This window comes from Micromonospora sp. CV4, assembly GCF_003667455.1.
In the GTDB taxonomy this organism is placed as follows: domain Bacteria; phylum Actinomycetota; class Actinomycetes; order Mycobacteriales; family Micromonosporaceae; genus Micromonospora.
In genome coordinates, this window is the sequence record NZ_RCVI01000405.1 from 1 (window position 1) to 55,638 (window position 55,638).

Annotated in this window: 59 protein-coding genes and 1 tRNA gene (1 of these 60 only partly in view); 33 read left to right on the forward strand and 27 right to left on the reverse strand. The window is 69.2% G+C overall.

Going from position 1 to position 55,638, the window contains the following annotated elements:
• Positions 1-246: 246 nt before the first annotated feature.
• A complete protein-coding gene (locus tag EAD98_RS27635) occupies positions 247-645 on the reverse strand; it encodes an RDD family protein (protein ID WP_233583999.1) in 399 nt (132 codons plus the stop codon).
• 261 nt (positions 646-906) lie between these two features.
• Here EAD98_RS27635 and glnA point away from each other — a divergent pair, with 261 nt between their 5' ends.
• Positions 907-2,331 carry a type I glutamate--ammonia ligase gene (glnA, locus tag EAD98_RS27640; protein WP_121656892.1) on the forward strand — a complete coding sequence of 475 codons (1,425 nt, stop codon included), beginning with the start codon at positions 907-909 and terminating at the stop codon, positions 2,329-2,331.
• 79 nt (positions 2,332-2,410) lie between these two features.
• Complete coding sequence (locus tag EAD98_RS27645; protein ID WP_121656893.1) at positions 2,411-2,926, forward strand: hypothetical protein; 516 nt, start codon at positions 2,411-2,413, stop codon at positions 2,924-2,926.
• 104 nt (positions 2,927-3,030) lie between these two features.
• Here the strand turns inward: EAD98_RS27645 and EAD98_RS27650 are convergent, their stop codons facing one another.
• Positions 3,031-3,660 carry a TetR/AcrR family transcriptional regulator gene (locus tag EAD98_RS27650; protein WP_121656894.1) on the reverse strand — a complete coding sequence of 210 codons (630 nt, stop codon included), beginning with the start codon at positions 3,658-3,660 and terminating at the stop codon, positions 3,031-3,033.
• Positions 3,661-4,050: 390 nt separating this feature from the next.
• On the opposite strand from EAD98_RS27650, the gene EAD98_RS27655 reads away from it, so the two are divergent.
• A complete protein-coding gene (locus tag EAD98_RS27655) occupies positions 4,051-4,380 on the forward strand; it encodes a TraR/DksA C4-type zinc finger protein (RefSeq protein ID WP_121656895.1) in 330 nt (109 codons plus the stop codon).
• 50 nt (positions 4,381-4,430) lie between these two features.
• Here EAD98_RS27655 and EAD98_RS27660 read toward each other — a convergent pair whose 3' ends face one another.
• From EAD98_RS27660 to EAD98_RS27670, 4 genes are all read right to left on the reverse strand, one after another.
• The gene (locus EAD98_RS27660; RefSeq protein ID WP_121656896.1) at positions 4,431-4,673 is read right to left on the reverse strand and encodes a potassium transporter TrkA; all 243 of its coding nucleotides are present in this window, start codon (positions 4,671-4,673) and stop codon (positions 4,431-4,433) included.
• A 23-nt stretch (positions 4,674-4,696) separates the two neighbouring features.
• The gene (locus EAD98_RS30765; RefSeq protein WP_147457504.1) at positions 4,697-4,915 is read right to left on the reverse strand and encodes a hypothetical protein; all 219 of its coding nucleotides are present in this window, start codon (positions 4,913-4,915) and stop codon (positions 4,697-4,699) included.
• A 65-nt stretch (positions 4,916-4,980) separates the two neighbouring features.
• Positions 4,981-5,190, reverse strand: a complete 210-nt coding sequence (locus tag EAD98_RS27665; RefSeq protein WP_121656897.1) for a hypothetical protein — start codon at positions 5,188-5,190, stop codon at positions 4,981-4,983.
• A 218-nt stretch (positions 5,191-5,408) separates the two neighbouring features.
• The gene (locus tag EAD98_RS27670) at positions 5,409-5,987 is read right to left on the reverse strand and encodes an alpha/beta fold hydrolase (protein WP_121656898.1); all 579 of its coding nucleotides are present in this window, start codon (positions 5,985-5,987) and stop codon (positions 5,409-5,411) included.
• A 312-nt stretch (positions 5,988-6,299) separates the two neighbouring features.
• On the opposite strand from EAD98_RS27670, the gene rph reads away from it, so the two are divergent.
• Both rph and EAD98_RS27680 read left to right on the forward strand, forming a co-directional pair.
• Positions 6,300-8,897, forward strand: coding sequence for a rifamycin-inactivating phosphotransferase (rph, locus tag EAD98_RS27675; protein ID WP_121656899.1), 2,598 nt, complete (start codon positions 6,300-6,302; stop codon positions 8,895-8,897).
• A gap of 168 nt (positions 8,898-9,065) precedes the next feature.
• Positions 9,066-9,752, forward strand: a complete 687-nt coding sequence (locus EAD98_RS27680) for a DNA alkylation repair protein (protein ID WP_121656900.1) — start codon at positions 9,066-9,068, stop codon at positions 9,750-9,752.
• A 33-nt stretch (positions 9,753-9,785) separates the two neighbouring features.
• On the opposite strand, the gene EAD98_RS27685 is transcribed toward EAD98_RS27680, so the two are convergent.
• Positions 9,786-10,178: a nuclear transport factor 2 family protein gene (locus tag EAD98_RS27685; RefSeq protein WP_121656901.1), complete on the reverse strand. Its 393-nt coding sequence runs from the start codon at positions 10,176-10,178 to the stop codon at positions 9,786-9,788.
• 15 nt (positions 10,179-10,193) lie between these two features.
• Complete coding sequence (locus EAD98_RS27690; RefSeq protein WP_368666176.1) at positions 10,194-10,721, reverse strand: DUF2231 domain-containing protein; 528 nt, start codon at positions 10,719-10,721, stop codon at positions 10,194-10,196.
• A gap of 314 nt (positions 10,722-11,035) precedes the next feature.
• Here EAD98_RS27690 and EAD98_RS27695 point away from each other — a divergent pair, with 314 nt between their 5' ends.
• The 7 genes from EAD98_RS27695 (at position 11,036) to EAD98_RS27725 (ending at position 18,589) form a co-directional block, all read left to right on the forward strand.
• The gene (locus EAD98_RS27695) at positions 11,036-12,442 is read left to right on the forward strand and encodes a glycosyltransferase family 39 protein (RefSeq protein WP_158609844.1); all 1,407 of its coding nucleotides are present in this window, start codon (positions 11,036-11,038) and stop codon (positions 12,440-12,442) included.
• Positions 12,443-12,636: 194 nt separating this feature from the next.
• Positions 12,637-14,091 (forward strand): alkaline phosphatase PhoX, encoded by a 1,455-nt coding sequence (locus tag EAD98_RS27700; RefSeq protein ID WP_121656904.1) that lies wholly within the window; start codon positions 12,637-12,639, stop codon positions 14,089-14,091.
• A gap of 156 nt (positions 14,092-14,247) precedes the next feature.
• The gene (locus tag EAD98_RS27705; RefSeq protein ID WP_121656905.1) at positions 14,248-14,967 is read left to right on the forward strand and encodes a DUF4386 domain-containing protein; all 720 of its coding nucleotides are present in this window, start codon (positions 14,248-14,250) and stop codon (positions 14,965-14,967) included.
• Between the two features lie 124 nt (positions 14,968-15,091).
• Positions 15,092-15,817, forward strand: coding sequence for an ABC transporter ATP-binding protein (locus EAD98_RS27710; protein ID WP_121656906.1), 726 nt, complete (start codon positions 15,092-15,094; stop codon positions 15,815-15,817).
• A gap of 29 nt (positions 15,818-15,846) precedes the next feature.
• On the forward strand, positions 15,847-16,584 hold the full coding sequence (locus tag EAD98_RS27715; RefSeq protein WP_158609845.1) for an ABC transporter permease subunit: 738 nt from the start codon (positions 15,847-15,849) through the stop codon (positions 16,582-16,584).
• Between the two features lie 17 nt (positions 16,585-16,601).
• Positions 16,602-17,927 (forward strand): sensor domain-containing protein, encoded by a 1,326-nt coding sequence (locus tag EAD98_RS27720; protein WP_121656908.1) that lies wholly within the window; start codon positions 16,602-16,604, stop codon positions 17,925-17,927.
• 14 nt (positions 17,928-17,941) lie between these two features.
• Entirely contained in the window at positions 17,942-18,589 is a 648-nt protein-coding gene (locus tag EAD98_RS27725) for a response regulator transcription factor (RefSeq protein ID WP_121656993.1), read from the forward strand.
• Between the two features lie 16 nt (positions 18,590-18,605).
• Here the strand turns inward: EAD98_RS27725 and EAD98_RS27730 are convergent, their stop codons facing one another.
• The gene (locus EAD98_RS27730; RefSeq protein ID WP_121656909.1) at positions 18,606-19,076 is read right to left on the reverse strand and encodes a VTT domain-containing protein; all 471 of its coding nucleotides are present in this window, start codon (positions 19,074-19,076) and stop codon (positions 18,606-18,608) included.
• Complete coding sequence (locus EAD98_RS27735; protein WP_121656910.1) at positions 19,073-19,666, reverse strand: CDP-alcohol phosphatidyltransferase family protein; 594 nt, start codon at positions 19,664-19,666, stop codon at positions 19,073-19,075. Before EAD98_RS27735 ends, EAD98_RS27730 begins: the two co-directional genes overlap by 4 nt.
• 140 nt (positions 19,667-19,806) lie before the next feature.
• Here EAD98_RS27735 and EAD98_RS27740 point away from each other — a divergent pair, with 140 nt between their 5' ends.
• Positions 19,807-20,913, forward strand: coding sequence for a sensor histidine kinase (locus tag EAD98_RS27740; protein WP_147457505.1), 1,107 nt, complete (start codon positions 19,807-19,809; stop codon positions 20,911-20,913).
• On the forward strand, positions 20,910-21,557 hold the full coding sequence (locus tag EAD98_RS27745; protein WP_121656912.1) for a response regulator transcription factor: 648 nt from the start codon (positions 20,910-20,912) through the stop codon (positions 21,555-21,557). Before EAD98_RS27740 ends, EAD98_RS27745 begins: the two co-directional genes overlap by 4 nt.
• 112 nt (positions 21,558-21,669) lie before the next feature.
• Here EAD98_RS27745 and EAD98_RS27750 read toward each other — a convergent pair whose 3' ends face one another.
• Positions 21,670-23,202: an LPXTG cell wall anchor domain-containing protein gene (locus EAD98_RS27750; RefSeq protein ID WP_158609846.1), complete on the reverse strand. Its 1,533-nt coding sequence runs from the start codon at positions 23,200-23,202 to the stop codon at positions 21,670-21,672.
• 189 nt (positions 23,203-23,391) lie between these two features.
• Positions 23,392-24,054 (reverse strand): GyrI-like domain-containing protein, encoded by a 663-nt coding sequence (locus tag EAD98_RS27755; RefSeq protein WP_121656914.1) that lies wholly within the window; start codon positions 24,052-24,054, stop codon positions 23,392-23,394.
• 212 nt (positions 24,055-24,266) lie between these two features.
• Between EAD98_RS27755 and EAD98_RS27760 the strand changes: the two genes are divergently transcribed.
• Positions 24,267-25,154 carry a LysR family transcriptional regulator gene (locus tag EAD98_RS27760; protein ID WP_121656915.1) on the forward strand — a complete coding sequence of 296 codons (888 nt, stop codon included), beginning with the start codon at positions 24,267-24,269 and terminating at the stop codon, positions 25,152-25,154.
• Between the two features lie 30 nt (positions 25,155-25,184).
• Here EAD98_RS27760 and EAD98_RS27765 read toward each other — a convergent pair whose 3' ends face one another.
• Positions 25,185-25,607: a VOC family protein gene (locus EAD98_RS27765; RefSeq protein WP_121656916.1), complete on the reverse strand. Its 423-nt coding sequence runs from the start codon at positions 25,605-25,607 to the stop codon at positions 25,185-25,187.
• 346 nt (positions 25,608-25,953) lie between these two features.
• Here EAD98_RS27765 and EAD98_RS27770 point away from each other — a divergent pair, with 346 nt between their 5' ends.
• The gene (locus EAD98_RS27770; RefSeq protein ID WP_121656917.1) at positions 25,954-26,637 is read left to right on the forward strand and encodes a GNAT family N-acetyltransferase; all 684 of its coding nucleotides are present in this window, start codon (positions 25,954-25,956) and stop codon (positions 26,635-26,637) included.
• 25 nt (positions 26,638-26,662) lie between these two features.
• Here the strand turns inward: EAD98_RS27770 and EAD98_RS27775 are convergent, their stop codons facing one another.
• The 3 genes from EAD98_RS27775 to EAD98_RS27780 form a co-directional block, all read right to left on the reverse strand.
• Positions 26,663-27,616 carry an NAD(P)-dependent alcohol dehydrogenase gene (locus EAD98_RS27775; protein ID WP_121656918.1) on the reverse strand — a complete coding sequence of 318 codons (954 nt, stop codon included), beginning with the start codon at positions 27,614-27,616 and terminating at the stop codon, positions 26,663-26,665.
• Between the two features lie 362 nt (positions 27,617-27,978).
• Positions 27,979-28,152 carry a hypothetical protein gene (locus tag EAD98_RS31375; protein WP_167362340.1) on the reverse strand — a complete coding sequence of 58 codons (174 nt, stop codon included), beginning with the start codon at positions 28,150-28,152 and terminating at the stop codon, positions 27,979-27,981.
• Positions 28,149-28,367, reverse strand: coding sequence for a flavin reductase (locus EAD98_RS27780; RefSeq protein WP_121656919.1), 219 nt, complete (start codon positions 28,365-28,367; stop codon positions 28,149-28,151). Before EAD98_RS27780 ends, EAD98_RS31375 begins: the two co-directional genes overlap by 4 nt.
• A 499-nt stretch (positions 28,368-28,866) precedes the next feature.
• Here EAD98_RS27780 and EAD98_RS27790 point away from each other — a divergent pair, with 499 nt between their 5' ends.
• Positions 28,867-29,091 (forward strand): winged helix-turn-helix domain-containing protein, encoded by a 225-nt coding sequence (locus tag EAD98_RS27790; protein ID WP_121656921.1) that lies wholly within the window; start codon positions 28,867-28,869, stop codon positions 29,089-29,091.
• Between the two features lie 233 nt (positions 29,092-29,324).
• Here EAD98_RS27790 and EAD98_RS31090 read toward each other — a convergent pair whose 3' ends face one another.
• Complete coding sequence (locus EAD98_RS31090) at positions 29,325-29,492, reverse strand: hypothetical protein (RefSeq protein WP_158609847.1); 168 nt, start codon at positions 29,490-29,492, stop codon at positions 29,325-29,327.
• A 633-nt stretch (positions 29,493-30,125) separates the two neighbouring features.
• On the opposite strand from EAD98_RS31090, the gene EAD98_RS30770 reads away from it, so the two are divergent.
• The gene (locus EAD98_RS30770; RefSeq protein WP_147457507.1) at positions 30,126-31,094 is read left to right on the forward strand and encodes a hypothetical protein; all 969 of its coding nucleotides are present in this window, start codon (positions 30,126-30,128) and stop codon (positions 31,092-31,094) included.
• A 628-nt stretch (positions 31,095-31,722) separates the two neighbouring features.
• On the opposite strand, the gene EAD98_RS27800 is transcribed toward EAD98_RS30770, so the two are convergent.
• On the reverse strand, positions 31,723-32,484 hold the full coding sequence (locus EAD98_RS27800) for a hypothetical protein (RefSeq protein ID WP_147457508.1): 762 nt from the start codon (positions 32,482-32,484) through the stop codon (positions 31,723-31,725).
• Between the two features lie 259 nt (positions 32,485-32,743).
• Positions 32,744-33,448 carry a hypothetical protein gene (locus EAD98_RS27805; protein WP_147457509.1) on the reverse strand — a complete coding sequence of 235 codons (705 nt, stop codon included), beginning with the start codon at positions 33,446-33,448 and terminating at the stop codon, positions 32,744-32,746.
• A 1,018-nt stretch (positions 33,449-34,466) separates the two neighbouring features.
• On the opposite strand from EAD98_RS27805, the gene EAD98_RS30775 reads away from it, so the two are divergent.
• From EAD98_RS30775 to EAD98_RS27825, 6 genes are all read left to right on the forward strand, one after another.
• Positions 34,467-35,057 (forward strand): ABC-three component system protein, encoded by a 591-nt coding sequence (locus EAD98_RS30775; protein ID WP_147457510.1) that lies wholly within the window; start codon positions 34,467-34,469, stop codon positions 35,055-35,057.
• Positions 35,054-35,539 carry a three component ABC system middle component gene (locus tag EAD98_RS31930; protein WP_368666178.1) on the forward strand — a complete coding sequence of 162 codons (486 nt, stop codon included), beginning with the start codon at positions 35,054-35,056 and terminating at the stop codon, positions 35,537-35,539. The genes EAD98_RS30775 and EAD98_RS31930 overlap by 4 nt, the downstream gene beginning before the upstream one ends.
• A gap of 16 nt (positions 35,540-35,555) precedes the next feature.
• Complete coding sequence (locus tag EAD98_RS27810) at positions 35,556-37,475, forward strand: DUF3732 domain-containing protein (protein WP_158609848.1); 1,920 nt, start codon at positions 35,556-35,558, stop codon at positions 37,473-37,475.
• 1,083 nt (positions 37,476-38,558) lie between these two features.
• Positions 38,559-40,124: a replication initiator gene (locus tag EAD98_RS27815; protein WP_121656926.1), complete on the forward strand. Its 1,566-nt coding sequence runs from the start codon at positions 38,559-38,561 to the stop codon at positions 40,122-40,124.
• Positions 40,121-40,318 (forward strand): excisionase family DNA-binding protein, encoded by a 198-nt coding sequence (locus EAD98_RS27820; RefSeq protein ID WP_121656927.1) that lies wholly within the window; start codon positions 40,121-40,123, stop codon positions 40,316-40,318. Before EAD98_RS27815 ends, EAD98_RS27820 begins: the two co-directional genes overlap by 4 nt.
• On the forward strand, positions 40,318-41,538 hold the full coding sequence (locus EAD98_RS27825) for a site-specific integrase (protein WP_121656928.1): 1,221 nt from the start codon (positions 40,318-40,320) through the stop codon (positions 41,536-41,538). The genes EAD98_RS27820 and EAD98_RS27825 overlap by 1 nt, the downstream gene beginning before the upstream one ends.
• Positions 41,539-41,616: 78 nt before the next feature.
• Here the strand turns inward: EAD98_RS27825 and EAD98_RS27830 are convergent.
• A tRNA-Val gene (locus EAD98_RS27830) sits at positions 41,617-41,688 on the reverse strand.
• Positions 41,689-41,738: 50 nt separating this feature from the next.
• Entirely contained in the window at positions 41,739-42,389 is a 651-nt protein-coding gene (locus EAD98_RS27835; protein WP_233584000.1) for a TIGR02611 family protein, read from the reverse strand.
• 273 nt (positions 42,390-42,662) lie between these two features.
• Between EAD98_RS27835 and EAD98_RS27840 the strand changes: the two genes are divergently transcribed.
• The gene (locus EAD98_RS27840; RefSeq protein WP_007457244.1) at positions 42,663-43,094 is read left to right on the forward strand and encodes an SsgA family sporulation/cell division regulator; all 432 of its coding nucleotides are present in this window, start codon (positions 42,663-42,665) and stop codon (positions 43,092-43,094) included.
• Positions 43,095-43,209: 115 nt separating this feature from the next.
• Here the strand turns inward: EAD98_RS27840 and EAD98_RS27845 are convergent, their stop codons facing one another.
• Complete coding sequence (locus tag EAD98_RS27845; protein WP_121656994.1) at positions 43,210-43,986, reverse strand: glucose 1-dehydrogenase; 777 nt, start codon at positions 43,984-43,986, stop codon at positions 43,210-43,212.
• A 209-nt stretch (positions 43,987-44,195) separates the two neighbouring features.
• Between EAD98_RS27845 and EAD98_RS27850 the strand changes: the two genes are divergently transcribed.
• From EAD98_RS27850 to EAD98_RS27865, 4 genes are all read left to right on the forward strand, one after another.
• On the forward strand, positions 44,196-45,152 hold the full coding sequence (locus EAD98_RS27850) for a helix-turn-helix transcriptional regulator (RefSeq protein ID WP_121656995.1): 957 nt from the start codon (positions 44,196-44,198) through the stop codon (positions 45,150-45,152).
• Positions 45,153-45,195: 43 nt separating this feature from the next.
• A complete protein-coding gene (locus tag EAD98_RS27855; protein WP_121656930.1) occupies positions 45,196-45,651 on the forward strand; it encodes an Rrf2 family transcriptional regulator in 456 nt (151 codons plus the stop codon).
• Positions 45,651-46,187, forward strand: coding sequence for a GNAT family N-acetyltransferase (locus tag EAD98_RS27860; protein WP_121656931.1), 537 nt, complete (start codon positions 45,651-45,653; stop codon positions 46,185-46,187). Before EAD98_RS27855 ends, EAD98_RS27860 begins: the two co-directional genes overlap by 1 nt.
• Positions 46,188-46,326: 139 nt before the next feature.
• Positions 46,327-46,506, forward strand: a complete 180-nt coding sequence (locus EAD98_RS27865) for a DUF4236 domain-containing protein (protein WP_121656932.1) — start codon at positions 46,327-46,329, stop codon at positions 46,504-46,506.
• Between the two features lie 69 nt (positions 46,507-46,575).
• Here the strand turns inward: EAD98_RS27865 and EAD98_RS27870 are convergent, their stop codons facing one another.
• Both EAD98_RS27870 and EAD98_RS27875 read right to left on the reverse strand, forming a co-directional pair.
• A complete protein-coding gene (locus tag EAD98_RS27870; protein ID WP_121656933.1) occupies positions 46,576-47,466 on the reverse strand; it encodes a hypothetical protein in 891 nt (296 codons plus the stop codon).
• Between the two features lie 24 nt (positions 47,467-47,490).
• Entirely contained in the window at positions 47,491-48,012 is a 522-nt protein-coding gene (locus EAD98_RS27875) for a VOC family protein (RefSeq protein ID WP_121656934.1), read from the reverse strand.
• A 49-nt stretch (positions 48,013-48,061) separates the two neighbouring features.
• Here EAD98_RS27875 and EAD98_RS27880 point away from each other — a divergent pair, with 49 nt between their 5' ends.
• Together EAD98_RS27880 and EAD98_RS27885 are read left to right on the forward strand one after the other, a co-directional pair.
• The gene (locus EAD98_RS27880; RefSeq protein ID WP_121656996.1) at positions 48,062-48,523 is read left to right on the forward strand and encodes a MarR family winged helix-turn-helix transcriptional regulator; all 462 of its coding nucleotides are present in this window, start codon (positions 48,062-48,064) and stop codon (positions 48,521-48,523) included.
• A gap of 57 nt (positions 48,524-48,580) precedes the next feature.
• Positions 48,581-50,272: a tetratricopeptide repeat protein gene (locus tag EAD98_RS27885; RefSeq protein WP_121656935.1), complete on the forward strand. Its 1,692-nt coding sequence runs from the start codon at positions 48,581-48,583 to the stop codon at positions 50,270-50,272.
• Between the two features lie 20 nt (positions 50,273-50,292).
• Here EAD98_RS27885 and EAD98_RS27890 read toward each other — a convergent pair whose 3' ends face one another.
• A complete protein-coding gene (locus EAD98_RS27890) occupies positions 50,293-51,657 on the reverse strand; it encodes a cell wall metabolism sensor histidine kinase WalK (protein ID WP_121656997.1) in 1,365 nt (454 codons plus the stop codon).
• Between the two features lie 149 nt (positions 51,658-51,806).
• A complete protein-coding gene (locus tag EAD98_RS27895) occupies positions 51,807-52,463 on the reverse strand; it encodes a response regulator transcription factor (RefSeq protein WP_121656936.1) in 657 nt (218 codons plus the stop codon).
• 95 nt (positions 52,464-52,558) lie between these two features.
• Between EAD98_RS27895 and EAD98_RS27900 the strand changes: the two genes are divergently transcribed.
• On the forward strand, positions 52,559-53,686 hold the full coding sequence (locus EAD98_RS27900) for a sigma-E factor regulatory protein RseB domain-containing protein (RefSeq protein ID WP_121656937.1): 1,128 nt from the start codon (positions 52,559-52,561) through the stop codon (positions 53,684-53,686).
• Positions 53,687-53,788: 102 nt separating this feature from the next.
• On the opposite strand, the gene EAD98_RS27905 is transcribed toward EAD98_RS27900, so the two are convergent.
• The gene (locus EAD98_RS27905) at positions 53,789-54,424 is read right to left on the reverse strand and encodes an SGNH/GDSL hydrolase family protein (RefSeq protein ID WP_121656938.1); all 636 of its coding nucleotides are present in this window, start codon (positions 54,422-54,424) and stop codon (positions 53,789-53,791) included.
• Between the two features lie 159 nt (positions 54,425-54,583).
• On the opposite strand from EAD98_RS27905, the gene EAD98_RS27910 reads away from it, so the two are divergent.
• Positions 54,584-55,638 carry the 5' portion of an ATP-binding domain-containing protein gene (locus EAD98_RS27910; protein ID WP_121656939.1) on the forward strand. 1,240 nt of this gene lie beyond the right edge of the window, so only the first 1,055 of its 2,295 coding nucleotides appear in the window; the start codon lies at positions 54,584-54,586; its stop codon lies beyond the right edge, outside the window.

The following is a 55,638-nucleotide window of genomic DNA, read 5'->3' on the forward strand; positions in this document are numbered from 1 at the left end:
GGGCCGCGCCGGGCCGGACCGCGCTGGGCCGCGCCGGGCCGGGCCGGGCCGGGCCGGGCCATGATCGACTCGGTTTCCCTGAAAGCGGGGTGTCCGTCACACCGGGACACGACGACTTCACGGAAACCGAGTTGGTCTTGCGGTGCGCGGGCTGCCGGGGCCGCCCGCGGGGTGCCGGAGTGGCGCGCGGGCTGCCGGGATCGCGCCCGGCTGCCGGAGTGGCCCGCGGGCTGCCGGAGCCCTGGGTCAGCGGCGGGGTGCGTCGACGATGACCGCGTCGGTGAGCCGGTCGTGCAGGCCGCGACGGTGCTCGTCCATGATCAGCGCCGGGACGACGAGGGCCAGCAGCAGACCCCGGGCCAGCCCCCGCAAGATTCCGATCCGGCCGCCGTCGTGCCAGTTCACGCAGCGGACCTTCGTGATGTACATGCCCGGCGTCTGGGCGAACAGGCCGACGAAGAAGCCGTACAGCAGGATCAGCACCAGGACGGGAGCCCATCCGTCGCGCACCGGGTCGGCGAAGATGTTGGCCACCAGCAGGCACAACACCCAGTCGATGATCAGTGCCCCGAACCGGCGGCCCAGGCTCGGCGGAGTGAAGGCGGGGTCGGTGGCCGGCGCTGCCGGGGCCTGCGGGTTGGTCACAGCGGTCAAGGGTATCCGTGTCGGGATCGGGGCTTTCCGGGTGCCACCACCGCCCGCGCCAAATCGGGCCAATGGCATCAGATGTCACTACAATGGCATGGCCGGTACGGCGTTCACGGCGGACCGAGGGCGGTAAAGGGGCGTCGCTGACGCTCCGCGAGGGACGTAACACGGCAGAAACAACGGGGACACGGCCGGGCAACCCCCTGGCCATAGCGTCGCAAGAAGCCTAGCCACCCCGTGGACGTGCCGGGAGGACGTGTGTTCGCCAATTCCGAGGAACTGCTGCGGTACCTCAAGAACGAGGACGTGAAGTTCGTCGACGTTCGTTTCTGTGACCTGCCCGGTGTGATGCAGCACTTCAACCTGCCGGTCGAGTCCGTCAACGACGACCTGTTCACCGACGGCCTCGCGTTCGACGGCTCATCGATCCGCGGTTTCCAGGCGATCCACGAGTCGGACATGCTCCTGCTCCCGGACGTCGCCACCGCGTTCATCGACCCGTTCCGGGCGCAGAAGACCCTCGCGTTGAACTTCTTCATCCACGACCCGTTCACCCGCGAGGCCTACAGCCGCGACCCCCGCAACGTCGCCAAGAAGGCCGAGGCGTACCTCGCCGCGAGCGGTATCGCCGACACCGCCTACTTCGGCGCCGAAGCCGAGTTCTACATCTTCGACTCGATCCGCCACGAAACCTCCGCGCACCAGTCGTTCTACTACATCGACTCGATCGAGGGCGCCTGGAACACCGGCCGCGAAGAGCCCGGCGGCAACCGCGGCTACAAGACCGCGTACAAGGGCGGCTACTTCCCCGTCCCGCCGGTCGATCACTACGCCGACCTGCGCGACGCGATCGTGCGCCGCCTGGTCGACTCCGGCTTCAACGTGGAACGCTCACACCACGAGGTCGGCACCGCCGGCCAATCCGAGATCAACTACCGGTTCTCCACCCTGCTGCACGCCGCCGACCAACTCCAACTGTTCAAGTACATCGTCAAGAACGAAGCCTGGGCCAACGGCAAAACCGCCACCTTCATGCCCAAGCCCCTGTTCGGCGACAACGGCTCGGGCATGCACACCCACCAGAGCCTCTGGCTCAACGGCGAACCCCTGTTCTACGACGAGACCGGCTACGCCGGCCTGTCCGACACGGCCCGCTGGTACATCGGCGGCCTGCTGCACCACGCCCCGTCGCTGCTGGCCTTCACCAACCCCACCATCAACTCGTACCGCCGCCTCGTGCCGGGCTTCGAAGCGCCGGTCAACCTGGTCTACTCCCAGCGCAACCGCTCGGCCTGCACCCGCATCCCGGTCACCGGCGCGAACCCGAAAGCCAAGCGCGTCGAGTTCCGCGTCCCGGACCCGTCCGCCAACGTCTACCTCGCCTTCTCCGCCATGATGATGGCCGGCCTCGACGGCATCAAGAGCAAGATCGAACCACCGACGCCGATCGACAAGGACCTCTACGACCTCCCACCCGAGGAGTGGGGCGACGTCAAGCAGGTGCCGGGCTCGCTCGCACAAGCGGTGGACTCGCTCGAGGCCGACCACGACTACCTGCTCGACGGTGGCGTCTTCACGCCCGACCTGATCTCCACCTGGGTCGACTGGAAGCGGGCCAACGAGGTCCGACCCGGTGCGCTGCGCCCGACCCCGCACGAATTCGCCATGTACTACGACTGCTGACCCGGCCGGACGTGCGGCAGCCGCCGCGGGCCCTTTTGGCGGGCAGGAAGGACAGCTCGCCGGGTGGCAAACTCTGCCCATGACCCGCTTCGGCATCCAGGACTACCAGCCGCAGTGGCTCAACGGGCGCAGCGACATCACGGCCACACACGCCCGACGCCTAGGTGGGCTGGTCGGCCTCGCCCTCCAGCACGCCTGGCTGGTTTGGGACCTCGACCATGACGAGTGGTTCACCGATGCACCCGTCCTACTCGACTTCGGAGCCGAGCAGGTTGAGATCGACCATCAGAAGTTCGACGACCTTTCCGTCACCTGGAACACCATCAACCCGTCCCGGGCGATCGAGGATCCCTACTTTCACCTCGCCTGGCGACCGGAACCATTGCCAGATCTCGTGGACCTGCCTGGCCGCACGCTGCGCCACGTCGAACTGCTCGAATGGATCGGGGGCGAGACTGACCTTGCCAACGGCAGTGTCGCGGTCGGCTTCGACTTCGCTACGGCATGGCTGACCGTCTTCAACGCCTTGGACGAGAACGGGTTCGAGCACCAGCCACCAGAGCCGGGCTACCGGCGTTACCGCATCGACCCCTGACCAGCGACGAGGAGTCTGCTCCTGCCGTCATCAACTGCTGATGGCGCGTCGGGTAGCGCCACCGCGTGGTTCCGGGGTGCTCTCCCACTCCGCGGCCGGATTCGTCATCTCGCCTGGTGGACGTGCGGCGCAGGCTCCTCAAGAGGGGTGCGCCCGGGGGCGCGTATCCCGTCGAGCAGGATGGTGACGACTCGACGCCACCCCTCGGGTCCGGCGTCCACGCCGAGGCAGTGGTCGGTGTCCAGCGCCGCCCGCGAGCAGATCAGGATGTCCTGCCAGGTCACGTCGGCACGCAGGGCGCCGGCGTCGCGGGCCCGCTCGGTGAGCCGTGCGACAGCGTCCTGTAGTGCGGCGGTCCGCTGTGCGAGCTCGGGCGACGGCGGCCGTTCGCACGTCGCGGTGACCTCGGCCAGGCCGCGGCTGTCCCGGTGCGCTCCGGCCAGCTCCATCACGAACTCCGCCAGGCCCGCCCACGGGTCCGGACGCTCCAGGCAGACCTGCGCGGTGTCGCACAACTCGTCGTAGAGGCCGAGCACCACGTGGTCCAGCAGCGCTTCCTTCGTCCCGAAGCGCCGGTACAGGGTGCCCACTCCCACGCCCGCCGCCGTCGCGATGTCCAGGGCCGAGACGTCGAGCCCGCGGGACTCGATCGCCTTTCGCGTCGCGACGATCAGCTGGCGTCGGTTGCGCTGTGCGTCCGCGCGGACGCCGTGCGCGGGGTCCCGTTCGGGCATCCGCAAAGTTTATCGTTAAGCGGACGCCAGTCGTCCGATTTGCGGTCGTTGGACCGCGCGATGCGGAGGATGGTCCCGGCCAGCGGACGTTGGCTTTCGGCCAGCCGCCGCCCTATGGTGGAGGCATGCCGCCGGTGACGTTCCGCTCGCCCGCCGTCACTGATGTGGCGGCGTTCGCTGCTGTCCGCGTGGCGGCGGCGCACCGGATGGCCGGGATGCGGGTGCCGGTTGTCCGTGCGCTGCACATCGCGCCCACGCACAGGCTGTCGAGCCCGGCGCGAACCGGCCGAGGCCCTCCCGCGGCACCGTTGCATCCCAGAACGGCCGCCAGGGCGAAGCTATTCAGCTTCGGCCCTTTTTCTTTTTCCGGTTCCTTGTGAAGGGCAGACCATGAGCATCGATCATCGTACGGTTGACCAGAAATGGCTCGCTGATCTGCGAGCGTCCCTGGCGGACGACTTCGCCACGCAGACGGCTCGGCTGCGGGAACTGACCGAGCTCAACGCGGACACCGGCGACCCCAGCGAGGCCCACCACCGCGCCGCGCTGCTGGTGGCCACCCGCCGCAACATCGAGCAGATCACCGGTGCGCTGCGCCGGATCACCGACGGCACCTACGGCGCCTGCGAGAAGTGCGGCAAGAGCATCCCGCCGGAACGGCTTGAGGTCCTCCCGCACGCTCGCTTCTGCGTGCCATGCCAGGAAAAGCACAACGGGTGACGCCCGACGTGGCTGCCGTGCCACGCGGGTGGCACGGCAGCCACAAGCCGTTACGCGCCAGATGGTTCCGCGACGGTGACGACCTCCAGGATGCCCAAAAGCCCGGCGAGAGCCATGGCCTCGGATCGGGTCAGGGTCAGACAGCAGGTGGCGTCGGGATCGTCCGGGGACTCATAGACAAGATCCCGCCGGCCGCCGGGATGGTGCGTGACCACGCCGACGCGGCGGCCTTCGGCGGTGGTGAACATACGGCGTACCCCGATACCGGGCAGCGGGGTCAGTTCGACATACATGACGACTCCGGAAGAGAAGCGGCTCAGCGGGTCAGCTGCAGGCGCAGGCCGGCGAGCGTGGCCAGGTGTGGTTCGGCGGGCAGGGTCACCGTGCGGCCGGTCATCGCGGCCAGCCGGGCGGCGAGATCCGGATGAGTGGCACCGCCGCCGGTGAGCAGCAGCCGGCGGACCGCGCCGGGGGTCAGCATGTGCGCCGCCCCATCGTCGGGGTGGCGGCACGTGTCGAGGGCGAAGACGGGCATGCGGACAGGCACGAGGTGGGCACGATGCTCCGAGGAGGGGACCGGCGGAAGCCGGGGCGAGTGGGTCAGGCGATGGCGCGCGCGAGGCGCGGCGGAGCACGGTCCGCCGACCAGGCAGGCACGCAGCCGGGGATCGCCCGTCGTGCGGAGCGGAACACGATGCACAGCCCGATCGACCGGGTGGCGGAGAGCACCATCACGATCACGGCAAGCACCAGCATCGTCGGCAGCGGCATGCGCTGGCCGACGCGTCGAAGGGTGCGCCGATCGTGCATGTCGCAAACCATAGCCGTCGCCCAGCGTGTCGGCCACATCCGCACCATGTGACGGCAACGGCCATGCCATTGCCCGCAACTCCGAGCGAACCGGCTCGGGTCCGGCGCGGCAGCGGCGGTGGGGCGGAGCGCTGGTGACCCTCTACATTGCCCTGATTCTGGCGACGATCGCCGTGGGCTTCGTCCTGCACGCCCGCATCCGGTGAGCGGACCCTTCGCTATTCCTGGGCGACGGGTCCGCGGTCGTCCAGCTTGATCGCCTCCGCGACCTCGCTCAGGTCGTTGTTCAGCTGGTGGTCGCGCCCGGGCAGCCGGTGCGGCAGTGCCTGCGGGATGACGCGCGCGTACAGGTCAGCATGCGACGGTGGAGCAGTCTCGTCCTGGAGTCCGTGGAACACGTGCACCGGCACGCCGTGCGGCAGCCTCGCGCCGAGGTCGTGCGGCAGCTCGAACTCGTCGCCGGGCCAGCCGCCCGCACCGACGAACGGAGCGGCGATGAGCGCGATCATCTTGAGCTCCCGCTCCGGTGGCCGCTCGGCGAGGGCGTTGATGAGGATCGTCGCGCCGACTGAATGGCCCGCGACGACCGCCCCGTCGCCCAGGGCCGCGATCTCCCGTCGGATGGCCGCGCTCCAACTGGCGTAGTTCGGGTCGTCCTCGTCGGGCATGCGCGGGTAGCGGACCTCGTACCCGTTCCCGAGCTCCCGCCTCAAGCTGTCGACCAGCTCGTTGTCCCATTCGTCGTGCGTGCCGGCGCCGCCGCCCTGGATGAACAGGACCTGTCCGGTCCCGGCCATGACGGTCCTCCTTCATATCCCCGACCGCGCCCTGACACAGGCCGCCACCACCGTTTTCGAGAACGATTTCTGGTCGCAACGCGCGACAATGAAGAAAGTAATCCCACTTAAACGTATATCGCACCGGGGGACTTGCCGCAAGACCCGGGTCTTGCCGCAGAATCGTCGGCCGAAGCCATGAGCGGCCGAAGAAATGGGGCACGACGTGCGTGTGTTGGTGTCGACCTACGAGGGGCGCGATGTCGTCGAACCGCTACCGGCGTCGAGAGGACGGCAGGAAGAAATGAGGGCGGCGGCCACGGAGGTATCGCGATGAGCGAGCAGTACGTGCGGGGTCTCCAGGACCTCGACGAGACGCAGGTCGCGATCGTCGGCGGCAAGGGCGCGCACCTGGGGGCGCTCTCGCGGATCGGCGGCGTCCGCGTACCGGCCGGCTTCTGCGTGACGACGGACGCCTTCCGGCGGATCGTGGCCGAAGCCCCGTCGATCGACGATCGGCTCGATCAGCTGTCGCGCCTCAACCCGGACGACCGGGAGGGGATTCGCGCCCTCAGTGCGGAGATCCGCCGTACCCTCGAAGGAATCGTGGTCCCCGACGATGTGGCTGCGGCGATCACCCGGGCCCTCGCCGCGCTCGATGAGCGGGCCGCCTACGCCGTCCGATCCAGCGCGACGGCCGAGGACCTGCCGACAGCCTCCTTCGCCGGCCAGCAGGACACGTACCTGAACGTCGTGGGCCCGGCGGCGATCCTCCAGCACGTCAGCCGGTGCTGGGCCTCGCTGTTCACCGAGCGGGCCGTGACCTACCGTCAGCGCAACGGCATCGACCACCGCACGGTCCACATGGCCGTCGTCGTGCAGCAGATGGCCTTCCCGCAGGCGGCCGGGGTCCTGTTCACGGCCGACCCCGTCACGTCCAACCGGAAGGTCGCCCGCGTGGAGGCCAGCTTCGGCCTCGGCGAGGCTCTGGTCTCCGGGCTGGTGAACGCGGACGCCTACACGGTGCGGGACGGTGTGATCGTCGACAAGGCGATCGCCACCAAGCGGCTCGCCATTCATGCCCTGCCCACCGGCGGGACGGCGGAGCAGGCGATCAGCTCGGACCGGCAGGAGCAGCCGACGCTGACGGACGAACAGGTCTTGCGGCTGGTGCGGCTGGGCCGGCGGATCGAAGCACACTTCGGCCGCCCGCAGGACATCGAGTGGTGTCTGGTCGACGATGACTTCCAGATCGTGCAGAGCCGGCCGATCACCACGCTGTTCCCCGTCCCCGAGACCAGCGACGCGGGGAACCACGTCTACGTCTCGGTCGGTCATCAGCAGATGATGACCGACGCCATGAAGCCCCTGGGCGTCTCCATGTGGCAGCTGACGGCCATGGCGCCGATGCACGAGGCCGGCGGGAGGCTGTTCGTCGACGCCACCCCGCGCCTGGCCTCGCCCGCGGGCCGCGCCGGCTTCCTGGACCTGGTGGGACGGGGTGATCCGTTGATCAGGGACGCGCTGGAGACCGTCCTCGACCGCGGCGACTTCATCCCGACGCTCCCGGACGCCGCTCCCGGCGGGCCACCGGCCGGCGGCGCGCCCGCCCCGATCGAGAACGATCCGGCCATCGTCACCGAGCTGATCGAGCGCAGCCAGGCTTCCGTCGCCGCCCTACGGAGTGACATCCGGACGAAGAGCGGACCGGCGCTGTTCGACTTCCTGCTGGAGGCCTTCCAGGAGCACAAGCGAGTCCTCGCCGACCCGCTGAGCATCCAGGCGATCATGGCGGGGATGGAGGCCACCTGGTGGCTCAACGACCAGCTCCAGGAATGGCTGGGCGAGAAGAACGCGGCCGACACCCTCACGCTGTCGGCCCCCGGCAACATCACGTCGGAGATGGGCCTGGCGCTCCTCGACGTCGCGGACGTGATCCGCCCCCACCCGGAGGTGGTGGCGTTCCTGCAGGAGGTCGAGGACGACGGCTTCCTTGACGAGCTGCCGAAGCTCGCGGGCGGGGGCGAAGCGCGCGACGCCATCGAGGCCTACCTCGACCGGTACGGCATGCGCTGCGTCGGCGAGATCGACATCACGAGACCGCGCTGGAGCGAACGCCCCGCCACGCTCGTGCCCCTGCTCCTCGACAACATCAAGCTCTTCGAGCCGGGCGCCGCCGAACGGCGCTTCGAGCAGGGGCGGCAGGAGGCGCGGAAGAAGCAGGAGGACGTGCTGGAACTCCTGCGGGCCCTGCCGGACGGGGAGCAGAAAGCCGCCGAGGCCAAGCGGATGATCGACCGGGTTCGGACCTTCATCGGCTACCGGGAGTATCCGAAGTACGGCATTGTCAGCCGCTATTTCATCTACAAACAGGCCCTGCTGGACGAGGCCGAGCGCCTCGTACAGGCCAACGTGCTTCGTGAGAGGGAGGACATCTTCTACCTCACGTTCCAGGAGCTGCACGACGTCGTACGCACGAACCAGGCTGATGATCAGCTCATCCAGCGGCGGAAGGAAGCGTTCAGGTCGTATCAGGCGCTCACACCGCCCCGGGTGCTCACGTCGGAAGGTGAGGGCATCAGCGGGGCGTACCGACGCGACGACGTGCCGACCGGCGCGCTGGTCGGCCTCCCGGTCTCCAACGGCATCGTCGAGGGACGGGCTCGCGTCATCCTGGACCTGACCGAGGCCGACCTTGAACCCGGCGACATCCTGGTCACCGCCTACACCGACCCGAGCTGGTCGCCCCTGTTCGTCGCGATCGAGGGGTTGGTGACGGAGGTGGGCGGCCTCATGACCCACGGTGCGGTGATCGCCCGGGAGTACGGTCTGCCCGCCGTCGTCGGTGTGGAGCACGCGACCAAGCTGATCCGGGACGGGCAGCGGATTCGCGTGCACGGCACCGACGGGTACGTGCAGATCCTGTCGTGACGGGACAGCAGGCCTCGATCTTGTCGCCGCCGACGCCGCCGTGGTTCCGCCCCAACGGCGCAGGGCCATCCTGCCCGTTGGGGCGGTCGTCGATGTCGACGATGACCTCCGCCGGTGGCGCCCTTGCGTCGTAGGCTGCGTCTCGCAGGTGATGGACGGGAGGCTGCGGTGGCCGAGACGACGCCGAGCGGGACAAGGTTGGCCGAGGTGCTGGCCGAGCTGGCCGCTCTCGAGGACCCGAAGATTCGCCAGGTGAACGAGAGACACGGTGACGATCACGGTGTGCACCTCGGCAAGCTGCGCGCGCTCGCGAAGCGCCTGAAGACGCAGCAGGAGCTCGCGTGCCAGCTGTGGGCGACGGGCGATACCGCGGCGAGACTGCTGGCGATTCTGATCTGTCGACCGAAGGCGTTCGAGCGCGCCGAGTTGGACGTCATGTTGCGCGAGGCGCGCGTACCGAAGGTGCACGACTGGCTCGTGAGCTACGTGGTGAAGAAGAATCCGCACTCCGAGGAGCTGCGTGTGGGCTGGTCCGCCGATCCGGATCCGGTGGTCGCGAGCGCCGGCTGGGCGTTGACCACCGACCGTGTGACGAAGAAGCCGCAGGGCCTCGACCTTCCAGGCCTGCTCGACGTCATCGAGGCGGAGATGAAGGACGCCCCGGACCGCCTGCAGTGGGCGATGAACCACTGCCTGGCTCAGATCGGGATCGACCACGCCGAGCACCGCGCCCGTGCACTGGACATCGGTGAACGCTTGGAGGTGCTCAAGGACTATCCGACCTCCCCCGGCTGCACGTCTCCGTTCGCACCCATCTGGATCAACGAGATGGTGCGCCGCCAGCACGACGGCTAGAAGGTCACGCCGCGACCGGACCGATGCCTCGGGTCACGGTCCGTCCGGCGGGTTGGCCGGTTGCTGTCCTGGCCAGAACGGCCACTCCTCGAACGACCGGCACCGTCCATCCTCGGCGAATCGCATGATCCACAGGTCGCGGTACTCCTGGTCGACCGGATCGCCGTAGTGGACCTCCAGGCGCGCCACCGCGGTGTCGCCGTCCACGGCGACGATCTCCCTCGTCATCTCGAACACCTCGTCGGGGCCCCTGCGCTGCTCTTCCCACATCCGGGCGATGGCCGGCAGGCCGACGACGGGCGTCCAGTACGGCCCCTGCTGGTAGCTCGCATCCTCGGCGAAGAGCGTGCCCAGCGCGTTCGTGCCCGGCGTACGCCACGCCCGCTCGTAGGCGGCGAGCCAGTCGTCGACGTGCTTCCTGTCCACGGCGCGGCGCCGGGGTCAGGCGCCGCGTGCCGGCGCGCGGCGCAGCGAGCTGGGCGCGTTCACCCCGGCGTTGTCGCTCACGCTGATGCCCAGCCGCTCGACCAGTTCCCCGCCCAGCCAGGCGGTCACCCCGGAGAGGATGATGCCCGCGAAGCTCAGGATCAGCGCGCCGGCGTTCGGTTCCCAGTTGTCCCGGGACAGACGCACCAGCCAGCTCACCGCGAACAGGATCACGACCACCAGGTTGCCGGTGCCGTGCGCCGCGCCGATCCGCTTGGCCCGGGTGCCGGCCGGGATGGCCCGCCAGTCGATGAAGCCGAACAGGGCGGCGACCACGCCGCCGATGACACCCGCCGCGATGGTGTACGCGGCGGAGATCTGGAATCCGGTTCGGTCGGTGATCAGATACAGGATGTCGAAGATGACCGACGTCGCGAGGAGTCCCAGCGGGAACACGATCAGCATGGGATGGATCCCGTGACCCATCGCCTTGGCTCGACTCTCCACTGCAACCTCCTGTCGGGGTACCAACCGCACCCGCATACCCGGACCGGACGCCGATACACCTGGCGGACGATCCGGTTTCAGCGGGCTGACCGGACGCCCGGGCGGACGTTGCCGGCACCTGCCGTTCATTAGCCGTCATGCCGGGCGACATCGTGCGCTCTTCAACGATGGCTAGCGTTCGCGCGGCCGTGGCCCGCCCTTGAAGGAGAACCGTCATCACCGCCAGTTGGCCGCTGCACCGCACCGGCGCCATCGCTGCCCTGCCCGACCTGCCTGAAGCAGCCAAGGGAGCGCAGTCGCCAGGGGCGGACGTGGCGGACCAACCCCCGCGAGCGCATGCGGCGGTCGGCGTGGCAGGTCTGGCTCTGCCCGGTCTGGTCGCGGCGGCGCTGGGTCTGTGGCGTCTGACCGGTGCGGCGTTGTGGGCTGACGAACTCGCCACCTGGGGCGCTGTACGGCTGTCGTGGTCCCAGTTGTGGCAGCTCTCGGGGTCGGTGGACGCGGTGCTCACCCCGTATTACGGGCTTCTGAAGGCATACACAGCCGTGGCGGGCACCTCGACCCTCGCGCTACGGCTGCCCTCCGCCGTCGCGATGACCCTCGCCACGGTGGTGGTGACCGTGCTCGGCCGGCGGGTGGGCGGGACCGCGACGGGCCTGCTTGCCGGGCTGATCTTCGCGATTCTCCCGGTGACGTCGCGCTACGCGCAGGAAGCACGGTCGTACGCCGCGGTGATTCTCGGTGCCGCACTCGCCGTACTGCTCCTGGTCATGTCGTTGGAGCATCCCACGCGTGCTCGGCTCATCGGCTACGCCGCCGCCGTCGGTTTCGCCGGCGTGCTGCATCCGCTCAGCGGACTGCTCATGATCGTCGGGCACGCCACGGCCGTGGGTTGGTGGCAGCTCGGACACCGCACCGACGGCTGGCGAACAACGCGGTGGTGGGCGACGGCGGCCTTCGTCGGCGCACTGCCAGCCCTTGCCCTGTCCGTTCGGGGCTCCGGGCAGACAGCGCAGGTCTCCTGGATCGCCCTGGTCGACCTCAGCGCCCTGCAGGAGTTCCCGGAACGGCTCTTCCACTCCGCGGCCGTCGGCGGGTTCGTCCTCGTGCTGGCGGTGCTCGGCGTACGCCGCGACTCGGCCCATGTCTGCCTGGCCACCGCGGCGTTCGTTCCGGCGGTCCTGCTGTTGCTCGTCGGCACCCAGCTCCAGGTGTGGACAGCCCGGTACGTCCTGGTGGTGCTGCCGGCAATGGCCATCCTCGCCGCGTCCGCCCTGACCCGGATCGGCCGGGCGCATTCGATCGTCGCCGTCTGCCTGGCCACGACCCTGGCCTGTCCCGCACAGGTCACCGTCCGCTCCCAGGCTGGCCACAGCCAGGACTCGTTCCGCATCGCGGCGGTCATCGGCCCCCGATACCGCCCTGGTGACGTGGTCGTCTTTCCCGACAGCCACCCGAGCATCCCCTGGTCCCCGCGGGACATCTACGAGCGCTACCTGCCTACGCCTCGCCCGCCTGATGTGCTGCGTACCGCCCGACAGCGCACCGACGGCCAGTTCTTGGCGACGGAATGCCCCGATGCGGTCTGCCTGGGCACCCCGCCCCGGATCTGGGTCGTCCGCGTCGACAACGCGACCGACCCGATGAAGGACATGGCACTTGGAAAACAGGAACGGATCCGGAAGGACTATCGGCCCGCACAGCGTTGGCAGTACGCGCTGTTGGGCATCAGCCTTCTGGAACGCATGCCGAGTTGACCGGTAACCCCACCGCCGCTCGTCCGGAACGGCCCGTGTCTCCGCAAGTGGATACGCCGCTGGCTGGCGAAGCGTGCGTGGCGCTGATTCTTCACTCCGATGTCACCAATCCATCCCGAAGGCGACGTGTCGGCGTCTGTCCGCGGGGGTTGGCTGTCATTCGTCGCACTTGCCCTGACCAGGAGCTGATCCACGTGCCTTCCTCTCGTCGTACCTTCCTCGCCGGTGGCGCCGCCGCCGGCGTGGGCCTTGCCATCGCCGGCGGCCTGCCGTCCCTGGCGCAGGCCAAGCCGGGCCGGCCGCACCCGCCGGTCAAGGCCGGCCCCGTGCCCTTCCCGCCGCTCGTGGACGACCCCGACGGCATCCTGGCCCTGCCCGAGGGCTTCAGCTACACCGTGGTCACCCGGACGGGTGTCACCCGGCTCGACCGCGGCCAGGGCGTGACCCCGGCCGACCACGACGGCATGGCCGTCTACGACGCCGGACACGGCCGCTACACCCTGATCCAGAACCACGAGATCGACCCGGGCGCCGAGTTCGGCGTGCCGCACATCAAGGGCACGGTGTACGACTCGGGCGCCGTCGACGCCGGCGGTTGCACGGTGATCAAGACGGACCGTGCGGGTCGGAACCTGGGTGAGTTCGTCGCCCTCTCCGGCACCATCTCCAACTGCGCCGGCGGGCCGACCCCCTGGGGGACCTGGCTCACCTGTGAGGAGACCGAGGACCGCGCCGGCGACGAATGGGAAGAGGGCGGCCGGTCCGGCGTCTACCAGAAGGATCACGGCTACGTCTTCGAGGTCTGGGCCGACGGCAGCGCGGACCCGCGGCCGATCAAGTGCCTGGGTCGCTACTCCCACGAGGCCCTGGCGGTCGACAAGGACCGGACCAGCGTCTACCTCTCCGAAGACGCCGACGGGCCCAACGGCCTCTTCTACCGTTGGACGGCGCCGCGCGGCGTCAAGCTCGGTCCCGGCGTGCTCACCCGCCTCGCACCGAACGCCGGCGTCCTCGCCGCCATGCAGATCATCATGGACGACGGCTCGGTGCTGCCGGACGTCGCCTACCTGACCTCCGCCCAGTTGGGCCGGCCCTTCCCCGTGCGGTGGATCGAGGTGCCGGACCGCGACGCGCGCCAGAAGTCCGTACGCGAGCAGTTCGCCGACGGCCAGGTGACCCGCGGACGCAAGTTCGAGGGCGTGTGGGGCACCGACGAGGGCGTGTACGTGGTCAACTCCTACGCCTGGGACGAGGGTGACCTGCCGGCGGACGCGGCTCCGCACGACGGCATGGTTTGGTTCTACAACTACGAGGCCCAGACCATCCAGTTGGTGACGTACTTCCCGCACCAGACCGCCTCGGAGGAGGGGACGTCGGTCAAGTACACCGACCTCACCTTCGACGGCCCGGACAACGTGACCGTCACCCCGTGGGGAAGCCTCGTGCTCGCCGAGGACGGCTCGGGCGCCTCGCACGTGCTCAGCGCGGTCCCGGGTGGGCCGACGTACGCGATCGCCCGCAATCAGCTCAACGACTCGGAGTTCTGCGGGCCGACCTTCACGGCCGACGGCAAGGTGCTCTTCGTCAACATGCAGGATCCCGGCCTCACGCTGGCCATCACCGGCCCGTGGGAGAAGTACCTGGGCTGACCGAGCCACTTCGAACGGGTGGGGGTCCGGCGATCCGCCGGGCCCTCGCCGCTCTCTCCGACGCCACCTGATCGACCCGTTGACAGGTGTACGCCGTACACCTAACGTGAGTCGAGATGGTGTACGGCGTACACCACGACGAGAGGGTGGTGGCTCATGAGTTCCAGGAGTAGGACCGCGACTGTCGCGGGTGTGTTGTTCCTGATCACCGAGATCGCCGGGATCACCGGCCTGGCGCTGTACCAGCCCGTACTGTCCAACGAGAACTATGTCGGGGGCGCCGGGGCCGACACCCGGGTGCTGGTGGGAGCGTTCAGCGAGCTCATCGTCGTCATGGCCGTCATCGGCACCGCGGTCACGCTGTATCCGGTGATCAAACGGCAGAACGAGGGCATGGCCCTCGCCCACGTCTGCGGTCGCCTCCTCGAAGCCGCGGTCATCACCGTCGGGATCGTCAGCGTCGTGTCGATCGTGACGTTGCGACAGGACGGCGTGGGCCCGAGCACCGACGACGGCGCGCTCGCGGCGGTCGGGCAGTCGCTCGTGGCCATCCACGACTGGACGTTCCTGCTCGGTTCCAACGTCATTCTGGGCGTGAACAGCCTGCTGCTGGCCTACCTGGTGTACCGGTCCCAGGCGGTGCCACGGATCATCGCCGTGCTGGGTCTCATCGGTGGGCCGCTCGTCACCACCTCCGCGGTTGCGGTGATGTTCGGGCTCTACAGTCCGCTCGACCACGCGATCGCCGCGCTTCCCGTGTTCGCGTGGGAAGTCAGCCTCGCCGTCCACCTCATCGTCAAGGGGTTCCGGTCCCCTCCCGCCAACCCCCGCAACACCGGCTCGGTAGCGGCGACCAGCACGCTGTCCCAAGCCTGAGAGCGGCGTCAGCGGTCCCGCGTGTTGTCTCCTGCATGCGGGACCGCGATGGGGGAAAACCTCCAGGCGGAGTCGGATGCTTTCCGGCTTCTGACCGCCGACGGCGTTGCCTAGCGTCATTCGTGTGATCGAACTACGTGAGCTGACGAAACGCTACGGCGACAGGATCGCCGTCGACAGGCTGAGCGTCCGGGTGCAACCGGGGGTGGTGACCGGCTTCCTCGGCCCGAACGGATCCGGCAAGTCGACGACGATGCGGATGATCCTCGGTCTGGATGCCCCGGACCATGGCGAGGCACTGATCGGCGGCGTCCGGTACGCGGACCTGAACTGGCCGTTGAAGACGGTCGGCGCGCTCCTCGATGCCGGGGCGTTCCATCCCGGCCGCAGCGCCCGCGCGCACCTGACCGCGCTGGCCGCGAGCAACGACATCCCCGGTTCCCGGGTCGAACAGGTGCTGCGCATGGTCGGTCTGTCCGACGCGGCGACTCGGCGCGCCGGTACGTATTCGCTCGGCATGCGTCAGCGGCTCGGCGTCGCTGTGGCCCTGCTCGGCGACCCGGGCGTCCTCCTGCTCGACGAGCCGGTCAATGGGCTGGATCCGGAGGGCATCCGCTGGATCCGGGACCTGCTGCGCGGACTCGCCGCCGAGGGCCGGACGGTGTTCGTGTCCAGCCACCTGATCGCCGAGATGGCGCTGACCGCCTCCCGGCTGGTGGTCATCGGCCGCGGCCGGCTGCTGGCCGAGACGACCGTCGCCGCACTCGCCGCCGGCGACGACAGCCTGGAGGACGCGTTCTTCCGGCTCACCTCACAGGCCACCGACTATCGCGGAGTGGGAGCGTCATGAACGGGTACGGATTTCGGCACGCGGCCCGGATGGAGCGCGTCAAACTGAGCAGCGTCCGGTCGACGTGGTGGCTGGCGATCACCGCGGTCGTCTCGATGGCCGCGGCCGGGGCCGGCGTGGGACTCGGGTACCGATCGCACACCCCGGTCGCCACCGCCGCCCAGATCCTGAACAACAGCCTCGGCGGCGCCATCGTGGCCCAACTGCTCCTCGGAGCGCTCGGCGTCCTGATGGTGACCGGCGAATACGGCACCGGGATGATCCGCTCGACGTTCGCCGCCGTCCCACGGCGTCGGACGGTCCTGGCCGCGAAGGTCGCCGTGTGCGGCGGCGCGGCTCTCACCGTCGGCCTGGTGGCGAGCTTCGCCGGCTATCTGAGCGGGCAGCTCGCGATCCGCGGCACCGCCATCCCGGCCGCGTCCCTCGGTGACCCGGCGATCCTGCGCGCGGTCCTGCTGACCGGCGTGTACCTGGGCGCCACCGCGCTGATCGGGGTCGGCATCGGGACGATCGTGCGGCACTCGGGCGCCGCGATCGGCACGCTGTTCGGTCTGATGTTCGTCCCGATGATCGTGGCCGGCCTGTTCGGCGAGAGCGGAATCGCGGTCGGCCGCTTCGTCCCGCTGCTGATGCTGCTCAACTCGATCGCCGTGACCGCGCCCATACCCGGGCTGTTCGCCGGGTGGATCAGCGTGCTGCTGATGTGCGGGTACGCGGCAGTGGTGATTCTGTTCGGCGGCGTACTGCTCCGCCGGCGCGACGCGTGACCAGCGACAATGGACCGATGACCGCGCTGCGCGCTCCGTTCACCACGATGGCCCTGCGCCGGGCGGTGTTCTGCGTCGTCGGCGTGGTCAGCGTGGCCGCGATCCTGAGCGTACCGGCGATCGTGCCGGCCCTGGGTGTCCTCATCCTCTGGGCGACCGGAGCCATGTCCGCCCAGCCCGCGCCCACCGTCGCACCGGTGTTCCTGGTCCTGTTTCCACTCACCATCGCGCTCCTGGTCGTGCTGGCCGCCCCGATCGGGCGCGCGATGGGAGCCGTACATCGCTCACTCGCCGACCGACTGCTCGACGTGCACGTGGACGCCCCGCCGCCCCGGCCCTCGAAGCGGATCAGCGCCCTGGTCTCCGACGGACCGGGGTGGCGCGCCCTCGGGTACGGCCTGCTCAAGGTGCCACTGGCCATCCCCGAGGGCTACGGGGCGTTCTGCTACGTGTTCGGCCTGGTCAACCTCAGCTACCCGGTGTGGTGGCCGCTGTTTCGCAACCACCCGGCCGGAACGCGCCTCGGACCGGTGTGGGCGCTGACGCCGCTCGGCACCATCGGTACGCGGACGTTCGCCGGAACGTTCCTCATCGCCGCTGCCGGCCTCGCCATGCTCCTGGTCGCACCGTGGTTGATGCGTGCCGGTACGACACTGGACCTTGCCGCGATGCGCCGGCTGCTCGGCCCGCGCCGACTCGCCGAACGGGTACGCGAACTACAGGTGACGCGTGCCCGCGCGATCGACGACGCCGCCGCCATGATGCGCAGGCTGGAACGGGACCTGCACGACGGCGCGCAGATCCGACTGGCCACGCTGGCGATGAACCTCGGCATGGCGACCGAGAAGCTCGGTGCCGACGGCCCGCCACCCGACCTCGCACAGGCCCGCGAACTGGTCGCGCTCGCCCACCGCGGAGCGAAGGAGGCCCTCGCCGACCTGCGCGACCTGGTGCGCGGGATCCACCCGCCGGTCCTCGACAACGGTCTCGGCGACGCGCTGGCGACGCTCGCGACCAGCAGCGCCATCCCGGTCACGGTGAACGTCGAGCTGCCCGACCGCCCGGCGCCCGCCATCGAGACCATCGCCTACTTCTGCGCCTCCGAGCTGCTCGCGAACGCGGCCAAACACAGCCGGGCGACCCGTATCGGGCTCGACGTCGTCCGATCCGGTGAGCGCCTGCTGTTGACCGTCCAGGACGACGGCATCGGCGGGGCGGACCCGGACGGTCCCGGCCTGTCCGGCCTGGCCCGCCGCATCGCCGTCGTGGACGGCCGGATGCGCGCGCACAGCCCGACCGGCGGCCCGACCAGGGTCGACATCGAGCTGCCCACACAGGTGTGAACGGAGGCGACGACATGCGGGTGGTGATCGCGGAGGATGCCGCGATGATGCGCGAAGGGCTGGTCCGGCTGCTCACCGACCGCGGTTTCGAGGTGTGCGCGGCGGTGGCCGACGCGGACGCGTTGCGGTCCGCGATCGCCGCCACCGTACCGAACGTCGCCATCATCGACATCCGGATGCCGCCGACGCACACCGACGAGGGACTGCGCGCGGCGATCGACATCCGACGCGACCATCCCGACGTCGGCGTGCTGGTGTTCTCCCAGTACGTGGAGACCCGCTATGCGACCCGCCTGCTCGCCGACCGGCCGACCGGCGTCGGATACCTGCTCAAGGACCGCGTCGCCGACGTCGCCGACTTCGTGGACGCGCTGACCCGCGTGGCAAACGGTGGCACGGCGCTGGATCCGGAGGTGGTCGGCCACCTGATGCGAGCCGGACGGGACACGGCCGGGGTGGCGTCGCTGACCCCGCGGGAGCGTGCGGTGCTCTCGCTGATGGCCGAGGGACGATCCAACGCCGGGATCGCGGCGACTCTCGTCATCACCTCCGGAGTCGTGGAGAAGCACGTGGCGAACATCTTCGCGAAACTCGGTCTGCCGTCCTCGGACAGCGACAACCGCCGGGTCCTGGCCGTCCTTCGCCACGTCAGCGGCGGCTGACGTCACGCAGGCGGGGCTAGGCGAGCGCCGCCGGCAGGGCGAGGAGCGCGAAACGGATCACCCGCCCGAGGAGGCACGAGACGGCGAACTCCCAGTGGCGAAGTCCTGCGGTGCCGGCGGCGAGGCTGACCACGGCCAGCGGCGGAACCCCGACCGCGGCGGCGACGAGCACCGTCGGGAGGGCGGTGCGGCGGCGGGAGAGCCAGCGCCGGATCCGTCCGGCCCAACGGGCGGCCCGGGCCGCCGCGCGACCTGATCGAGTCCGTCGCGCGAGCTTCCGGGCCAGCCGTCCGGTTCCGCGACGCGCGGCTTCGAACAGGAGCAGTTTGCCGGCGGTCTGCCCGAGCGCCAGAGCGAGTACGGCGACCAGAGCGTGGCCGCCACGGTGCCCGGCGACCACGGCGTAGGCCTCGGCGTTGACGACCGGGACGAGGGCCGAGGCGAGACCGTACCCGAGCGCCACCACCGCCTCGCCGAGACTGCTCACGCCCGGCCGTCCCGGTTAAGCAGCCGGGCCACCGCTGCGGCTGACCACAGCTTGACCGCGACGACGGCCACGGCTACGCCCAGCGCGAGCTGGTACTGCCCGAACGCGACGGCGCCGATCACCCCGGCGGTGTTGGCGGCCTTGGCCAGGGGCGACCAGTTCAACGCCCATACCCGCCGGTCGACCAGGTGGAAATAGTTCGGGCTGAGCACGGGCCAGCACAGGAATGCCAGCGACAGCATGGTGTCCAGCACCAGGAACGAGAGCAGGAACACCAGGGCCACGACCGCGACGTCGGGCACGAGGGAGACCAGACCCACGCAGAGCACGGCGGTGCACGCGCGGTCGCTCACGATATCGAGTACGGCCCCCGCGCGGGTCTCCTGTCCGAGCCGGCGGGCGGCCCAGCCGTCGAGCACGTCGCCGAGCCAGTAGATCCCGTACGCCACCGCCAGCAGTGCCACGGAGCCGGCGACGAGGGCGGCGACACCGACGGTGACAGCGGCGACCGTACGGAGGGCGGTGATGTAGTTCGGAACCGTACGAAGAGGGCCGACGTTGATGGCGGCGCGAGGGTCAGCGAGAGTCACCTCTGCAGCGTCGTGCTGAGGGCGTTCCGGGCGGAACGTGCCGCGGTGCCGATCTGGTCGCGGCGGCGGCACCGGGGTGCCGGCCGGTCTGGTACCGGGGTACCTGGCCGATTTCCGGGCTGGTCGCCGAGACTGTGCAGGTGAGGAGTGCAAACCGGGACTGGTTGCGCGACCCCGAGCGGGTGCGCCGGCTGGCGTACGGCGCGGCGGGCTTGATCGTCGCCCTGGTGGTCACGACCGCCGAGGGGGGCCTGTCCGTGCCGGCGGGTTGGGCATGGGTGGTGCTGCCCGTCGGCCTCGCGGCCTTGACGCTGCGGCCCCGCCACCGGGCCCTGGTCTTCGCGGTCTGCGCCGGGTTCGTGGCGCTGGTGAGCACCGGAGAGTCCGTACAGTTGGGCCTCGCGGCCGGCACCTTCGTGTTCGTCTCGACCTGCGTGGACCCGGCCCGACGCCCGTGGCTGGGGTGGGTTTTCGGCTTGCTCGGCGCCGTCGGCGCCCTCGCCACCGCGCTACTCAACCAGCGGGGGCTGTACGAGCAGCCGTTCGCCTTCGTGGCGGGCGGCTACCTCCTGGCGATCCTGCTGCGGTCGTGGTCCCGCGGCCACGCCCTCACTCGGGAGACAGGCGAGCTGCGCGGCCAGGCGGCGTGGCTGGAGCAGCGCACGAACCTGGCCCGCGAGCTGCATGACGTGGTCGGCCACCACGTCACCGCGATGGTGGTTCAGGCCGAGGCGGGCCAGCTCAGCGACAATCCGGGGGCGGCCCTGCGGGCGATCGCGGACAGCGGACGCACCGCGTTGAGTGAGCTCGATACGCTCGTCGTGCACCTGCGCGATCCGGGCGCGGCGATCGTCGTGAGCGCGCCGCCCCGCCTGTCCGACATCGACGAGCTGCTCGCGCAGCCGCTGCGCCACCAGGGCGTGACAGTGCGGGTGCGCCTGGACCCCGAGCCGGGCCTGGACGAGATCGGCGTGTTGGCCGTCTACCGCATCGCCCAGGAGGCCCTCACCAACATCGCCCGCCACGCGAAAGCCACGGCCGCCTGGGTCGAACTGGTCCGCATCGGCGACCGCGTCCGTCTACGGGTCAGCGACGACGGCGTCGGGCCGCCCCGGGCACCCGCGCGAGGCTCGGGCCTGCTCGGCATCGAGGAGCGGGTGAGCGCCCGCGGTGGGAGCTGGAAGCTGAGCCAGCGCCCCGGCGGCGGCACCATGCTGGAGGCCGACCTGCCGGTGGTGAAGACGTGATCCGCGTCGCGATCGCCGACGACCAGCAGCTGGTCCGCGAAGGCTTCAGCCTGATCCTGCGTTCCCAACCCGACATCCACGTCGCGGCCGAGGCGGCCGACGGCCGACAGTTCCTCGACGCCGTACGTCGCGACTCCCGCATCGACGTCGCCCTCGTCGACATCCGCATGCCGGTACTCGACGGCCTGCAGGCCACCCGCGAGCTGGCCGGGATCCCGCACGCCCCGGCCGTCATCGTCGTCACCACCTTCGACGACGACGCCTACGTCCTGGACGCCATCGCCTCCGGCGCGCGCGGGTTCCTGCTCAAGCGGTGCAGCGCCCGCGACCTGATCGCCGCGGTGCGGACCGTCGCGTCCGGGGAGGCGATCCTCTCCTCCGAGGTCACCGGCGCCGTACTCGACCGGGTACGCGCGACCGGGCCCGCCACCCTCGTGGAACTGACGGCCTACCAGCTGACCACTCGGGAGACCGACGTGCTCGCCCTGATCGGTGCCGGACTCAACAACAACGAGATCGCCGAACGCCTGCACCTTTCGATGAGCACCGTCAAGACCCACGTCACCAACGTGCTGGCCAAGACCGGCAGCCGCGACCGCGTACGAGCCGCCATCCTCGCGATCCAGGCCGGCCTCGCCCCCTGACAAGAACGAACCAGGAGAACCGCTCGCGCCGGCGGTGACAGCGCACAACACACTGTCATCGCCGGTGCTGTTCGTACTCCGCTGGTCTCGCCGCGGGGTTGCCAGGATTCGATCAGGCGACGAAGCGGGTCTTGCGGCGGCGGGCGACCAGGTAGCTCGCCGCGCCGACGACGAGCAGCAGCCCGCCGACGCCGGTGATCAGGCCGGTCGGGTCACCGGTGATCGGCAGCGTCGGGCCGTCGTCACCGCCGCCCTGACCGCCGTCTCCTCCCCCGTTGCCGGACGCATTGACGATGATCTTCGCCGAGTCGTTCCGCGCGTTCGGGTCACCGTCCAGCTTCACGACGAGGGTGCCGGTGGCGTCCGCCGCCACCTCGTCGATGCGCAGCGCAAACACGTACGGGTGCTCACCGCCTACCGCGATCTCGCTGGCGCGGCAGACGTACTCCTTGGCGCCCGGCTCGGCCCACTTCGCGTTCCCCGGGTCCCACTCCTCGCCCGGCACGTACGGCACACAGTCGCCGGATGCCTCGACGGCGGTGGTGCCCCTCGGGATGGTGATCCGGACCGGCAGCTTCTCAATCTGAGCGTCGAGCGCGGCGGGACCGAGGTTGGTGAAGCTCGGCCGTACGGCGACCACGTCACCCTTCCTGCCGCGGGCGGTGGCGCCCTTGGCCGCGAGATCCGCCGGGTTGTCGCCGGTCACGGTGACCGACGCCCGGGTGAAGTTGTTGGTCCGGTCCACGTCGGTCTGCGGGGCCTTCGCCTTCGCCCTGGTCTGCTCGACCAGGCGGAGTTCGCCACCGCGACCCGGCTCGAAGCCGGGCATCGGCCACTCCCCGTAGATGCGCGCCCAGTCGTCCTTCGTCCACCAGTCGAGGGTGACCGGGAGCTCGGCGCCGGTGCGGGCCTGCTCGTGCAGCCTGAGCGGGAGATCCTCCGAGAGCTGGTAGGACGTGTTCGCCTCGAGTTGCGTGTCGAAGGTGCAGATGGCGTTCAAGTTGAGGAACGACGCGCAGTTGGAGTAGTCGCCGGCGTACGTGACGAGCCAGTCGGCCTCCAGCATGAGGATCGTTCCGTTGACCGTGGTCGCGCTGCCGTTGCGGACCGCGCCGGGCAGCTCCACCCGGCTGCGCGGGGCGCCGCTGACCTCGACCGTCTCGTCGCTCACGAGGTCGACACCCTCGGCGATCGTGATGCCGGCAGTTGCGGTGGCGGAGATGCCGCCGGACGTGACCGTGACCGTGACATCACCCTGCTGCCCCGGGGTCGCGTCGTCCTTGCCGGTGAGCGTGTAGTTGAACCGGGGGTGCTGGCCCTTCGGAATGTCGATCTCGCAGTGCAGCGTGCTCGACGCCGTCTCGCAGGCCCAACCGTCGGGCATCGGCTCGACGGTGGCGAAATCCTCGACCTCGGACAGGTCGACGTCGAGCGTGGTCCTGCCGAACTGCCACTGATCCTCGTCGTCCCGGACGGGTTGCGCCACGAGCAATCCGTGGGTCGAGTGGCCGGGAGCGACGAGCTGGTTCGGCGCGTCAACGATGAAGGGAGGGTCGTCGGCGACCGCCGGGGTGGGGGCGGCAGCGACGAGCGCGCCCGCGACGCTCAGACCGGTGAGCCAACGCCGGGTGGAGTGCTTGAGCATGTGGGTCCTCCCGTACGCGCGCCCAGGGGTGACCAACGGATGGTAAGGATTCATCGAAGCTCTCCGCTGCCCCGACCTGCCTTCGACCGTCAACTCAGACCGAACGGCTGACCCGGCTCAGCACCAGCTCTACCAGGTCCGGAACGACCGAGCCCCCGCCGACCCGCGACTCGGGCACTCCGACCCGGCTTACGAAACGAGGCCCGGATCCGCACGTTCCGAGTCGATGGTGACTGGCTGTCGGAGGATGGTGCGTTGCTTGTCGGGTGCGACCTTGCGGTAGTCGCTGAGGTAGATCTCGTGGTGAGTTCCGGTCAGGCGGAGCCGGTTGGCGGGGATGTACTCGTGGTGCAGCTGTGCGAGCACGTCGGCCTCGTCGTCAAAGGAACCGACGTGCAGCGTCTGCACGCACCGCCCCTCGGGCAGCGTCTGGAGGCGGATGTCGTTGATACGCGCCGGTCGCTGCTTGGCGCCGGCTTGCTCGATGGCGGCGGTGACCATGGGCTGGTCGATCCAGTGGGGGACCATGAGCATCAACGTCCAGCTCCACCGGGACTTGTGTCGTGCGGTGGTGAACGCCGTCATGTCCTCGGCCCACCACAGACCTTCCAGGGGCGGGACGACGTAGTCGCGCCCGAGGGTGCGCTTGCTGGCGAACTTCAACTTGTAGGCCGTCGGGTAGAGCGCCTCGATCGCCTGCGTGAAGGCGGGTGAGGTGTTGGGGTCGCCGTGGCCGTCGATCATGAGGTACTGCATGTCCGGTACGTCAATTATCCGGAACCGGCCCCGTTGTGCCTGGTAGGCGTCAAGCGTCTTCTTAAAGTCGATCTTGTCGGCGGTCCTGTTGGTCATGGGGCACCTGGACTCGGGTGGCGAGTCACTGCCTTTCTGCATCCATGGTGGTCAGGGAATAGGAGAACACGTCGCGCGCCGCGTGCGGGAGGTGTTCTTGCGCGTGGTGCGCCGCCCGGACTGCGGCGATACCGGCTGGTCTCGGCGATGAAGGCCGGCGCGTTGTAGGTAAGGTCGGATGCCAGGTAGGCGTCTCGCGAACGGGAACACAGGTGGAGCTGCGCGACATCGAGACCTTTCTGGTGCTCGCCGAAGAGCTGCACTTCGGACGGACAGCGCAACGACTGCACGTCACCACAGCTCGGGTCAGCCAGGCCATCAAGCAACAGGAACGCCGCATCGGTGGTCTGCTGTTCGACCGCTCCACACGTACCGTCCGGCTCACACCGCTCGGCGAACAGCTACGCGACGACCTGCGGCCCGTCCACGCCGGCCTGCTAAAGAGCGTCGAGCGGGCCCGGCGGGCCGCCCAGGGCATCACCGGCACGCTCCGCGTGGGCATGATCCCTTTCAACACGTACGACCTGCGCCCGTTCTGGGACACGTTCCGCCGTCGGCACCCGCAGTGGTCGTTGCAGGTCCGCCGGGCCTCGTTCGTGGACCCGTTCGCCGCGCTGCGTACGGGAGAGCATGACATCCTCGTCGCCTGGCTGCCCGTGAACGAACCGGACCTGACCGTGGGACCGGTCCTTTTCGGCGACCAGCGAATCCTGGCAGTGTCGACCGATCACGAACTGGCCCGAAGACCATCCGTGTCGCTGGAGATGCTCGCCGACTTCCCGAACGGAACGGGGCAACGCCTGCCGGACTACTGGGAAGACGCGTACCTGCCGTTCCACAGCCCACGCGGCCACACGATCGAGCGTGGCGCATTCGTCACCAACAGCGACGAACTCATCCACCTCGTCGCCCTCGGCGAGACGGTCCAGGTCTTCCCCGTCCACGTGACCGACCACTGGGCCATGCCGGACGTGCGGTGGCTGCCCATCACCGACCTGCCCCGCCTGAACTACGCCCTGGTCTGGCGCACCGAGACCGAAACCGAGATCATCCGCGCAATGGCACAGGTCGTCAACGACCTGTGCCCGCTGTTGCGCTAGCCGAGAGACGGAGAGACTCAGACGACGCCGTCACTCACCGGCCAGACCGTTGTCGGCGAGCCATTGCGGGTCCGGTGCCACCATCTGCAGAACCTCCACCAGCAGCCCGTCGGGACCGGCGACCTGGAATCGGCGCTGTCCCCACGGCTCGGTCACGAGCGGCAGGACCACCTCCAACTCAGCAGAGCGCAGCCGTTCGAACTCGGCGTCAACGTCGGCGACCAGGAACGCCAGCAGCGTGCCGACCACCGCCCTGCCCCGGGTTGCCCGCGGCCACGATTCGTGGTCGCGCTGCACGAAGTCCAGGCTGACGGTCGGGTGATCAGCGTGCTGCGTGTTCACGTACCAGCCCAGGTCGATCCCGACCTTGAACCCGAAATGCTCGGCGAACCACGCCGCGCTCGCGGTCGGGTTGTCCGCCGCGACCGCCATCCCAATCAACGAGAACTGCATACGTGCCTCTCCCCTGTTCCACGGACGGTCACGTCCCTGATCTGTCCAGCGCGTGGCCCGAGACCGGCCAGCGATCTTTGCGCTTGATACCACCAGCGTCCGTCACCCGCCGGTGCGGATCAACGACGACCTCGCACACATACCGTTAAGCCGCGATTGACAATCGATTCACTTGGTTCCCGGACGGACACCGGTCGCGGCCGCCGGCACGACAGCGCGCGCCGGGCTCTACCGTCCTCGGTCACGTACTCAGAAGCCGGACGGCGGCAGATCCGCGCACGTGATTTCGGGTACACGCGTCCCAGGGCGTGACGGGCCCTTCACGTGGAAGTGATCTAGTTGACGGGTGAGTGACCTGCGAGATCTCATCGTCCGCTGGCAGCGCGGCTGGGGCGTGGCTCGCGGGCTGCCCGTCGCCAAGGACGTAGGCGGCGCGTTGCGGGTCCGGTGCATGCAGCCCGGCCGCGACATCGAGTATGTCGCGCTCGATGCCGGCGAAGACCTCGCGTCGCTCGCCACGTTGGCTGAGCTGGTCATTGGCGAGGACGCCGTCACATGGCTGACCGTGCCCACCACCGATCCGGCGAGGGCGGCCTCGGCTCTGGCGGCCGCCGGTCTGATCGTGCTCAAGCACTCAGAACTGCTGATGACAGCCGATCTTCGCCGGCATCCGCAGAACATGCCCGTGGCACCGTACCGGCTCCTGACCCAGGTCGACGCGCACGGAGGCGACAGCGTGGTCACGGCCACGGTACGGCACGAGTCGGGAGAGGTCGGCGCGCGCGGGACGATGGGACTGGCCGGTACAGATGGGGTCGCAGACCGGATCGAGACCATGCCGGCTCATCGCCGCAAGGGTCTGGCCAGCGCGGTCATGAGTGCACTAGCCCGTTCCGCGATCGAAGAAGGCGTCGAAGAGGGCATTCTCATCGCCAGCGAAGACGGTCAGCGTCTGTACAGGACGCTCGGCTGGCAGCCCGTGGCCGACGTGCTGATCGCAACGACGCCTGGCAACGCCTACCCGTCCTGAACGGCGGGGACATTGCGGCCGCTGGTCAGTTGACGCTCACGACGACCTTTCCGAGGGCGCGTCCCTCACCCACGTGGGCCAACGCCTCGGGCGTCTCGTCGAGAGTGAAGGCCCGGTCGATGTGGATGACGAGGTCACCCGCCACGCAGAGATCGGCCACCGGTTCGAAGTGGGTCGGCCCTTCCCGGACGGCGAGCACACCCAGCCGGCGGTGGGTGAGCCGGCCGGCCACCGCGCCGATCGTCAGGACGCGCAGCAGCGCCGAGACCGATCCGCCGACGCACCGGTAGCGGCCGCCGGGGGCCAGCGCCCGGCGGTAGGCGAACACCGATCGGTGCGCGACCAGATCGAGGATGAGATCGTACGGGCCGCTGCGGGTGAAGTCCCGGCTGCGGTAGTCGATCACCTCGTCCGCGCCGACGGACCGCATGAAGTCGAGCTTGCCCGCGTTGTCGACGCCGGTCACCTGGGCGCCGAGTCGTTTGGCCAGCTGGATCGCGAATGCGCCGGATCCTCCGCCGGCGCCGTTGATGAGGACCCGGTTGCCGGCTGCGGCGCCCGCGGTGCCCTGCTGTGCGATCACGCCCGCCTGTGGGATCGCCGACGCCTCGGCGAAGGTCAGGGCGGCGGGCTTGCGGGCCAGGACCGATTCGGGCGCGATCGCGTACTCGGCGAAACCGCCCTTGAGCATGAGGTTGTCGCCATACACCTCGTCACCGGGTCGGAACCGAGTGACGGCGGAGCCCACCGCGTCGACCCATCCGGCGATGTCCGAGCCGAGGGTCCGGCGTGCCGGGGAGCGCAGCCCACCGATGCGCGAATACAGTGGCGAACCTTGCAGGGTTTCCCAATCGCTCAAATTCACCGAGGTCGCCGCAATCTTGACGAGCACCTGTCGGGCAGCGGGAGAGGGCTTGGGGAGATTCTCGATTCGCAGCCCATCCGGGGGCCCGTACCGGTCGTACACGACTGCTCTCACCTGGTACCACCAGCCCTTCGGGAAAGTAGGCCAGCGCAGTACCCGATGCGTTCAGGGCCAGCAGCCTACGCCTCTTGGTTAGCACGGCGGGACAAGCGGCTGGTCGCCGCCACCCTGCTCCCAATCTGCTCCAGGTAAGCGGCAGATACAGCGAAGCCCGTTACCGACCGATCCGGTAACGGGCTTCTGCGCTGCACATACTTCGGTGGGCGATGCTGGTATCGAACCAGCGACCTCTTCGGTGTGAACTCTCGGCGAGCCAACCGGATCAGGCTCGATACGAGTTCAGACGGCTTACTGGCGCGTCTCTCGGCTCGGTTCGGCTGGCACGGCTGCTGTACTTCGGTGCTGTACTGCTGGCATCAGACAAGGCGCTGTATCCGGACCTTGGGGCGCTCGTTCCTGAGGTGTCCGTGCTTGTGCTGGCGGACCTGCTCGTCCCAGACCTCCTGGTCGTAGTCCGGGTCCGGCGGGATCCACTTGTGGGAGCCGTCGCTGTAGTGGAACTTCTCGTCACCCGGCCGCAGGATGCTCATCGGGTCCAACCGAGGAAGCGGTAATGCAGGTGGCCGGCGGGAACGTGGGCCAGGTCCTGGGCGGCGTTGACGAGCTGGGCGGCCAGGTAGAGGGCCAGTGACACCCCGGCGCGGTCGTACTCGGCCCGCAGCTCTCGGCGCCGGGTCTGGCATGGCCACTCCCCCGCACAGCCGCCGCACGTCCAGGCTGGCTTGATCGGGTGGTGAGTGGTCATCGCGGGACGTCCTGGCTGGGCCAGTGGCCGCGGTTGATCGGGATGCGATGGCGGCTCCGGCATGGCAGCTCGCCTCCGCAGCGGCAGATGCGCCGCCAATGCCGCCAGGACCAGACCGGCCGGTGCCGGCGAGCCAGCGTTAGCGCTACAGCCAGGAGGTACGCGTCATAGGAGACGTGCCGTCGACCGCCAGCCGCATCATCGCGGTTGGATTGCCGGCGATTGCCAACGTCCCGGCGGGCCACAGCAGCTTCCTCGTTCCAAGCGGCCGATCTGTTCGACCTGGTCATCACGCCTCCCGCCGACGCCGGGTAAAGCCGTGGGCACCCACTTCGGGAGGCGGGCACCCACGGCAGGACCCCCGGCCGCCAAGCTGGGTAGCCCCAGAAGCAACTTAGGACGCAATGTGCGCAGGGTCAACAGCTGACGCACATAGCGTTGTAAGTCGCACCCCGGGTGTGATCTGCTTGCACCAGCCGCCAAGCTGGGAGCACCACCTATGTCTGAAGCCGCCTACCTACAGGTCGCGCGGGATATCCGCGAGCAGATCAGCTCCGGCCAGTTGAAGCCGGGTGACAAGCTGCCGTCCTTTGCCGCCCTGTGCGAGCACTACGACGTGAGCAACACCGTCATCCGCGCCGCCATGCTCATCTTGAAAGCCGAAGGGCTGATCGACGGCCGGCAGGGCAAGGGCGTGTACGTCACGAACCGGCAGTCTGGGTAGGCAACGCACACCCAGCCGAGGCCGCCGACGAGTGACGGTGTGTGTACGGTGCACGTCTAGGTGTTGAAACGGAGCTAAGAGCCGCTGTCCTGCCACCAGCGGAAACGGTGCTCACCACCTGCTCGCAGCGCGTCCCGGGCTGCCATGGCTACTCGCTGGTTGATGACGTTTGACGGTGTCTTGTGCCCCCTGTGCGCCCCGGGCACCGTCCCGTGCGCTGTGGATCGGTGGGCTCAGACCAGTGCTGATGCCGCCAGGTTGGTCGCAAGACCACCGAGGACACACGCAGCAGAGCCAACGATCGACTTCATTGAGATCACCTTGCCTTCCCCGTCCGGTTCCGCCAGAACTGCGGTCGAGATCAGAGTGAGGATGAAGGCGGCCATCATGAAGAGCAGCACTGGACCCAGGACCAGCCCTGGTCTCAGCCCACCGACCCGCCGACCATGGTAGCCCCTCCGCTTATAGGCTCCGGGGGCTATGTCTGGCAGGGTCCGTTCACCTCTGCGGCCTCAGGCGGCTGTCCGCGCTCGACAACCGGGGGATGCCCTCGTCCCGCCTGATCGCTGTCGGCGCTGCTGCCGCCGCACACGGTTTAGGAAGGATGTAGCGCCCGCTCGGGTACCTGCTGTCCTACCAGGGCACTCGCCCAACGGCTCCCCAGCCCGCCCCTTGATCATTCCGTCCATGTTCCGGATCTTGTCTTCCACCCTGGATCCATGGATTGACTTGGGTGCCCTGCATCCCGACTGCTGGACCACCGCCGAGGGCCACTGGCGGTCGGCCACCGTCTACTTCATGACCGGTCGGTCTAGCGGAATCTGGCATACAGGTCGACTCGGCCGTCGCCCACCAGGCCGACCGCACGATTGCTGACCTGCCTATCTTCGGGTACTGCTGGTCCGCCTCGGTCGTCTCTGGTCGACGTTCAACGGCCCAAACGGCGCCCAGGGACGGCCCGCGACCCCCGCCGGGCATAACTAGCCTCCGTCCTCGCAGATGACAAGCTTGAGCCAGAACGCCAGACTTAGCACATGACGATGCGCAAATTCGAGACGGAGTCACGAGTGACAGTCGTCGTCACTCCTCGTTTGATCGGCAGACAGAAGGATATAAAAAGCCTGCCGGGATCCCTCGTGGAAGATTGCCACCTGTACATCGTCTCTCGTCAGCCCCGCCTGAGTGTTGACCCGTCGTCCGTCATAGTCAGAGATGGCCTCATCCGATTCAAGGTCCGCTCCCAGCACGGCGGCGATTTCCGCGAGCATCTTTGCGCCTTTACCACTAAGCAATACAGGGAGGGCTTTGCATGGAAGGCTGAATGGCCGTTCGAGGATTTCAGATTCACGCACAAGGGCGAAGACCTTGCCTGGGGATCGATTGGAGCGCTCGTCAACCATATGGAAGTGGGTGTCGAGGAGCTTCTAGAACACGAAATCCTGTACATCGGGCAAGCCTTCGGAAAGGACGGCGAGCGCAATGCCTACGACCGCCTAAAAAGTCACTCCACCTTGCAAGCAATCTATGCAGAGAATCGGCCCGACTATGACATATGGCTCACTCTTTGCGAGATATCGGATGTATCGCTCGTTCAAGACATCAGTTCTGGCGAGGCTGAGGTAATGGGGGACAAAGACACGCTCCATAGCCTGGAAGTGCTGGCGCGTTCTCAAAATCCCCAGTTCTATCGCCGCGAGGCTCTAACGATGGCAGAGGCTGGTCTAATACGCTTCTTCATGCCTGAGTACAATGAAAAGTTTAAGAACAACTACCCAGATCCCAATCATGTGCACATCTCAACGGCAGTTGAACTTGATTTCGCTGACCTAATGGTTGAACTCCACGCCTACCCCATCAATGTTCGTTTTTGGAGTCCCAGACAGCCTCTACAGTCGGGGCTAATTCACGTCGCTCGCTTCCCGCTACGCGCGACAGGTGGGCTGGTGGCGCTTGTGCTTGAGTCGACCTCGAAAGAAGCTCCGCCAATCACTACGGGAGACTAGCCATCCCGATACCCCGATAGATGTCAAGCTCCGTCGGCTGCTGCCTCGCTGTCGGAGCTTGACTCATTCGTCCCGAAGGGACCACCAGCCATCGATGAGCTGGGCCAGTAGCAGCGCTCAGCTACCCGGACGGTCCGCCGCAGTCCATGAACGTCCGGCGTTGCTTGCGCTCATCGTCACCCAGTTGGTCACCCAGCTCCGGTATCAGACGTTGAAGCGGAACTAAGAGCTGCTGTCCGCCAACCAGTGGGAACGCACCTTGGCCCCTGCTCAAACGGCGTCTGCGCCTGCCATGGCTACTCACTGGTTGACGGCGTTTGACGGTGTCTTGTGCCCCCTGTGTGCCCCCACACTGCCAGGGGGCTCTCTCAAATCGCCCTGGCCTGCTAGGGCTTAGACCTGCGGCAAGGAAACACTCTCCCCGCCAGTCCTCGTCAATCCCTCGCCGCGACCTGTCGACCTGGCACGGATCTGGCACGCCAGTCATTCCGCCGGACCGCCTGTCTTGCTTGTGAACTGGGCGGTACGTCCACCAGCGTCCGGCGTCCAGGTCGACCCGGCTGAGGCCCACTGGCTTGGTCGGAGAGAACAGCCATCTGCGCTCGCGGTAGCCACTGCTTCAACGGTACTAGCCCTGTTCCCGCCCGTTGCCCCGGCGAGAGAGATAAGAGGCGCATTGCTTTCCAAAAGAAGTCAACGCCCAAGTTGTCTCGTACCCAACATAGGCACCAACAGCGACATCATGGGCAATGCCCAAGCTCTGCAATCTGCTAACCAACGCGTCGAGTGCGCCAACCAAGCCTCCGTCCTCGGCGTAGATGTCCTTGACCGGCCACCGGTCAGGGGTGGGTACTCCATCGGTCCGAGCGCCACTCCGCTTGGGATTCGGCCGTGCTAGCAGCTCCATCAGCCTCAGATGGGGCCTTTCAAGTTGCCGAACGACATCAACAACTACTTGCGTCGAGTCGATATCCGTGGCCTCCCACGCCCCACGGACAAATACCCGGGCCAAGGTGTCGATCTTCCAGTCGTCCAGCGCCCGGGCCGCCGCGTCGGCAGTTTGAGCAAGCAGCTCCAGCAATCGGGCGTCCTCGGCCACCTCTCGAAGCAATTCCTCCGCCCGGATAGCAGCCTCATCCTCGACAGTGCCGACAAAGCGACTCACGTTCTCGATGCGGCGACGCCACAGCGGAGCTGCAAGGTTCACCATCTCCTCTGCCGCTGAGCCAACAAGGGATCCGACACTGGCTCCGACTATGGAGCCAGCAGCGGGTGGGGCTCCTATGCTCAGCCCGATCAGTTCACCAACCGCCGCACCGGCCGGCGTGATGGCGCCGCTGTTGGCCCAGCGCCCAACTACTGAGCCACTCCGCTCCACAAGGTCAGCCATCCAGACATCGTCGCATCCGGCAGCCACTCGCCTGGCACGGCGACTCCACCAAACCTGATCCAAGCGGCACACTGGACACTCCAGCCGGTAAGCCATCAAAGCAAGCCGCGTGACCCCTCGTTTGTAAGTTCTGGGCGCGTCGTTCGGCGGTGTCTGTCCGCGTTCGGGGCCTCGGGCGACTGTCTGCGCCCGGCGGCTGGTGGATGTCCTCGTCCCGGCCGGTTGCTGTCGCCGTTGCTGTCGACAGCTCGTCGGGCGATCAGCCTGCGTTCGTACGAAGCCGGTTGAAGGCTTCCGCGCGAATCTCGGCTATGAGCTCGTCGTTCGGCTTCCTGTGCGGGTGAGTCGGCAAAGCACTGACCTCGGCGATAAGCCGCGCCTCCGCGTCATCGAGTCCAAGCACCTCAGAGCCTTCGTCGCTCAGTGCCGCTCTGATTCCCGCGGTCATCAGGTCGGCAGCAGCTTGAGCCCGCGGCACGCAGGTACTATCGTCCAGAGCGCCGCCACCCCATTCATCCTGCTGGTAGTTCCCTAGATCGATGTTCCAAACGATGGTTGCGTTGGCGGCAATTAAGGTCACCCAAAGCTGCTGTAAAACTGGCGGAGCGTACAACTTGACTCGACCGGTGAGCTGGTTGGGATGTAGCGTCAGCTTCGCGAGGTCGGCCGCGCCGCCCGCTCCGTTCTCCATGTTGTCGTACCAGGCTTGGCGATCCTCTACATACTCAGCCATGTCGACAAGGAGTTGACGCCGAGTCTCCCGCAGACGGTCGGCCTTATCGCGGGAGTGCCGCATGCGATCGATGGTCAGTTCGCGTTCGCGCGTCGCTCGCTGAGACCAAGCAACGCCAGCGAAGGTGAACAGGCCACCAACCAGTGAGCCAGAAAGTGCCGTCAGCAGCGTTGCCCAGTCGGGCGTGGAAGCCATGCCGGGATCCTTGCAGCCGACCAGCGGGCTGTCCACGCCACCTACTCCGACAGCATCCGGCGTACAGGTCGACTCGTCTGTCGCCCGCCAGGTCAGCCGTCAGTACATGGCGGCTGACCTGCTGTTTCTTCGGGTACCGCTGGTCGTCGTCGGTCACTGTTGGTCCGCCTTTGACGGCCCAGTCGCGGCCCAGACGGCCCAGCGGCGGCCCTGAGCGGCCATCGCTGGCATGGCCCACGGTCAGTTTGGGACGTCAGCCCTGACCGTGTAGCTTCCCAAGGCGTTACTGTGGCTCGCACCAGCCAACGCGCATCCGGTGACCGGTCCCGCAATGTCCAACAATGCGGTGGTTCGTCCTACCCGTTCGGTCTATACAGACCGCTACAGGAGGATTGCGGTGTGGTGAACTGATCTCTAGGCTGCCGCTATGGCTGTTAGGGGCTCACACTCTGCGGCAGGAAACGCCTTGGGTTACCTCTATCAGTGCCAGTGGGCTCTGGTTGAGTTAGCCGAACGTGGGCGAGAAGACCCGAGTGTGGAGCTTCGGCTAGAGGCGTTGGACGACATCGACTTCGTCCGAGACGGAACGCCTGACGAACTGCTGCAAGTTAAGCATCACATGACTCCCGCGAGTGATCTGACCGAAAACAACCCCGATCTCTGGCGATCAATCAATTCTTGGCTGGATACCGTAGATCTCTCAGTGGACCGGATCCCTGTGCTTCGGCTACTCACTACGGCCCGAATACCAGGTGGGGGTGCGCTCTCCAAGCTTCACGCCGGACCGGATAGGGATGTCCCGGCCGCGGTTGCTGCGCTTGAGGCAGCCGCCAGCAATAGTAGATCCGGCACGACGGCCCGATGGCGGGATGCCTTCTTAGCTAAACCCCCAGAGCATCGGGCTGCTCTAGTTTCGGCAATCGTTGTTCATGACGGCGCGCCCCACGCCGGCGACATAGATCAAAGCTTGCGGAAGGCATTTGGATACATCGTGCCACGGGATCGAGGGGACGACTACCTTAGGTATCTCAAGGGATGGTGGAGCGGCATCTCGGTGAGCCTGCTGGACGGATCGCTTCCAGCAATCAGGGCAGAGGACCTGCGAGTGCAAGCGGAAGATTTGCGAGACCAGTTTGGGCCGCAGGCTTTACCCCTGGATCCGCAAGTGATGGCAAAATTCTCTAGAGAGGAAGCCGAAGTCTACAGGGGCCGGACTTTCGTTACGCAACTGCTCTGGATTGCTCTCGATGAGAACCGTCTACTGAAAGCGATCCGAGATTATCACCGTGCGTACACTCAGCGGTCGGAGTGGCTACGCCGGGGCTACCTGTGTGAGGCGGAGATCGATCGCTTTGCCTTTGCGCTGCATGACGAGTGGGAGCAGGTGTTCGACCGCCGGGTCGCCCAGGCCGAGCGATCGGGCGGGGCATCACCGGAGGATACCGGGATGGCGATATTCGAAGAAATCTGCGCCAACTCTCGGGCTCGCATCAGAGAACGCTTCGATCAGGGATGGCTGAACCGAGGGACGCTGCATCAGTTGGCTGAGGGATTCGCCGAACTAACTATCGGGTGGCATCCAGATTTTGCGAGCAAGTTGGAAAGCTTGCTCCGACCAGTTGTGGCAGAAGAACCGGTCCAATGACGCGCTTTGCCGAGCGGCTGCCGGAAGTTGCCGCCCTACTAAACCCGGCCTTCACAGCCAGAGTGCTGTTTGAGTCCGCTCGGGGATTCTCCGATGGCGACGACGATCCAATGCCCTTCCCGCTGGCGTTTTTAACCCTACCTCTAGTCCTACACGAAGAGACACGCCAAGCTCTTCCCAGAGACCGGAGGAAGCGATTCGCGGCGTGGGTCTCAGAAAACCCATGGATTGTGGCTACGTTTCCCGCACGTGCACCAGAGATGGTGGAGCTCACGCGTGAGGGTCTCAGATTTGCGCTACGCACTGGAATGCTACGTGTCACAAGTGAAGGAGGGTTACAGATCGGAAGAGTTCCGCGCCCTCTTTCGGCCGCGCAAGGTGCCGATGTGGCAGCGTGTGTAAGAGCAGCCAGAATCGTTGGTATGTGGTTTCGTACAACCGACATAGCAACAGCTTTCGCTCTCCTGGGAGTTAGGCCCTAGAATGCAGATTCTTGCAGTGGCCCTGTACAGCAAGCGTGGACAGCGGCGACGGGATATTGAATTCAAGCCAAACCAGCTTAATATCCTTACCGGGAAGTCGAAGACCGGAAAGTCGGCGCTGCTCGACATCGTCGACTTCTGCCTCGGTCGAACCGACATATCCCTCCCATTGGGAATCATCACTGACGTCACAAGCTGGTATGCGATATTGGTCGAGCTTGGCGATTCCCGCCTAGTCCTCGCTCGGCCCAATCCGGAGGGCGCCTCTACGAGCCAAGCCATGATTACGGTCGGAGGCCCCGATCTTGCCCTCCCTTCACCCGGCGAGCTCGTTGCCAACGCAGACTCGGGTGCTCTGCGCGCCGAAATAAGTCGTCGCCTTGGCATCGAGAGCTACCGCATTGAGCCGCCTGGTGGATCATTGCGCTATCCCTACGACGTCTCGATAGCCCAAGCCGTTCTCTTGTGTCTACAGAAGCAGACCGAGATAGCGAGCCAGACGCAGCTGTTCCACCGCCAGCACGAAGGCGGTATCGAGCAGTCCATCAAGGACACTTTCCCATATTTCTTGGGTGCTACCGGACCAGACATCGCCCAGTTGCGCTACGAGCTGCGTACCGCTCAAAGGGCGCTAGCACGAGCGGAGCGCGAGTCTTCCCAGCGCAATGCGGCGGATGCGGCCAGCGACGAGGAGATTCGGTCCCTTGCGCAAACAGCCATCGCTTATGGTGCGATCGACGCAGAAGTGTTGGAACTGGCTCCTGATCAAATGCTTGCGCGCCTAAGTGAGGTGGCGCGTTTGGAAGAGCAGGCGGTTGGCCCGTCGCTGCCACCTGAGATAGAGCCTCGCCGCCAAGAACTGCTTGCGGCAAGGAGGGAAATGCGTCAAGACCTTGACTACCTAGAAGCCCAGGTCAGTCTCATAAGCTCGCTCGAAAGTGAAGGAACCCGGTTTCAGCGGGAGTTAGAAATTCAGCGGGGACGTCTCGCAACACTCCGAGTCATCCCAACGCCCAACCGCGATAGTGAGACATGCCCACTTTGCAATTCGCCGCTTGCCGAGCCAGACGCTACAGTCGATGAGATCACGGAATTGACGGCTCGCATCTCTGAGGAATTGAGCACGGTCGAGCGTGCTCGCCCCGCAAATAACCGTCGGCTCGCGGAGCTTTCCAATAGCATCTCAGAGCTTCGGAACGTGATGCGCGACAACGCTGCGCAACTGGAGCAACTCGCATCGACCGAATCGGCCATCCAGGACGACCTGCGGGAGAGAGAGCAGGCCGCCTACCTCCGCGGTCGGATTGCAAGTGCCCTTGAGCGCATCGAGCCACCCGCCGCCCTGCCGAGCATACCTATAGATCTGGGCCGTTACCAACGTGCCGTTGCGCAGCTTGAAGAACAGCTTGCGGCTACGGACGCGGAGAACGAGGTTTCCTCTCGACTATCACTCATTGCTCGGCGGATGACGGAATGGGCACAGCAACTCGAGCTAGAACATTCGGAACACAATGTACGGCTCGACCTAAAGCAGCTCACGGTTATTGCCGATAAGCCGGAGGGGCCTAGGCCGCTCAGGAGGATTGGCAGTGCCGAGAACTGGATTGGATATCATCTGGTTACCCACCTGGCGATTCACTGGTGGTTTCACGAGCATGGTCGGCCAGTTCCACGATTCATAATGTTCGACCAGCCCACTCAAGCCTTTTTCCCTGAACAGGTGCCAGATGCAAGCGAGGTAGCGGATGCAGATTGGGCAGCGGTCAGGCGTCAATTCCTGCTGTTCCGAGAGTTCGTGCGTGTTACCAACGGAGGAGTTCAGATAATAGTTTGCGATCATGCGAATCTCACGGAGGATTGGTTCCAGGACGCCCTGGTGGAAAACTGGCGTGGGGATGAGGCGTTGATTCCTCTCGACTGGCTGAGCGATGACTAGCCCTCAACACCAAGCGTGTGTGCCATCCCGTCTGCCGTCGACCCGCCTATTGAGGGAGCGGGCTGCCGCCCGGCCCGCCACGTCAAGCGGACCTTGACACACGTTCGGACGCTGGCGGGTCGGGCGGTGGTCTGCTCGGCTTGCCCGGGTCGATGGCAGACGGGACGGCCTACCGCAACCACCCACGGGACCGCGACCCGCCGAAGGAGCGCCGGCCATCCTGGAGCCGGAGCGCCCCCGCCGGAGGCGCACTAACCGCAACCCCGCGACCGCCGCCAGCTCGCCGACGCCGGGCCGGCGTCCGCTCCCCTGCGCCGCGCGGGCTCGTGGCCGCGCGGCCCGGCCGGCTGCCGGCCCACCACCGCACCGGTCAATGGTCTGTAGTTCTGCGGCGGCCCTCCGGGCTCTCCGCTCTCCGCGCCAGCCGCCGGGCGTGTTGCGTGGCCGGAACGGAGCGGCAGCGGAGTGCAGGCCGCGCGCCCTGGCGGCGGCGCGTGCGGCCCGTTGCGGGCCGCCTTGATAGACGTACAGAAAGTCCTCCCACATCAGCCGGCAGCCGGCCGTCCCACCTCCATCCAGCGACATCACGGCGGGTTGACGTGTCGGCACGCGGTGCTACTCTGGCGCTCGTCGAGCACGCTAGCGCGGCCTTCCCGCCGGACCGCTGGACTCGACCTCGGAGATGCCGAGCGGCCTTCCTGCCGCCGATGCGGGTCACGACCCGCCGGCTCCCGATCGCACCGGCCGCCGCGCCGGTTCTCCGAATCCGCTGAACGGCCCAGCACGGCTCCACTGCCGTCCACGATGGCCCGGATTCGCAGACCTCCACGGGTGGGGCAGCCTGCGGCAACCGGTCGGATGCCGACATCCCAGGCTCCCCACCCGTGCCGGCCTTCGTCACCAGCTCGACAAGCGCGAGAGGACACAACCATCGGCGGGACGTGGCACCACCACGAACCTGCCCTCCGGCGTCAGCCGCCCTCCCGGCGGTGCCAGGAGACACGACGAACACCACCAGCGGACCAACGTCCACAGCTGGTGGTGCTTCGTCTCCCGTCCCTGCCACCTCCCAAGGAGAAGACCGTGTCCACCCCGCTCACCCTGTACCGGCCCGGTCTCGCCGTCGGCCGTGACGCCCAAGCCCTGCACCGCGCTGCAACGCCGGAGTTCTCCGGCTGGCTTGAGCACACTGCCGCTGCCGGCGGCTGTGCCCAGCCAATCCGCCTCACCGGCACCATCGCGGCCGTCGAAACGACCACCGGCCGCATCACTGGCCAACTCCGGACCGACGAGCTGCCCGACCGGGCGCTGTACAAGGCGTGCGGCAACCGCCGCGAGTCGCAGTGCCGAGACTGCGCCTGGGTCTACGCCGGTGACGCCTACCAGGTCATCCGCTGCGGCCTGACCGGCGGCAAGGGCGTACCCGACTCGGTCGGCCGACACCCGGTCGTCTTCGCCACCTTCACCGCCCCCTCCTTCGGCGCGGTCCACCACCGGCACGTCTCCCGCCACACCTGCGCCACCCGGCAGCGCTGCGACTGCCGCCCCGCTCCCTGCCGCGCCCGAAGTGCCGCCGGCACCCGCCAGCATGGACAGCACGCGGCCTGCTTCGCCCGCCACGACGCCGACGATCCGCGGCTTGGGCAGCCGTTGTGCCTGGACTGCTACGACCACGATCACCAGGTCGTCTGGAACTACTTCTCCGGCGAGCTGTGGCGACGCACCAAACAGGCCATCGAGCGGCACCTCGCCGCCCTCTGCCGCCGACGCGGCATCCCCTTCGTCCAGGTCGTCACCGGCTCCGGCAAAGTGCGACGGGTGCCACCGGTGCGGGTGTCGCACGGCAAGGTCGCCGAAATGCAACGCCGGGCAGCCGTGCACTTCCACGCCCTACTGCGCCTCGACGGTGTCGCCCCTGACCCGGATGCTCTCGTGCCGCCCCCGACCGGCATCACCGTCGACGACCTGGACGCCGCCGTTCATGCCGCCACGCGGCAGATCGTCGTCACCACACCTCCGCATCCTGACCGGCCGCAGGGCTGGGTGGTGGCCTGGGGCGAGCAGGTCGACGTGCGACGGATCAACGCCGCCGACGGCGAGTTGACCGACGGCAAGGTGGCCGCCTACCTGGCCAAGTACGCCATCAAGGCCACCGAATCCACGGGGCGCTCCTTCACCCGGCTCACCCCTGCCACCATCGACGACTCCGCCGATCCGGAAGGCGATCATCTCGCCCGCCTCATCGACGCCTGCTGGCACCTCGGCAGGCCCACCGGCACCGACACCGCCAGCGGCGCCACAACGGCCGGCGACCGTCAAGGCAGCCTTGACACGGAACCGAACGCCTACGCCGGGCTGCGCCGCTGGGCGCACATGCTCGGCTTCGGCGGCCACTTCCTCACCAAGGCCCGCCGCTACTCCGTCACCTTCGGCCTGCTCCGCGACACCCGCGCCACCTACCGGCGCGAAGAGGACGACGACCCGCCAGACACGATCACCGTCGGCACCCTCACCTACAGCGGGTCCGGCTGGCTCACCGAAGGTGACGCCCTGCTCGCCAACACCGCCGCAAGTCAGCGACGCGAGAGCAGACGCATCGGCCGGGAAGAACTCGCCCACGAAGCCTGGCTCACCGGAGCCGCAGCATGAACCACGACCTCCGCCCCCGCTGGTACTCCCCTACCGAGGTCGCCGTCCTTCTCGGCTTCGGCATCTCCAAAGTCAAGATGAAGATCGCTACCGGCGAGCTGCGCTCTATCAAGGACGGCAAGTACCGCCGCGTCCTCCCGGAGTGGGTCGACGACTACATCCGCGAACAGGTCGAGCGCCAGGAGGCTGCCTGATGCCCGGACGCGCACGAGCTAACGGCGAAGGCTCGATCTTCCCCTACCGCAACGGCTTCGCCGCCTACGTCTGGGTCAACAAGCCGGACGGCAGGCGCACCCGGAAGTACGTCTACGGCAAGACCCGCGAAGCAGTGCACGACAAGTGGATCAAGCTGCACCAGCAGGCCAAGGCCGGGCCGGTGGCGACCAGCATTCCGACGGTTGGCAGCTTCCTCACCTACTGGCTCAACGAGATCATCCAACCGAACCGCGCGCCCCTGACCTACGCCACCTACGAGACATTCGTCCGCCGATACATCTCCCCCGGCGTCGGCGCGAAGCGGCTCGACCGGCTCCAGTCCCGCGACGTGCAGACCTGGATCAACCAGGTCGCCCGCACCTGCCAGTGCTGCGCCCAGGGCAAGGACGCCGCCCGCCCGAAGCGCAAGCGGCGCTGCTGCGCGGTCGGCCGCTGCTGCCAGGCCCTCCCGTCGACGCGCACGGTCAGCGACATCCGGGCCGCGCTGCGGGCCGCCCTCACCCACGCCCAGGCCCAAGACCTCATCACCAAGAACCCCGCCGTCGCGGTCACCCTCGCCACCGTCCGCCGGAGGCGGGGCAAGTCCTGGTCGAGTGACGAGGCACGGAAGTTCCTGGAGTCCGCGAGAGCGGACGACGACCCGCTCTACGCCGCCTACGCCCTGGTCCTCGTCACCGGCCTACGCAAGGGCGAAGCCCTCGGACTGACATGGGAGGACGTCGACCTCGACGCCGGAGAACTGACCATCGGCCGTCAGCTCCAACGCGTACGCGGCCAACTCCTGCACCGTGACACCAAGACCCAGGCGTCCGACGCCATGCTCCCCCTGCCCGACATCTGCCTCACGGCCCTGAAACTGCGAAGCGAACAACGCGACGAGGCGAGAGCAGCCGCCGGCAAGGCGTGGCACGAAAGCGGACTCGTCTTGACCACCCGCTACGGCACACCCATCGAGCCGCGCAACTTCCAACGCTCCTGGCAGACCAGATGCGACAAGGCGAACGTCAAGCCGATCACCGTGCACGACGCCAGAAGAACCTGCGCCACGCTCCTGGCCGACCTCGACGTCCACCCCAGAGTCGCCATGCAGGTTCTGAGGCACGCCCGCTTCTCCGTGACGATGGAGATCTACACGCAGGTATCGAACAAGGCGACCAGAGACGCCCTCAAACGCCTCGGCGATTCACTCGGCCATTGAGCACGGCTGCTGTACTTAACTGCTGTACGACAGCAGAAAGGCCACCTCCCGAAGCCGGGAAGTGGCCTTTGACCTGCGTGGGCGATGCTGGTATCGAACCAGCGACCTCTTCGGTGTGAACGAAGCGCTCTCCCACTGAGCTAATCGCCCTCAGCGCCGCTGACTCTACCCGATCGTGGAACCAGACCGGAAATCCGGGGTCAGTGCGTCGCGAGGTACCGCATCGCCGTGGCCACCACGTCGATGCCGAGGCTGTACTTGAGTGACAGCCACACCACCACGCCCACGAAGACGAGGCCGACGGAGCCGAGCGCGATTCGTACCGGCAGTGACTGCCGTTTTGCCCAGTTGGTCCAGCCGTGCACGTGGCGGCGGGTGAAGCCGAGCAGCCGGCGGGCCCAGTGGTATTCGACGGCCCAGATGCCCAGCCCGGCGATGACCAGCAGCCAGCCCGGCCCGGGTAGCGGGATGAGGGCGATGCCGATGGTCACGACCACCGCCCCGGCGATCGCAATGAAGATCTTGAGGGTGATCCGGCCGGTGGGGTTGGCCCGGATCAGGTCGAGGGTGGTGGAGACCCGCTCCCGCCAGCGAGGGCGCCTCGGCGGGTCCGCCACGACGAGGACGCCACCGGCGGCGCCGGCCTCGTCCGCGGTGGCGCGATCCGCATCACCGCCACCAGATCGGCCGGCTGCTCGGGCACCGGGGCGGCCGGGGTCGGACGCCGGCCGACCGGGCCGCTCAGGCTGCTCCATTGGCACTGCGCACCCCCGCTTTTCGGCTGCTCGGGCCGCGACGTTCGGCTGACCGGACGCCACTGCCGGATCCACTGAGGATCGGTTCGTGACCATTTCACCCCCCAGTGTCGCTCGGGCCCGTCACTGCAACGGCCGACTGGACGTTACCGGAGTAAGTCGACGACTGAGCCACCCGATGCCGGGCGGGATCACGCACTGGGCAGAACCGGAAATCCTACATGAATCCTCACATTCACGCGGCCTTTCCGTCCCCCTTCCCACCACTGGGTGAAGTCAGCGTATGGCGGAGCGTAGCCAGGAGTAGCACCTGAGTATGGGAAAAGCGGGACACGCGCGTTCCGCAGCGGTGCCGGGGGGAGAACGTCCATGAGTGTCATTCGACCGACGACCGTAGAGGTCGAGACGTCGCTAAGGCTCGTCGCGCCTGACGCCACCGCATTGCCGGTGCGTGCCAGTCTGCGTTACGACCCTGCTGACCCGTATGCGGTCCATGTCCTGTTCCATGCCGAATCTGCCGGCGGCGAGGCGGTGAGCTGGTCCTTCGCCCGCGAACTGCTCGTCACCGGCCTGGACGAGCCAGCCGGCATCGGAGATGTGCGGGTCTGGCCCTGGGCCACCCCGCGCGGCGACTTTGTCGCGCTGGCCCTGTCGTCACCGGACGGCAACGCCCTCTTCGAGGTGCCGCGCAGCGTCCTGGTGCGTTTCCTTCGACGGACCTACGTCGTCGTCCCGCGCGGCCGGGAGGCCGAGCACCTGGACGTCGACACGGCGGTGAACCGGCTGCTCGCCGGTCGCTGACCACCGCCCGACCGGGCAACACCGGCCAGTACGGGGCCGCGCGGATCTGCCGACCGCGCGGCCCCGGCACACCCCCGGGGTACGCGGGCCCGCCCGCCCCCGGGTCGGCCGATGCTCAGCCGTGCGTGGTGATGCCGCCGTCGACCGGGATGACCGCGCCGGTGAGATACGCCCCGGCCCGGGACGAGAGGTAGATGGCCGTGCCGGCCATGTCCTCCGGGCGCCCGATGCGACCCAGCGGCACCTGCTGCTCGATGCTGGCCCGGCTCGCCGGGTCGTTCAGCGCGAACGCCATCATCTTGCTCTCGAACGGGCCGGGCGCGATCGCGTTGACGGTGATCTGCTCGCCGGCCAGCTGGTGGGCCAGGCTGCGGGTGAGCATGTGCACGGCCGCCTTGGTGGCCGAGTACGCGTACACCTCCATCCACGGCACCCGGATGCCGTCGATCGACCCGATGTTGATGACGCGGGCCGGATCGTCGGCGCTGGCGGCGGCGCGCAGCGCCGGCAGCAGCGCGGTGGTCAGCCGGAAGACGGCCTTGACGTTGACCGCCCAGAGCTTGTCGAACGCGGCCTCCGGGTAGTTTTCCAGCGGGGCGCCCCAGGTCGCGCCGGCGTTGTTGACCAGCACGTCGAGGCGGTCGAAGCGCTCCCGCACGGCGGCGGCCAGCGACTCGGCCCCGGTGTCGGCGCCCAGGTCGGCCGGGATCGCCTCGCAGCGCCCCTCGGCGGAGAGTTCCTTGGCGACCGCCTCGCAGACGTCCGCCTTGCGGGACGAGATGAGCACGTGTGCGCCGGCCCGGACGAAGCCCTGGGCGATCATCAGACCGATCCCCCGCGACCCGCCGGTGACCAGGACCGTCTTGCCTTCGACCGAGAACAGCTGCGTCATGCCCATCCCATCGCGAGTCGGCGGGTCCGCCGGTCCGGCGGGCGGCCGGCGGGGCGCCGGACGGACCGGGGACCGGACGGCGCTACCGCCGGGTAACGTAGCCCGGCCGCCGGGACCGCGACAAGCCCGTGGCGGCGCGGCGGATCCCCTGCGACGAGCACCGGCGGTCGGGATGCGGTGACCTGCGCTTCGAGCTACCGTCGCAGGCGATGGTCTCCACCGGTCCCCTTCCTGCGGCAACGATCGGAACGGCGCCACCCGTCCCCGACGAGATCGCCACGTTCGCGCTGGCCGACCTGGCCCGTGACCGGGGCTGGCGCCGTCCGGTGTTCGTCGAACGGGAGCTGCTGATCCTCACCAGCCGTGGGCACGGCGACGCCGAGCTGGATTTCCACCTCCTGCCGTGCCGGCCCGGCACGCTGCTGCGGGTCCGCGCCGGTCAGGTGCTCCGCTGCGCCGGCCCGCAGTTCGACGCCACCGTGGTCGGCTGGGATTCCGAGGCGCTGCGCGGTCTCGACGTCGACCCGGACGCGTCGCCGACCTGGCGGCAGCTGGCCGGCGAGGACGAGGACGCCGTGATCAGCGAGGTGAGCCAACTGGCGGTGGACTGCCAGCGGCATCGCGACACGCCCGCCGGCCGCGCTCTGCTCCGCCACCAGCTCGCCGTGCTGCTGCTGCGGTTGGCCCTGCCCGGCGGGGACCGGTCGGCGGGCCGGCCCGAGGTGGAGACGTTCCACCGGTTCTGCCGCGAGGTGGAGCACGCCTACCAGCACACCCGGCGCGTGGAGGACTACGCCGCCGCGCTCGGCTGCTCGGTCCGCACCCTGACGCGGGCCTGCCTGGCCGTCACCGGGCGCAGCGCCAAGCAGGTCATCGACGAGCGGGTCGCGTTGCAGGCCGGCCGGCTGCTCGCCGCGACCGACGAACCGATCGCCCGGATCGGTCGGGAGCTGGGCTTCTCCGAGCCCACCAACTTCGGCCGCTTCTTCACCCGCGAGGTCGGGCTCAGCCCCGGCGCGTTCCGGGCCGCCCGGGACCAGCCGGCCGCCGCCCGGGTGGTCCGGCCCCGACCACCGGCCGAGGCGGCGAACGCCAACGCGGGCCGGTTCCGCCCCGGCACCCCCGGCGAGCCGACCAACGGCGGTCACGCCACCCGACCCGGCTGACCCGCCGGACCAGCGAGCGGCGCCGGCCGGGCATGATGGCAGGGTGCAGATCTCCGCGCGCGGCGACTACGCGGTACGGGCGGCGCTCAGCCTCGCCACCGCGTACCCCTCGCTGCGGTCCACCCAGGCCATCGCCGCGGAGCAGGACATGCCCCGCAAGTTCCTGGAGGCGGTCCTGGCCGATCTGCGCCGGGCCGGCATCGTCCGCGCCCAGCGCGGCGCCGAGGGTGGCTACACCCTCGCCCGCCCGCCGCGCGAGGTGACCGTCGGCGCGGTGCTGCGCGCGGTGGAGGGTCCGCTGGCCGGGGTACGCGGCCTGCGCCCGGAGGAGACCCGGTACGACGGCGCGGCGGAGAACCTCCCCGGCCTCTGGGTGGCGGTCCGCGCCGCGGTCCGTCGGGTGGTCGACGAGGTGAGCCTCGCCGAGATCGTCAGCGGTCGACTGCCGGCCCACGTCCGCAAGCTCACCGCTCTGCCCGACGCCTGGGAGCCCCGCTGATGCCCACCCCCACCCTGCGCACCGACCGTCTGCTGCTGGAGCCGTACCAACCGGCCGACGCCGAGGATTTCGTCGCGCTGCTCGCCGACCCGGAGGTGGGCCGGTTCATGGGTGACGGGCCGCTGACCGTGGCGGACGCCACCGACCTGTTCGGGCGGGTGTTCAGCCGGGTCTACGCCGACGACCTCTTCGACGTGTGGGCGGTCCGCCGGGACGGCCGCTACATCGGGCACGCCGAGATCAAGCGGACCGACGACGTCGAGGGTCACGAGCTCGTCTACGCGCTGGCCCGGCCGGCGTGGGGTGGTGGCCTGGGCACCGAACTGGCCACCGCACTGGTCCGGTACGGCTTCAACCGTCTCGACCTGCCCCGGGTGTACGCCACGGTCGCCGACGCCAACCACGCCTCGCTCGGACTGCTGGCCAAGCTCAATTTCGTCCACCAACAGGACGTGACCGAGGCCGACGGCAGCGTCACCCAGGTCCTCGCGCTGGACCGGGACACCGACCCGGCCGGCTCACCGCGCAGCTCCTGAGTCGCGCGTCTCCTGAATGGAGACCCGACGCCGCACCGGGTGACCGTCCAGGCCGGACACCGACTGGGTTTCGGATTTCGTCGGTTCGGGAATGTTCGATCTCGACACGGCAGGGAACGGTGACGAGGGGAGTCCTCCGATGGGCCTCATGTTTCGCAAGCGCAAGAAGATCGGTCCGATCATCCTGAACTTCACCGAGAACGGCTTCTCCTCGTGGAGCATCAAGATCGGCCGCTGGTCCTGGAACTCCAAGGCTCGGGCGCACCGGGTCGACCTGCCGGGTCCGCTGTCCTGGAAGCAGGACAAGTCCCGGTCGTAGCGTCCCGGGAGTCGAACGGGGTGCCGGTGATTCACCGGCACCCCGTTCGGCGTCCGTGACCCGGCACGGTCAGCGTGTCGCGGTGATCATTTCGTCGCCGGCCAGGCGACCGGCCTCGCGCTCGCGCCGCACGTCGCCCGCGTCGAGCAGCCCGTCGAGCGCCCGGATGGCGTCGGAGGCCCGGTAGACGGTCGCGGTGAGGGCATGCCGGCGCAGGTCGGTGACCGGCCGCGGTCCGCTGCGGCGCAGCTCGGCCAGCAGTTCGCGGGCCAGGGGCTCCGGATCGGGATCGCCGGTCACGTCGACCGGTGTGCCCGCCGGGTCGGCCGGGTCTTCCAGGCGCACGTCGAGGTCCGCGCCGACGGCCCAGAGCGCCTCGCGGACCGCCTCCAGGCTCCGGTCCGAGCGGCTGCCGAACGCGACCACGCCGGCCGCCGCGCCGTCCGGGAGCACCGGCGCCACCTCGGCGACCAGGGGGAAGCCGGCGGCGACCAGCGCGTCGCGGGCGCCGCTGCCGGCGTGCAGCAACACCTCCCCGGAGCGGCCGTTGCTCGCGGCGGTGAGCAGCTTCGGGGTCACGGCGCCGGGTAGGTCCACAAAGCAGAACAGCGGGGAGCCGGCGGCGCCGGCCGCCTTCACCGCGACCGGCAGCCGATCCGGTACGCCCGGCAGCAGGTGCACGGTGACCTCGGCGGGCAGCTCCGCCTCGACCGGGCCGAGCCGGGTCGGCAGGTCAGCCGCGCCGTCGGCCAGCACCAGCACGGTCACCCGCCGGCCGCGCGCCTGGTCGGCGTGCCCGGCGACCACCCGCAGGGCGGCCTCCGCGCCACCGGCGTCGTCACCGGTCCAGGCAAGGGCGATGGTGGCCCGCCGGGAGCGGTGCAGGGCCGCGGGCAGCCAGGTCGTCAACTGGCGGACCAGCAGCTCGCGGAGGAAGTCGGTGGTCCGGTCGGTCGACATCGGTCCGTTCTACCCTACGGCCGGTCAGGCCGGGACGGAGATCCCCACCCCGCCCCGGGTCTGCCCGCCGTAGCGCTGCCGCTCGGCGGCCAGGTCGAGCCGGCCGATGCGTTTGCGGGCGGCCAGCGCGTCGTCGTCGAGCCGGTCGGCCGGGACCAGCCAGACCACCTCGAACTCCAGGCCGTCCGGGTCCTGCCCGTAGAGGCTCTTGGTGGTGCCGTGGTCGGAGGTGCCGACCAGAGCGCCGGCGGCCGAGAGCCGCTCGGCGGTGGCGGCCAGCTCGTCGAGGGTGTCCACCTCCCAGGCCAGGTGGTAGAGCCCGACGGTGGCCCGGCCGGCGGTCGACCGCCCGGCGCCGGCGCCGATCTCGAACAGACCGAGGTCGTGGTCGTTGGTCGAGTCGGGCGCCTGGAGGAAGGTGGCGCCCCGGAAGCCGTCCGGGGTCATCGGCACCGGACGGAAGCCCAGCACGTCACGGTAGAAGGCGACACTGCGGGCCAGGTCACTGACGTAGAGGACCGCGTGGTTGAGCCGGTGGATTCCCATGACCCCAGACTAGCGCGGTTTAGTTGAGCCCTCAACTATTGCGGGTATGATGACGGTCATGACCCGCTGGCTGGACTCCGACGAGCAGCGCACCTGGCGGGCGTTCCTCACCGCCTCCCGCGCGCTGATGGACACGCTCGACCGCGAGCTGCAACGCGACGCATCGATGCCGCACGCCTACTACGAAATCCTGGTCCGCCTCTCCGAGGCCCCCGACCGGCGGCTGCGCATGAGCGACCTGGCCGAGGCGACCGGCTCCTCGCGGAGCCGGCTCTCGCACGCCGTGGCCCGACTGGAGGCGGCCGGCTGGGTCCACCGCGAGGAGTGCGCCACCGACCGGCGCGGGCAGGTCGCGCTGCTCACCGACGCGGGCTTCGCCACCCTCGCCGCCGCCGCGCCGGGCCACGTCGAGGGCGTACGCCGGCACCTGTTCGACGCGTTGAGCCCGGCCCAGGTCGACCAGCTGCGCCGGATCAGCGAGACGCTGGCCGAGCACCTGAGGAGATCCTGACCGATCGACACCGGCGCGGGTCTTGTACTTACCGTCGTCGGATGAGCACGATGGGGCGTGCCCTCCGGCTTCGGCGAACTGACTGATCAGGCGCACCACCTCGTGTCCGCCGGCGACCTGGCCGGCGCGCAGCGGTTGCTCTCCGAAGCGCTCACCGACGCCGACCCCCGCCCGGCCAACGCCACCCCCGAGCTCGCCGAGGCCGCCAGCCTCCAGGCGCGGGTGCTGGTCGCGCTCGGCGAGCCGCACTCCGCCCGGGGTTGGGCCGCCTTCGCGTACTCGGCCACCACCCGGTTGCACGGCCGCTCCGACCCGCGCACGGTGGCCGCCGCGGCGACCCTGGCCGCGGTGCTGCACCGGGTAGGCAGCCACTCCCGGGCCGCCCGGCTCTACCAGGAAGTCATCATCGAGCTGACCGCGCAGGACGGCCCCGAGTCGCTGCGGGTGCTCGCCGCGCACGCCGATCTGGCCACCGTGGAGTACGCCCGCGGCCAGTGCACGGTGGCCCGCGACCGGCTCCAGGACGCCTGGGAGCTGCACCGCGAGGTGTACGGCGACGGGCATCCCAGCGGCATCAAGATGCTGGCCCGCCTCGGCGCGATGCAGCGCGACTGTGGGCAGTTCGCCGAGGCGCACGACAACCTGGCGCTGGCCCGCGAGCTGTGCCGGCAGCACCTGACCGCCGACGACCCGCTGGCCGCACAGGTGGCGGCGCTGGCCCGGGCGGCGGCCAACCCCGACCACGTCTGCGCCGACGAGACGCCCCGGGACAGCCCGGTGGTACCGGCCGCCCGGACCCCGTCACACGCCGACGGGCCGGTCCAGTCCGGCTATCACCCGCCGGACCCCCCGCCGCAGCACGTCGACCCGACGACGGCCGGCCCCGAGATCGACGACGATGAGGCCCTGGCCGGTCATGGAGCCGTGGCCGGCGGCGGCGCGGTGCCGAATCCACGGTCGCCGGCCGACGAACCGGGTGGATCGGTGGGCTTCGCGTGGCCACCCGGTCCGGCGGACGAGCCCGCTCGGCACACCACCGACACACCGGTCCCCCCGTCCGTGGTCGGACTCACCGGCGGCGCGGAGGAGTCGCCCGGGGTGTACCGGCTGCACCGCCCGGGCACGCCGGCCGAGCCGGGCCCGCCGGCCGAGCCGTACGGCGCGTACGCGCCGCCGGATCCGTACGCGCCGCCGGATCCGTACGCGCCGCTTGAGCCGTACACACCGTCCCGGCTGCTGCCGGTGCCCGTACACCGGGCCTCGGCGCCGCGGCGCAACCGGCTGGTGCCGGTGCTGGTGGCCGGTGTGGTCGTGGTGCTGCTGGGCACCGCGGCCGTGATCGCCGGTGTGGCCCGGGTCGGGGACGATCAGCCTCCCGGCCCCGACACCGGCTCTCCCAGCCCCGGCCCGACCGGCACGGGCACGCCGGCCAGCGCCAGCGCCTCGCCGACCGGCGCGGCACCGCCCGCGGCCGCGCCGGGCACCCCACCGGGCGCGGTGGCCCTGCGCGACAACCGGGACAACATCGCCCTGCGGTGGACCTACCCCGCCGGCGGCGAGGGACCGGTGGTCGTCTCCGCCGGCCGGGCCGGCCAGGGCAAGAACGCCATCGCCACACTGCCCGCCGGCGCCACCAGCTTCGTCGTCTACGCGCTCAACCGCGCCAACGACTACTGCTTCACGGTGGCCGTCGTCTGGTCCACCGACACCGTGGCCAGCGCCGACGAGGTCTGCACCCGCCGCCGCTGAGCGTGCTGGGCCACGACCGGTCAGCCGCCGTCCCGTGGTTCCTCGTCGACGGGCAGTGCCGGCAGCAGCAGACGTACCTGGAGCCCGCGCTGGTCGTCGCCGTCCGTCAGCGCGATGCGTCCACCGGCACGGCGGACCAACTCCCACACGATGGCCAGGCCGAGGCCGGCTCCGCCGTCGTCGCGGGCCCGCCCGTCGTCCAGGCGGGTGAACCGGCCGAAGACCCGCTCCCGGTCGGCCACCGGAATCCCCGGGCCGTCGTCGGTCACCGTCACCAGGTGGTACGCCGCCTCCGGGTGCCCGGCCGGTGTCGCCTCCACGGCGAGCAGCACGGCGCCGTACGCGTGCCGCACCGCGTTGTCGACGAGGTTGGCCAGCACCCGGCGCAGCTCGTCGGCGTTCCCCACCGTCCACAGCGGGCCCGGCGGCGGCGCCACCCGCACCGGCGGCGACGGGTACCGGGCGGCGACCTCGGTCAGCAGGGTGCCCAGCTCCACCGGGCCGGTCCCCCGGGCCGGTGGCGTCTCGTCGAGTCGGGCCAGCAGCAGCAGGTCGTCGACGAGTCGGCTGAGCCGGTCCGTGTCGGCGAGCAGGTTGGCGGTCACGGCCGTCCAGTCCGTCCGGCTGGCGAGGCGCTGGGCCACCTCCAGCTCGGTCCGGATGTTGGTCAACGGGCTGCGCAACTCGTGTGCCGCGTCGGAGACGAACGCCCGCTGCCGAGCCCGGGCGGACTCCAACCGGTCCAGCATCCCGTTGAGAGTGACCGCCAGCCGATGGATCTCGTCGGCCGAGGCGGGCACCGGCAGTCGTCCGGTCCCGGCCCTCCCGGTGATCTCCTCGGCGCCCCGGCGCAGGGCCTCCACCGGCCTCAGAGTGGCGCCCACCACCCGCCAGGCCACCGCCGCCAGCACGGCGACCAGCAGCGGGAACGCCACCAGCAGGATGGTCCGGACCACGTGCGTGCTGTGCCGCACGTCGGCCATCGAGCGGGCGACCAGCACGGTGAGCGGGTCGGCCGCGGTGCCGGCGGGCACGGCGACCACCCGCACCGGGCCGGCGAGCCCGGCGCGCTCCGCCGGCACCTCCAGCCGCTGCCGGCGGTCCCCGTTCAGCCGCTCCGGGCGGACCATCGGGACCAGCCGGTCCGCGTCGATCGAGGCGGCCCGGATCCGCCCCTGCGCGTCGATGACCTGGACGCGGACCTGCCCGCCGGCCACCGGCAGCGGGTCGGGCAACGCGTCCTCGGCGGCGAGCAGGGCGACGGCGTCGGCGGTCCGGAACGCCTCGGTGTCCACGGTGCGCTGGAGCACGTAGCCGAGCGCGCCGAGCAGCACCACACCGCCGAGGGCCAGCCCCACGGCGAGACCGAACACCCCGATCGCCATGAGCCGGCCACGCAGTCCGAGCACCGGCAACCGGCTGCGCCACGGCCGCCCCGCGGGCCCCGGACCGGTGGAGGTCGCCGGGCGGTCGGCGGTCGCCGCGGCGGCTGCGGGCGGCTCGCCGGTCGTCAGGTCGGCCGGCGCATCCGTGCTCACGTCGCCAGCCGGTAGCCGGCACCCCGGATTGTCTCCAACCGGTCCCGGCCAAGCTTGCGACGCAGGTAGCCGACATACACCTCGACCGCGTTCGGCGCGGTCTCCACGCTCGCGTCCCAGACATGGTCCAGCAGCTCGATCTTGGAGACCACCTGGCCGGGCCGGCGCATCAGGTAGTCCAGCAACGCGAACTCCCGCGCGGTCAGCGCCACCTCGGCGTCGGCCCGGGTCACCCGCCGCCGGGCCGGGTCCAGCCGCAGGTCGCCGACCGCCAGCACCGCCGGGCGCTCCGGCGCGCCCCGGCGCAGCAGCGCCCGCAGTCGGGCCAGCAGCACCACGTACGAGAAGGGCTTCGTGAGGTAGTCGTCGGCGCCGCAGTCCAGGCCGTCGGCCTGGTCGTACTCGCCGTCCTTCGCGGAGAGCATCAGCACCGGCAGCCAGTGCTCCTCCGCCCGCAGCCGCCGAACCAGCTCGTAACCGGAGAGGCCGGGCAGCATCACGTCGAGGATCATCGCGTCGTACCCGCCGTGCCGGGCGGCGTCCAACCCGGCCGGGCCGGTCGAGGCCACGTCGACCGCGAACCCCTCCGCCTGCAACCCGCGCTCCAGCGCGGCCGCCAACCGGGCCTCGTCCTCCACCACCAGCAACCGCACGCCTCAAGGGTGCCACCTGGTTCAAAGCCGGCGGATCGGCGTCCTCAGCGTGTTCACAGCGCCGAGCGGGCAGGATGGTCGCAGGAGGTGCCCACATGTCCGTTCTGAGAAGCCGTCCCGTCCTGCGCTGGCTGGTCCCGGCGACCGCCGCCGTCGCCGTCATCGGTGGCGGCGCGGCGATCGGCACGTTCGCCGCCGAGGCCGAACCGAGCCTGCCGCCGCGCACCGCCGCCCAGCTCCTGGTCGATCTGCAGACCTCCCGGCTGGAGGGGTTGTCCGGCACCGTCGTACAGCGCGCCGACCTCGGCCTGCCGCCGCTGGTCGGGCTGGTCCCCGGCAACGACCTGACCACCCTGTTGACCGGCACGCACACCCTGCGGGTCTGGTATTCCGGCCCGGAGCGGCAGCGGGTGGCGCTGCTGGACACCCTCGGCGAGCGGGACATCATCCGCAACGGCCGGGACGTGTGGACCTGGGAGAGCCGCGGCAACACCGCCAAGCACGCCACGCTGGGCGACGTCAGGGCCGAGAAGCCGGCGCCCGAGGCGGCGCCGAGCCTGCCGGCCACCCCGCAGGAGGCGGCCGACCTGGCGTTGCGGGCGATCGACCCGAGCACCGAGGTCAGCGTCGGCCGGTCGGCGACGGTCGCCGGTCGGGACGCGTACGAGCTGGTGCTCCAGCCACGCGACAAGGACTCGCTGGTGCACCAGCTGCGGATCGCCATCGACGCCAAGCAGCACGTGCCGCTGCGCTTCGAGGTGCTCGCCACGGGCAGCGACCAGCCGGCGTTCGAGGTGGCCTTCACCCAGGTCGACTACCGGCGTCCCGACGCCGACCAGTTCACCTTCAACCCGCCGCCCGGTGTGACCGTGACCGAGGAGTCGGCCGAGCGGCCGCCCGCGGTCAGGCCCGGCCATTCCGAGCCGACCGGTGATCCGCAGGTGCGCGCCGTGGGCACCGGCTGGGCCACCGTGCTGGTCGCCCGCCTCGACGGTGCCGTCGGCGGCAGGCCGGCCGTCGAGAAGCCAGCCGGCGACAAGCCGGCCGGTACGCCGGACGTCGACGTGTCGAAGCTGCTCGGCGGGCTCGAGGCGGTCAAGGGTGACTGGGGCAGCGGCCGGCTGCTCACCAGCAAGTTGTTCAGTGTGCTGCTCACCGACGACGGCCGGCTGCTCGCCGGCGCGGTGACCCCGGAGCGGCTCTACCAGGTCGCCCGCGGCTGATCTCCCGGTGTTGTGGCGCCGGGTCGACCCATCGGTCGGCCCGGCGCCGCCGTGTGCGGTGGGCGCCACGGTCGAGCGGAGCGGACCGTCAGCGGGCCCGGGTCAGGAGGTGGCGGTCACGCCGAGGGCGGTGAGGAACGCGTCGGCGAGCACCGCGTGGCCGGGCAGGTGCGGATGCACCCGGTCGTCGGCCCAGCGCTTCGCGGGGCTGACCGCGAGCACCCGGTCGAACGCGGCCTGGGTCGGCACGTGCACCGCGTCGAACTCGGCGGCCAGCGCGGCGACCACCGCGCAGTACCGGTCGGTGTCGGCGCGCTGCGGATCGTTGCGGTCGGTCTCGATCAGGAACGGGTCGGCCAGGACCAGCCGGCAGCCGGTGGCACCCACCGCGCGGCGGAGCAGGTCACGCAGGGTGCGCTCGTACTCGTCGATGGGGACGGCCTCGTCGGGCCGGTCGCCGTAGCTCCGCCAGATGTCGTTGATGCCGATCATGACCGAGAGCACGTCGGGACGCTCGGCGACGGCGTCGTCGTCCCAGCGGGCGGCCAGATCGCGGACGGTGTCCCCGCCCACGCCCCGGTTGATCCACTCCACGTCCAGCTCGGGGTGGCGGGCGCCGACCAGGGCACGGACGAGACTGACATAGCCGGCGCCGTAGGGCCTGGCGGTGTCCCGCCGGCCGCAGTCGGTGATGCTGTCGCCGATGAAGACCACCCGTTGCCCGGTCCGCAGGATCATCCGCCGCCACCTCGCGATCACCGGGCGCGCCGACTCGGCCAGCTTGGTCGAGGCCAGCGGGACGCGCTATCTTCAACAGTTCGAGGGCAGTTCGAGGGCACAAAAAAGAACGGCTACAAAGCCGTTCCTGCAAGAGATTCTAATCTTTAGGGAGACGGCTTGTCAAGGCACTCCGGCGGTTCGGGCGAATTGCCGCTCGACGACGAGATCGGTCGCGAGCAGGAGTACGTCTCGATGCTCTACGACCGGCTGGACGGACTGCGTGAGCAGGCCGCCGAGCGGCTCACCGGCGAGCTGCGCAACACCGGCGGCACCCTGCAGGACCGCTCCCAGCGCGACAGCTCGGTACAGATGTACGCCGACCAGGTCGAGCAGTTCTCCGCCGTGGAGAACGGTCTGTGCTTCGGCCGCCTCGACGGCGACGACGGCGCGCGCCACTACATCGGCCGGATCGGCATCTTCGACACCAGCGGCGACTACGACCCGCTGCTGATGGACTGGCGGGCTCCCGCCGCCCGCCCGTTCTACCTCGCCACCGCCGCCAGCCCGCAGGGCGTACGCCGCCGCAGACACCTGCGCACCCGGCAGCGCAAGGTGACCGGCCTCAACGACGAGGTGCTCGACATCTCCACCGCCGCCCCGGGCGCGCACGAGGAGCTGACCGGCGAGGCGTCGCTGCTCGCCGCGCTCAACGCCGGCCGGACCGGCCGGATGCGGGACATCGTGGAGACCATCCAGGCCGAGCAGGACCGGATCATCCGCGCCGACCTGCCCGGGGTGATGGTCGTCCAGGGCGGCCCGGGCACCGGCAAGACCGCGGTCGCGCTGCACCGGGCGGCGTACCTGCTCTACACACACCGGCGGGAGCTGTCCAGCCGTGGTGTGCTGCTGGTAGGCCCGAACGCGACGTTCCTGCGCTACATCTCCCAGGTGCTGCCGACCCTGGCCGAGACCGGCGTGCTGCTGCGTACCCAGGGCGATCTCTTTCCCGGGGTCAGTGCGCAACGGACCGAGTCGGCCGAGACCGCCGCGCTCAAGGGCCGGGCGGTGCTGGCCGAGGTGCTGGCGCTGGCCGTACGGGACCGGCAGTGGGTGCCGGACGAGCCGCTGGAGATCGAGGTCGAGCGGGAGACGCTGACCCTCGACCCGGAGATCGTGCGGGTCGCCCGGGACCGGGTGCGTCGCGTCGACCGTCCGCACAACCTGGCCCGGGC

Excerpts from the sequence above, each read along its gene's own strand:
- EAD98_RS30765 (WP_147457504.1), bottom strand. The coding sequence starts at position 4,915 with ATGCCCGTCTTCGCCCTCGACACGTGCCGCCACCCCGACGATGGGGCG.
- EAD98_RS27690 (WP_368666176.1), bottom strand. The coding sequence starts at position 10,721 with ATGCGGGTGCGGTTGGTACCCCGACAGGAGGTTGCAGTGGAGAGTCGA.
- EAD98_RS27860 (WP_121656931.1), top strand. The coding sequence starts at position 45,651 with ATGCCCACCCCCACCCTGCGCACCGACCGTCTGCTGCTGGAGCCGTAC.
- EAD98_RS27750 (WP_158609846.1), bottom strand. The coding sequence starts at position 23,202 with ATGCTCAAGCACTCCACCCGGCGTTGGCTCACCGGTCTGAGCGTCGCG.
- EAD98_RS27660 (WP_121656896.1), bottom strand. The coding sequence starts at position 4,673 with ATGTATGTCGAACTGACCCCGCTGCCCGGTATCGGGGTACGCCGTATG.
- EAD98_RS27845 (WP_121656994.1), bottom strand. The coding sequence starts at position 43,986 with ATGACGCAGCTGTTCTCGGTCGAAGGCAAGACGGTCCTGGTCACCGGC.
- EAD98_RS27820 (WP_121656927.1), top strand. The coding sequence starts at position 40,121 with ATGAACCACGACCTCCGCCCCCGCTGGTACTCCCCTACCGAGGTCGCC.
- EAD98_RS27905 (WP_121656938.1), bottom strand. The coding sequence starts at position 54,424 with ATGATCCTGCGGACCGGGCAACGGGTGGTCTTCATCGGCGACAGCATC.
- EAD98_RS27765 (WP_121656916.1), bottom strand. The coding sequence starts at position 25,607 with ATGCAGTTCTCGTTGATTGGGATGGCGGTCGCGGCGGACAACCCGACC.
- EAD98_RS27715 (WP_158609845.1), top strand. The coding sequence starts at position 15,847 with ATGGAGCGCGTCAAACTGAGCAGCGTCCGGTCGACGTGGTGGCTGGCG.
- EAD98_RS27725 (WP_121656993.1), top strand. The coding sequence starts at position 17,942 with ATGCGGGTGGTGATCGCGGAGGATGCCGCGATGATGCGCGAAGGGCTG.
- EAD98_RS30770 (WP_147457507.1), top strand. The coding sequence starts at position 30,126 with ATGACGATGCGCAAATTCGAGACGGAGTCACGAGTGACAGTCGTCGTC.
- EAD98_RS27900 (WP_121656937.1), top strand. The coding sequence starts at position 52,559 with ATGTCCGTTCTGAGAAGCCGTCCCGTCCTGCGCTGGCTGGTCCCGGCG.
- rph (WP_121656899.1), top strand. The coding sequence starts at position 6,300 with ATGAGCGAGCAGTACGTGCGGGGTCTCCAGGACCTCGACGAGACGCAG.
- EAD98_RS27880 (WP_121656996.1), top strand. The coding sequence starts at position 48,062 with ATGACGGTCATGACCCGCTGGCTGGACTCCGACGAGCAGCGCACCTGG.
- EAD98_RS27755 (WP_121656914.1), bottom strand. The coding sequence starts at position 24,054 with ATGACCAACAGGACCGCCGACAAGATCGACTTTAAGAAGACGCTTGAC.
- EAD98_RS31930 (WP_368666178.1), top strand. The coding sequence starts at position 35,054 with ATGACGCGCTTTGCCGAGCGGCTGCCGGAAGTTGCCGCCCTACTAAAC.
- EAD98_RS27870 (WP_121656933.1), bottom strand. The coding sequence starts at position 47,466 with ATGTCGACCGACCGGACCACCGACTTCCTCCGCGAGCTGCTGGTCCGC.
- EAD98_RS27835 (WP_233584000.1), bottom strand. The coding sequence starts at position 42,389 with ATGGTCACGAACCGATCCTCAGTGGATCCGGCAGTGGCGTCCGGTCAG.
- EAD98_RS27840 (WP_007457244.1), top strand. The coding sequence starts at position 42,663 with ATGAGTGTCATTCGACCGACGACCGTAGAGGTCGAGACGTCGCTAAGG.
- EAD98_RS31375 (WP_167362340.1), bottom strand. The coding sequence starts at position 28,152 with ATGAGCATCCTGCGGCCGGGTGACGAGAAGTTCCACTACAGCGACGGC.
- EAD98_RS27790 (WP_121656921.1), top strand. The coding sequence starts at position 28,867 with ATGTCTGAAGCCGCCTACCTACAGGTCGCGCGGGATATCCGCGAGCAG.
- EAD98_RS27850 (WP_121656995.1), top strand. The coding sequence starts at position 44,196 with ATGGTCTCCACCGGTCCCCTTCCTGCGGCAACGATCGGAACGGCGCCA.
- EAD98_RS27800 (WP_147457508.1), bottom strand. The coding sequence starts at position 32,484 with ATGGCTGACCTTGTGGAGCGGAGTGGCTCAGTAGTTGGGCGCTGGGCC.
- EAD98_RS27665 (WP_121656897.1), bottom strand. The coding sequence starts at position 5,190 with ATGCACGATCGGCGCACCCTTCGACGCGTCGGCCAGCGCATGCCGCTG.
- EAD98_RS27650 (WP_121656894.1), bottom strand. The coding sequence starts at position 3,660 with ATGCCCGAACGGGACCCCGCGCACGGCGTCCGCGCGGACGCACAGCGC.
- EAD98_RS27720 (WP_121656908.1), top strand. The coding sequence starts at position 16,602 with ATGACCGCGCTGCGCGCTCCGTTCACCACGATGGCCCTGCGCCGGGCG.
- EAD98_RS27670 (WP_121656898.1), bottom strand. The coding sequence starts at position 5,987 with ATGGCCGGGACCGGACAGGTCCTGTTCATCCAGGGCGGCGGCGCCGGC.
- EAD98_RS27865 (WP_121656932.1), top strand. The coding sequence starts at position 46,327 with ATGGGCCTCATGTTTCGCAAGCGCAAGAAGATCGGTCCGATCATCCTG.
- EAD98_RS27890 (WP_121656997.1), bottom strand. The coding sequence starts at position 51,657 with ATGGCGATCGGGGTGTTCGGTCTCGCCGTGGGGCTGGCCCTCGGCGGT.
- EAD98_RS27875 (WP_121656934.1), bottom strand. The coding sequence starts at position 48,012 with ATGGGAATCCACCGGCTCAACCACGCGGTCCTCTACGTCAGTGACCTG.
- EAD98_RS27825 (WP_121656928.1), top strand. The coding sequence starts at position 40,318 with ATGCCCGGACGCGCACGAGCTAACGGCGAAGGCTCGATCTTCCCCTAC.
- EAD98_RS27705 (WP_121656905.1), top strand. The coding sequence starts at position 14,248 with ATGAGTTCCAGGAGTAGGACCGCGACTGTCGCGGGTGTGTTGTTCCTG.
- EAD98_RS27645 (WP_121656893.1), top strand. The coding sequence starts at position 2,411 with ATGACCCGCTTCGGCATCCAGGACTACCAGCCGCAGTGGCTCAACGGG.
- EAD98_RS27780 (WP_121656919.1), bottom strand. The coding sequence starts at position 28,367 with ATGACCACTCACCACCCGATCAAGCCAGCCTGGACGTGCGGCGGCTGT.
- EAD98_RS27655 (WP_121656895.1), top strand. The coding sequence starts at position 4,051 with ATGAGCATCGATCATCGTACGGTTGACCAGAAATGGCTCGCTGATCTG.